This window comes from Enterococcus sp. DIV0800, from assembly GCF_050559735.1.
GTDB classification, from domain to species: Bacteria; Bacillota; Bacilli; order Lactobacillales; family Enterococcaceae; genus Enterococcus_A; species Enterococcus_A devriesei.
In genome coordinates, this window is sequence record NZ_CP187898.1 from 1,498,354 (window position 1) to 1,553,310 (window position 54,957).

Consider the following 54,957-nt stretch of genomic DNA (forward strand, 5'->3'; position numbering starts at 1 on the left):
GTTACACCAAGTGTCACCACACCTAAAGAATCAGAATCAAAACCAGTCTCTAATAGTAGCGGCTGGGCATCACCGTTATCAATCGGTTTAATTGTTACCAGCCCTTTTGGTCCCCGGGTAGACCCAACTGGTGCTTCTGGTACCCAGCATGACGGCATCGATTTTGCCGGCTCTGCAGGAACGCCGATCCTTGCTTCAAAAGCCGGAACAGTCGTAAAAGCCAGCTTCCACTGGTCCGCTGGAAATCATGTAATTATCAAGCATCCAGATGGTTATTACTCTTATTATATGCATTTAGTATCTGCCGCTAATGTCAGCGTCGGTCAATCCGTCACTGCTGGCCAAGTTCTTGGCGGTATGGGTACCACTGGTAACTCAACTGGCGTCCATCTACACTTTGGCGTCTCTACGGCATTATGGTCTGGCTTTGTAAATCCAGGCCCGTTACTAGGCGTCTAATCGTAAAATTGATATCTGTACAAACAAAGAGCCGTTCACGAAATGTGAACGGCTCTTTTCTTATTCTGCTTCTTCAATATCTTTTGAAATATCGTCAAGCTTGATTTCATTTTCTAAATAATCGGTATTTTCTGTTGGGAAATGTTGGCGGAACTCAGCTAATTCCATCAACTCAACTTTCCCCTCTGTTAACTCAAAATCAAGGACGTGACCGCCAAATTGACGATCATCGCTAATAAAGTGTAGATGGAAGCCCGCTGCTGCAGCTCCTTGGAATAAATTTGGTGTGAAGAAGCCGACAATTGTCCCAGAAATTTCATCTGCAGAAAATTCTGGCTGATGTCTTGCAATCTCCACGAAGCGCGGATAAGGCTTCTCTTGTTTAGGCGCGACCCGCACATGCATATGTTTGAAAGTACCGCTGATTTTCACCGCTGAAAACAAATTGTGGCTGATTTTTTCTAAGATATGGTCCTTCACTGCCTTATCTGAAAGCTCAGCTAATGAAAAATCCTCATCTGTTTGAAAAGTTGTTACCGCGGCATAAGGAGTAAGCTCATCGCCTGCTAGTTGATTGATCACACCTGTTTCATCTGCATGATACACGACACCATCAAGGATGATTACTTCACCATTTGATCCTTCCAATGTGCCTAAACCAAAATCACCGTAATGCAGCAATTCACCGATTTTTTCCGTACCATCCATTAAATCTTGCATCAATCCACCAAGTGTTCCATGTTGGTAAATATAACTTTTTGTTTTCACTGTCATAATTAGTCCCTCCTACTTGCCGTCAGTCTACTCACCTATCAAGTCAATCGGCTGTTTAATAAAATTGATCGGGCAAGATCGTTTTTCCTAATTCTTTGTTGTCGCTGTAATCGATTGGAATATCAATAATCACTGGACCATCGGTTTGCAAGCCTTCTTGAATTGCAGCTTCCAATTCTGCCTGAGACGTTGCACGGAGACCCTTGGCCCCGAATGCTTCCGCATATTTTACAAAATCAACTGGACCAAAATGCACACCAGAAGACCGATCGTATTTCATTTCTTCTTGGAATTCCACCATATTGTAACTGCCATCGTTCCAAATCAAATGAATAATTTTTTGCTTCAATCGAACGGCTGTTTCCAGCTCTTGAGCGGAGAATAAGAAACCGCCGTCTCCGGAGATCGAGAAGATCTGGGTATTTGGTCGAACTAAAGCTGCGGAGATGGCCCATGGTAATGCGACACCAAGGGTTTGCATCCCATTACTGAACAATAGATGACGTGGTTCGTAACTGCGGAAATGGCGTGCCATCCAAATATAATGGCTACCGACATCGACTGTTACGGTCATCTCATCACTGACATTTTTTTGCAAAGTATCGATGACCGCTAACGGATGCACTCGACCCTCAACAGAAGCAAAGTGCTTATTGCCATTTTCTAATTTGTCTTGCAGCGTAGTCAAATAATGGACTGCATCTTCAGACAATTCATAATGATCGATCGCTTCACTTAAGTTTTCCATCGTTTTAGCGATACTACCGATCAATTCTACCTCTGGTTGCATGTATTGATCGATTTCCATCGGTACCTCATCTATTACTACAATACGCGCATCCTTCTCCGCATTCCAATTTCGTGCTTCGTATTCGATTGGATCATAACCCACTGCAAGCACGAGATCACTGCGTTTTAATAGCATATCTCCTGGTTGGTTACGGAACAAACCAACACGACCAAAGAAATGATTTTCTAATTCACGTGAGATAATTCCCGCTCCTTGAAAAGTTTCAACAACTGGCAAACCGGTTTTTTCTACTAATTTGCGAATGGCTCGGGTTTCATTTTCACCTGAAGCGCGCATTCCAACCAGTAGGACGGGCAATTTTGCTTCTTTGATCCGTTGAATCAAATCCTGAATGTCTTCTGTTGAAGCAGCCCCTAAAATTGGAGCAGATAAAGGATTAATCGCTGCTCCCTTCACCTCGCCATCGGTCACATCTTGCGGGATTGAAAGGAAGCTTGCACCCTTTTTAGCAGTCTTCGCGATGCGATAGGCATTCGCAATACTTTCTGATAATGTTTCAGGATCTTGAATCTCAGAACTATATTTTGTAATTGGAGCAAATAGAGCTGCATTGTCCATGCTTTGATGTGTCAGTTTTGATAAATCGGACCGTTTTACTTGTCCAGCCAAAGCCAAAACAGGATCGCCTTCCGCTGTAGCAGTCACTAACCCGGTTGCTAAATTACTTGCACCCGGTCCACTAGTTGCGATAACCACGCCGGGTTCGCCAGTCAAACGGCCGATTGCTTGTGCCATAAAAGCCGCATTTTGTTCGTGACGAGCTAAAATTAATTGCGGGCCATGATCTTCTAATGTATCGAAAACGCCGTCGATCTTGGCGCCGGGAATTCCAAAAATAAATGGAACATTATGATTTTCTAAACTTCTAACAATGATTTCTGCACCTTTTTTATCCACTGTATTACATCTCCTAAAAATCTGTATCATTTACAATTGATAATATAGCATCTATTCTTTTATATATCAAGAATGAAACACTTTGTAATATTGTTTTTCGGAAACTATTCATATTCGTACAGAAAATAGATTGATTTTTGACAAAATAAAAAAGGAATGGATTGCTCCACTCCGAAAACGTCTACCGATCTTCTATTCTGTAAAATTAAACTCAGCTGCCCAGTCGAAATCACCGGAACTTTCGTAACTTTGCGGCAAACTTGATCGCCGTCAGTTGACGGCACTTTAAAGGCGGCTGCACCTCAGTCTTACGCCCCAGCAAAATAGCTAATTCGACATCGACGCCCTCTTCAAGATATTCCTGATCATGAAAAATAGTTAGACTTTTTTTGGATCACTAGGATAAGCAATTTTTTGATCCTTCAATTGCTCAATGAATTCTTCCCAAAAAAGCCCTTCATGATAAAAAGTTTTTAATTTTTTGCGATAGCTGATGACTTGAAAAGCCGAAATTGATTTAATTGATATTTGATAGTTTTTTTGTTGCTGCATCCGTTTGAGCATTCGCTGAATCTGCTGCTGTCGAAAACGATCTTGTTGAATTTCTTGCTCGATCACTCGTTCTTTTTCTAGTAGTGCGGCTGTCATGATCTCAGCATCTTGCTGGATCAAAATTTTGATTTCCTTTAAAGAAAACTTCAGCTCCCGCAATAATACGATTTGGGCCAATACTTCTAACTGTTTAACGGAATAATAGCGATAGCCAGATTCGTGATCGATTTGTTTTGGATGGAGCAAACCAATCTCGTCGTAATGATGCAAGGTTCGAATGGATACTTGACCGAGTCGCGAAAACTCGCCGATTTTCAACATAAACCCACCTCCGCTATTCATTATACCGAGACTTTCGATTGTTATCACCTTGAATTTATGGGATAATAAATACGAACGCACGTTCAGGAGGTGTCGAATGCATTATAAAGCATATAAAACTATCTTATCCCCTAAGAATGGGTTGAATCTTTTTCGTGGCTGTACTCACGGCTGTATTTATTGTGACAGTCGTAGTGATTGCTATCAAATGGATCACCCTTTTGAAGATATTGAGATCAAGGCCAATGCCCTAGAAATTTTTGAACAGGAATTGCAACGGCGGCGGAAACCTTGCATGATTGGCACCGGCGCTATGACCGATCCTTATATTCAATTAGAACCTCGTCTGCAAATCACTCGTGGCGCTCTTGAATTAATTGAAAAATATGAATTTGGGGTAGCGATTCAAACCAAATCCGCCCGTATTTTGCGAGATCTGGATTTACTGACGGCGATTAACAAAAAAACTAAAGCGGTGGTGCAAATGACTTTGACCACTTACGATGAAGACTTATGTAAAATTTTGGAGCCTTATGTTTCTACTACAAAAGAACGCTTTGAAACATTGATGCATTTTAAAACGGTCGAGATTCCATCTGTTGTCTGGCTCTCTCCTATCTTGCCTTTTATTAATGACAGCAAGGAAAACTTGGAAGGGATTCTCGAATACTGTATCCAAGCGGGGGTCAAAGGAATCCTATGCTTTGGCTTTGGTGTGACCTTGCGAGCCGGCAATCGCGACTTTTTTTATCAACAGCTAGACAAACACTTTCCTGGTATGAAGCAAAAATATCGCCTTGCTTTTGGTGAAAACTATGTTTGCACCAGCCCTAACAACGATGAATTAATGGCTATTTTTAAGAACACCTGTCAAAAACATGGTATCCTTTACCAAACAGAAGACATTTTTCGCTATCTTCATACCTTTGAAGACAAGCGGGAGCAACTTTCTTTATTTTAAGTAAACAAAAGGCTTGCTCTGAAACTCGTTTCATAAACTATACTGCTTTTGTAAAGAAAAAGGAGGAAGCTTTATGAATACCTATATGAAGATTCAAAATACCGAAACACAAGAATATTTTCATGTTTCTCTAAATTTTTCTGACCACCAGTTGACCCTCGTTCGAAGCCAAGGTCTGAAACGTCCCCTCACTGAAATATTGCAGTTGGCCGACATCAGCAGCTTAGTCTTTGATGAATTTTTAGGTAGCCCGATTATTAGTTTCTTCTATAAAAATCGTCGCTACACCTTTTACGAATCTGGCCCTGCCGTGACCGAATACCTTAAAGAGAACTTAGCGGCTTAAACATAGAATAAATCCTTGATTAAAGAGGTGTCCCATGGCAAACATCCGTGATATCGCAAGAATTACCGGCTACTCGGTATCGACAATCTCCCGCGTCATTAATAACCATCCATATGTAACCGAAGAAAAACGTGAAAAGGTACTGGCCGTCATGACTGAGCTGAATTACGTTCCGAATCGCTCCGCGCAAAATTTGAGCTATGGAAAGACTAAGAATGTCGGGGTTGTCTTGCCTTTTATTAACCACGCTTATTACGATCAAATGCTCAGCGGGATCATGCAGGCGGCTTTTGACCACCGTTATCGAGTGAGCTTATTGCCGACGAATTATGATCAAGCGCTGGAAAAAAACTACTTAGACGAGTTTGCTACCAAGACTTATGACGGACTGATTGTAACTACAAAAGCTAATCCCATCGATGTTTTTCAAGAATACCAACAGTACGGTCCGATCGTTTTTTGTGAAAACATTCCAGAGGCACCTGTGAGTTGTGTCTATTACAATTTAGAAAACTCTTTACGGGAAGCCTTTCATTATTTAAAAACGAAGGGCGTGAAACATTTAGGGATCACCTTAGGACGCAGTAAAAATATTAGTCATAACTCGCAAGTAACGTTGCGGATCGCCAAGGAAGTCTTCCCAAACTTCGATGAATCGAATATTTTTTGGGACTGCTGTGTCCATACCCAAGATGGTGAAAAAGCCGCCGCATTTTTTAAACAGCGTTCCGTTGATGGCATTTTAACCAACGGCGATGAGGTAGCCGCCGTCATTTTGACTGAGTATGAACGGAATGCTCCCTTAGTGATTGGTCGGGAAAATTTGTTGATCAGTAAATTAGCCGGCTTTCCTAGTATCGACCATCATTTAACTAAGGTTGGGAAGTTAGCCTTTGAAGCTTTTTTCCATAACAAACAAGAAAAGATTTGTGTTCCTCATGATTTTATTGAACGGTAACATCGAAACAGCCGATTGAAAATTTCAATCGGCTGTTTCGGCTTTTTAGGGAAAGATTTCCAGTATAAAACAGTAAACTTCTGACTGTCAACAATGAAACTACGGAACGGCAATCTGATAAATCACCCTCACTAATAAGATAGACAGGTCTTGAATGACGTGGATCGTCTGAAACTGTGGTATTGCTTGAAATAGCAGCGGCAATAAACACGCCCTCTCTTGCTCTGAAAAGTAGGCATGGAAATAAAAGAAGTAACGCTTCATGGACTCACTTACTGGATAGATGTAGAGTGAGCGAACCAACGAAAGACATGGGCGATCGAGGTTTTCTGTCCCTAAAACATCACGAATCTGTAAAAGACACACCAATTTAATGACTGTTTCACCGTCGTGACTTTCACGATAATAGGCGGTAATCTGAGGCTCGATATTTTCTTATTTGGTCCGAAATAGTTGATAGACCGTAAAATGATGACGCTCCATACGCTCGCCTTCTTCCGAAAATAAATTTTTGCTCTACACTATTATTAACGAAAGATTTTGTAGGAATGCTTATTCTTTTTGAAAAAAATTTTTATTGAGCAATGCGACAAGCCTTAAAGAGTTTTAGCGACACTTCAAGGCTTGACTTATTTTTTGAAATCAAAGGTGATCAAGTGCGTCATGATTTTTACTAGTTCGGCTGGCGATTCCTTCTGTCCACGATTGATCCAATCTTGCAACACGCCCAACAGTGCATTGCTTAAAAAAATGATCGCAAAATGCTGTTCCGTTTCACTTTCGATCTTCAAGTTCAACTGTGGGAAAATATTTACCCGCGCATTCTCCTGCATGACTCTTTTTATATAATTTTGGACTTCCACCGAACCATTTTCCGATAGTAAAGCAGCAATCAACTTCCCCTCTCCTTGAAGATAATTCAACATATTTGAAAATAGTTTGGTTTTGTCTCTGTCACTAGTTTCTGCTAAAAATTGATTGGCTTGATCACGAAATTTTTGTAAATTCACTTCAACCAAATCATATTTATCCACATAGTGAAGATAAAATCCGCTGCGGCTGATCTCCGCCTCTTGGCAAATATTTGTCACAGTGATCTGCTCAAAGCTTTTCGTTTGAAGCAGTCGCGTCATGGCCGCCAAAATATTTTTTCTCGTGCGTTCATAACGCAGATCCGTTTCTTTCATTTTCTAGCCCTCCGACAATTAATAAACACTTTTTCTCAACCTGTACATTACCAGCAGTCTTTCCTTGCATCCTTAACGAGTCACTATATAATTCATATAGTACAAAATAATAGACACCGTGTCCATTTTATAAACGTTACTGCTTTGACTTAATGAAAAGCTAGAAATAACCAGCGTCGCAAAAAATTTTTTTAACTAATTAGGGGGACCCATGATGGATGCTAACAATATAGTCGCGCAAATATCTCAGGCGTATAAATCATTTGATAAACGGGAAGTTTTGAAAGATGTCAATCTACAAATTGAAGCTGGAAAAATCTTAGGCTTGATTGGACCAAGCGGTGCCGGTAAATCGACCACGATAAAATGTTTACTGGGAATGGAAAAATTGGATAAAGGCCAAACCACCGTTTTTCAAACCAAGATGCCTAATCGTAAAGTCTTAGCCCGCGTCGGCTATATGGGACAAAGTGACGCCCTATATTCGGATTTGACTGCTAAGGAAAACTTGATTTTCTTTGGCAAATTAATGGGACTAACCGGTGATACATTAGAACAAGCAATCCAAGAAAATATGGCGCTGGTCAATTTAACTGGTGCTCTCGATCAAATCGTCTCGACCTATTCTGGTGGAATGAAACGGCGCTTATCATTAGCTATGACCTTATTGTCGAATCCCGATCTGCTCGTATTGGATGAACCAACGGTTGGGATTGATCCCACCTTGCGTGTCGCTGTTTGGAAGCAACTGCAGCATTTGGCAGCAGAAAATAAAGCGATCGTCGTCACAACCCATGTAATGGACGAGGCAGAAAAATGTGACTCTGTTGGCTTAATCATCGAGGGAAAACTTTTTGCCTTCGGTACGCCGGCTGAATTAAAACAAAAATTCCAAGCAGCTTCGATTGAAGAAGTCTTCTTGAAAGCGGAGGTCGATAGCAATGATGCGTTTTAATGCCATCCTCACTAGAGTCATAAAAGAATTGATTCGTGATAAACGAACCTTAGCCTTAATGCTGATTGCGCCAGTGATTGTTTTGTCTTTGATGAATGTTGTTTTTGATTCCAACTCAGAGACCCATGTAAAAATCGGCGTGGACTCGACCGTTCCAGCCTCATTAGTAAAAAGTTTTCCCTCAGATGAAGTCAAGACGAAAAAATATCAGACGGGGATCAATATCCATGACACTATGAAGGACAACAATCTAGATGCCTTCATTTCCTTGGATGATTCGACCGTTAAAGTCACTTATGAAAATGAAGACCCTAGCAGTACTGCTCAAATTAAAGGCATGATCCAATCGATCTTAACCACCAGCAAAATGAAAGAAATGAATCAGGAGCTGCAAGTCTTAGCTGAAAAAAAGCAGACCCCTTTGAAGCTGCAAAAACTCACGGTTAAAAGTTCTTACGTTTACGGCCATGCTGACAGTACTTTCTTTGATAAAATCTTTCCGATCTTGATTGGCTTTTTCGTCTTTTTCTTTGTCTTTTTGATCTCAGGCATCGCCCTTTTACGTGAACGAACCAGCGGTACCTTGGAAAGGTTATTAGCAACACCAGTCAAACGTAGCGAAATCGTCTTTGGCTATCTTGTTGGCTACGGTCTATTTGCCATTTTGCAAACATTTGTGATTATTTTCTTCTCAATCTATCTTCTTAAGTTGCAAATTGTTGGCAGCTTGCTGTGGGTGATTGTCACGAATATTCTGATTGCCTTGACAGCACTTTCCATGGGAATCTTTGTTTCGACCTTTGCCAGCTCGGAATTTCAAATGGTTCAATTTATTCCGTTGATCGTTATTCCACAGGTCTTCTTCTCAGGTCTGGTTCCATTAGATACAATGGCGAATTGGGTCCGAGGACTTGCTTATATCTTTCCCCTCAGTTACGCCGGCAACGCTTTGAGTGCAATTATGATCAAAGGTCAAGGCACAGAAACAATCGGACCTGATCTAATGATTTTAGTTTTGTTCATCGCTGTCTTTACTGCATTAAACATTATCGGACTTAGAAGATACCGCAAAGTCTGAATTCTAGGAAAGAGGTTGAGACAGAAATATTCAGCTTCGAGAACTTTCGGCTTATTTTCGAAGAAGCTACTTCTGTTTCACCGTTTATACATGAATAGGAGCTGGGATTATATCAATGCCCTAGCTCCTTTTTTAATAAAAAAGACAATGATCACAGGATCATCGCCTCTTTAAACCATTAGTCGTCCGTCTCTGACTCAAGAATTTTTCCAGATTGCGCATCAACTTTGACGTCCGTCTCTTTTTGACCATCTTTTACTTTGACTTCCCAATAAGTTGTACCTAGCTCTTTGTCCAAACTCCATTCAGTCGCTTCGCCCTTACCAACCTGTTCCACCGCCAGATCAGAGACCTTCTCAACACTTAAAAGTTTATCTAACTCTAGTTTGTCTTCTTTTCTTTTGGCGCCGCCTTTATCGTCGGCGTCTAACGTTTCCTCCCGCTCTTTCGACACGTCCTTCGTATCTGCGTTGACAGTCATTTCATATTCCTTCTCATCATCAACACCTTCAATTTTATAGACATATTTTCCTAAAGAGCTTTCTAGCTCTAGTGACGTAATATCGCTGTCAGGATAAGCCTCTTGATAAGCCTTGATGGCTTCATCGGCACTCACTTTGAACGACTGATTGCTGCGCTCACTGCTTGCTTGGCTTTGACTACTTTGACTCGTTGTTTGAGAGGTACTAGAATTAGCGGAATCCGTTGAATCCGAACCACAACCAGCTAATCCACCAATCAACCCAAGAGACAGACCAAAAATAATTATTTTTTTCACGATTAATCGCTCCTTACATTTTATTTAGCTAATTTCTTAAAAAAATAGAATGAAATTGAGCCTTTTATTTATTCTATCATCTTACTTCCAATAAGAAATGGAAAATGATTGATTATAACTAGATTGTAAAAAAATTCTCATTTTGAATATTTTTCACGTTGGGATTTCCAAAATAAGCATTACAAATATTATTAAACTAGTTAATAAAAAAACATCTTTAGGTTTATACTCTCGCAAAAAATAAAATCTTAATCACTACCATAATTATTTTCAACTTACATCTTTTCCTTTATAATAATAATATCAATCCATTGAAAGAAGGCTTATCATGAGACATGCGTTATCCTCAACTAAAAATCGTCAGATCAATATCATCCAGATTCTACGAACAGCGAATAATTATGTCTCCATCAAACAACTAGCCGAAAGTGTGAATGCCGTACCAAAAACGGTAGTAAGTGACTGTCTAGAAATTGAAGATCAATGGGGCGATATCGTTCAAATCGAAAAAAGTGCCTCCGGTGAGTTTCGCTTGTCTGAGAAAGATAACCATTCGGTACACGAAATATTTTCAGCGATTCTTAAAGAGTCGCCAACCTTCCAATTATTGGAGCTACTCTTTTTTCAGCCGGGAAAGTTACGGACCGATCTAGAGAAAGAACTTTTCCTCAGCTCATCAAGCCTTTATCGTCGCATCGTTAAGCTAAATGAAGGCTTGGGCGAACGCGGGCTGCAAATCGATAGAAATCATCTGTGTCTGATTGGTAACGATGAACGGCAACTGCGAATTTTCATGGCGAGCTACTTTACTGAAGTCTATGATGTCTATGATTGGCCTTTTCCACTAAATCAAGCAGCGATATTGAAAGCTGCAAATTACTTAAACGAAACCTTCAACTTAAATTTAACCTTCATTCAAAAAACCGAATTTTCCTTTTTGATTGCTGTTAGCTTGATCCGTCAAGAGCAAGGCTTTTTCAATCATCAAAAACGCAATATGTATACTAAAAATCATCTGAAATTTTATCAACCTTCAGTCACGCGTGGGCTAGCTAACTTGGATTTACCGCAAAGTGAACATCACCAATGTGACTTGATCCAAACCATTTTTTGGCCTAATTTCGCTTGGGACAATCAAGAAGAAGAAGATCGTATCACTCGGCTTTGTGATGCCACAATCGCTACAATCATCGAAGCCTTAGGCATCACTATTTCCAATCAAAGCCGGGTAGAGTGTGTCGATCTTTTAAAGATGATTTATACTTCATACAAGGTCTACCCTTATGAGAAACACGTGGCGTATAATCGCGAACTCTACAACAGTTTAACGATTCAAAGAGACTTTATGGTTTTCAGCAGAGTCTTGATGAAAACACTCAAAAATTTAGAGGCCAAAGTTCATTTCCCTTGGTACTCGCTATATTTTCATTCTATTTTATTTGAGCTATTCATCTATTGGAACGATCTTCCTGAAAAATTAGCAGCCTTGCGCCAACCAGTTAAAGTCGAGGTTTGCAGTGATTTAGGCATTAAACATGCGCAACTTTTAGCTCACTATCTTAAAAACAATTATCCGGGAAAAATTTCTTTAGATGTCCAAGCGGAAAAAATCTATGCCAAAGTGCCGCAGGAGTCTTTGACCTCAGATTTATATATCACCAATTTTTCCACCCCAATCATTCCAGAAGAAAAATTATTTGTGATCGAAGACGTTCCTTCAGCCAAAAGTTTAAGCGCGTTAGCTAAAAGAATCGAGGAGCATCGAATGAATACATTGATTGGGCAGCTGTCTTACTTGAATTAAGAATAGTAAAAAGCTGTATGAACGAAAGATCGTTCATACAGCTTTTTATTTAGATCCTAATCAGATAGTTTTTTAGTGGTTGTACTATGCCTTTTCAGCCGCAAGTTCCGCTGCTTTAGCCATTTCTTCACTAAGCAATTTATTATCATAAAACTTAATGAATGGGAACCAGATAATAAATGCAATGATTGCACAAATAACTGCTAACACAGCTGCTTTCCAGTCACCACCACTACCAACAAACGCTCCGATCCCAACTGGAGAAGGCCACGGCATTTGCGCTAACATGGGTTTGACAATTTCTAACTTGATAGCAAAATAAGCAATTGACGCGGACGCCATTGGTGCTAAAAAGAAGGGAATCGCCAAATATGGATTATAAACAATTGGCATACCAAAGATAATCGGCTCATTGATATTGAAAATACCTGGAACAAGTGATGCCTTCCCTAATACCTTTAATTGATCCGATTTCGCTAAAAAGGCAATAAAAATGATCAAACCTAAAGTCGCACCCGAACCACCAACCGTGACATAAGAATTATTGAACTCACCCGCTAACGGGAAATTTGCTCCTTGTGCATTGGCAGCCATATTCGCCAACACAATGGGTGTCAAGAAAGAAGTAATGATATTCGCTCCGTGAATACCGACGATCCACAACGCATGAATCAAGAAATAAATGACCATGATTCCTAACCATGTATTCGTTAAATGTGTAACGAAACTAAAGGGAATAGCAATCATTTTAAAAATATCCGTACCTAGAGCTACTAAAACACCATTAATTACCATTACGGCAAATGAAATCACAAAAGTTGGAATTAAAGCAGTAAACGAGCGGGAAACACCAGCAGGCACTACATCAGGCATTTTAATGACCAGATTTCTTTTTACACACATACAATATAATTCAACAGCGATAATTGACATGATGATTCCTGTGAATATGCCAGAAGTTCCTAAACGATCGACAAAGGCACCCATTCTAATTCCGTTCACGACATGTTCAGTATCAGTCACTGAAGATACTAGGGCGATTTTACCGCCTTTCAACACTAATTCTGGGATACACATAAAGAAAGCGAAGATGGATAATAACGCGCCCATCAACGGGTTAACATTCAAATTTTGTTCGTCTCGTTCGATCGAGGTTAATTCATAAGCGAAAACGAAAGCAAAATAGATAGACAAAATCCCCATTGTCATTGTATTGGCGATCATATACAAATCGCTAATTTTGAAAAAAGTCGCATTGAAAAATCCTTCTAAAGCTGGAAACGATACTGGAAGTATATTTAAAACTAAGAACATTGAGCCGACAATAGTGAAAGGAATCGATGCCATTCCGGCCGCCATAACTGCTCTAACAATTTTAAGCTGGGCAATTTTACCCATTGGACCCATTAAATATTTCTGTAAAAAATTAAACATTAGTTGTTCCCCTCTCCTTAGTGCAGTGCTTTTTCATATTTTTGAATTCTATAGAAATGTTTATCTTGATTATTACTAATCTGCTTTAAGCGCCATTGGACAAATACACATAAAAGGATACCGCTTACAATAAATAGTAAAATGATCCCTCTTCCCGATTGATTATCTTTCAAAAATGGAAATACGTTCGAAAAAAAAGGTGTAAAAATTACGATAGCTAAACATAGGTTAGTCATTCCTTGAATAAGAAAATATTTTTTAGTAAATAGAGCCACATTCTGATGCTTCCGATAAAGATGATACTGCTCTGCTACTACCGGAACAAATCCAACTAGTAAAATCATTGGGATCAATGCTCCAAAACTATTTACCAATAAAAGACATATCAACCAGTAAAGATTTATGAAAAAAAATAAGGCTGTGAGATAGCGAATAATCAAATAACGATTAAAATACATATTTTGTAAACTAAATTGTTTTCTGTCTTGCTCCACTTTCAATTTTTTGGCATCGCCCATTTTCATCCCTCCTATTGATTAGTCCTTTGTTGGTACAAATAGCTCATCTCTTTAGCTACCTCCAACAAAGTCATGGTAGTCATAAGATGATCCTGTGCATGAACCATAATAATTTCCATTTCGATTTTTTTTCCGCTAGCGTAGTCTTTTAATAATTGTGTCTGAGATTTATGGGCTTCTAAAATCTTTTCATTAGCCTGTTCTAACAGATTTTCTGATTCCTCAAACGCGCCATTGCGCATTGAAGCAAATGCCTCATGAATGATTGTTCGAGCATTTCCGCTATGAAGAATGATTTCAAAAGCCGCTACCTGTAACTCTTCACTACTCATTTGTTCAGTCACAAAGATCCCCCCTTTACTAAATAATTTGAATAAATTGTTCGTTAAAATTTTCAAATGTTGGATCAGATAGAATTTGATCTTGAACCGTTAATTGATCCACTAATTGCACAATCGCCTTAGTGACCACCGTGATTCCTTCATTTTCGATATAAGAGGGAGAGATTAAGAAAACAAATTTGATATTTTTATTGTCCTCCCACTCCATACCATCTGGAATTAAAGCCACTGCGATCTTTGTAGAGACGCCAATTGGAAGGGCTGGGTGAGGGACTGCAACAGTTTCACTAAAAATAATCTGTCCCATCGTTTCTCTTTGCAAAATCTGTTGTTTCATCTTTTTTGAATAATCCTCTTCCTCATTAACACTCAATAACGCTAATAAGTCATCGATCACTGAATCCTTGGTTGGCATTACAGTATACGTTTTAAAAAAATTACGCGCAAGGTAATTAGCATAGTATTTTTGCTTTTTATGGAAATTCAAGAATTGCGTTGCTTCTATTGGTGACTCATTCGAACTCAATTGATCGAGCGTTTTCCGGATTCTATGGACATCTGTATCATTCAAAAAAACACTAACATGCAATACTGGAATCTTAAAAATCATTGTTGAAAGATCCACGGAAGATATAATCAGATCCACACCTTTTAATAAAGAATCATTAATTTCATAGTATCCCTTGACGTTTGCGATCGTAATATGTTTTCCAAACTCATTTACAACCCGATTTTTTAACAGTTGCGCACTTCCAAAACCTGTCGCGCAAATAATTAGCGCCCGTATTTTGTAGCTATCCTTTAATTTCTCCAATGCAGCCAGCAAATGCAATGCCAGATATGCCCACTCATCATCACTGATATTAAATTGGCGAAGCTTCGGCATCTCTGAAAAATGTTTTTTAGTTAACTGGAAAATACGTGGATTCTCCGCCTTTATTTCTTCAGTTAAAGGATTTTCTAACGATATTCCTCTGTTAGATCTAACCAACAATGGACCTAAATGATCTAATAATCCATTTTTCAACTGAAGATCATCCGCTAACGAATAGCCAAGTGCTTGAGATATCTTTTCAATTGCTGTATCTAATTCTTTAAGCAGCTCCTGATTACTTTCGTTCGCCTCGTGATTCGATTTTGCCATCAAATGAACAGTTAAATAGGAAATCTCCTCAACTGGAAAAATGACATTAGCCATCATCTCAATTCGTTTAACAATTTTTTTAGCTACTTGATATTCAAGACTCTCAAAGAGATCTTGTTGGATACCTAAATCCTTAATCTCAAATCCTTCTTTCATTCGCTTAATTCCTAACGAAAGATGCAAAACTAGATTTTGAATAATGAAATCAGAAACTTTTAGATGGGCCTCTCGCGTCTCATCCAAGATAATAATCGTCAGTTCTTCCAGACTAATTTCTTTAAAGAACTGACTGTTTCCTAAATAATCTTTCATAGAGTTAGCGTAGGTCTTGCCAAAAAGCGTATCCATAATAAAATGACGTTTGTTTCGCTCTTCTCCTTCAACCCAAAAGCCTTTTCCGTGTTTCGATACGATTTTTAATGAATAAAGTTTTAGTTTATCTTTTATGTCTTGAATATCTTTTGTTAGGCTAGAGCGACTAATGAATAATTCCTCAGCTAAATCATCAATAAAAATCACACGTTCTTCCAGTAATAGTCTATTCAAAATATATTTTTGCCGTTCTTCTACTTCAGAAAATCCCACGGTCTTTTTGTGTAAATTACTTACCATATTTTCTTGGTTCAAAAAAAGATCAAAAGCCATTTTATGAATGATCGTTAGTTGATATCCTCGCCCCTGCTTAGCAATAATTTTCCCCCCATTATCTTCAACTAACGGTTTTAAATCCTGTAGATAATTTCGAACTGTTCGATCTGATAGGGATAATTTAGAAGCTAGGTCTCCGCTTGTCACATACTCACCATTATGTTTTATTAAAAAACTCAACAAAGCCTTTTCCTTCTGCCTCATCCTTAATCACTCCTAAATTAAATATTTTCTTCAATTACCTCGGCTAATTTTTCTATCCCCGTCGGAATTGGAACATATGCCTGAAACGGTATGCTGACGACAGGTTTATCAACCGTTTCACCTAATTTTTTAAACTTATCCAGAAACATAGTTGTTTGTGGACTAATTAAGAAAAGATCAAAGTCGCTATTCTTAATCATATTGTCTCCTTCAGTCGCTGAGACGGCATCTACCATAATCTCTTTTCCAGCCTGTTTAAAATGATCTGTTGTTTTTGAAGCCATCATAGAAGAAGACATTCCTGCTGCACAAATAATCAATGCTTTTTTCATCGTTCACACACTCCTAAATTTTTTATTTTTCACTGTTCATTGCATTTACCTGTTTAAATCAATTAAGGAAACCTTTAGTACAAATCAAGAATAATATGTAAGCGTTTCCCTATCAACGTAGAAATTTCCGTATCAATAAGGAAAAAAATTGTAGATTTAAGATTTAATCATCCTTCAAAGATACCTAATATAAAAGAATTGTCTATAATATATCCAATATAATTGAATATATTATAGACAATTTAGTCAATTATTTAATTTTAAAGAACAACTAATGAGTCTTTAACCATTTTACTCAAACACTGTCCACGTACGATGCTTATCGAAATATTCTGCTTCACTTTGCACATGCTTCACAAGTGTTTCGGGATAGCCTAACACTTTTAAAAGCGCAATTGCATTACGGGTCGTTGCTGGCCCCTGTCGAACTTGGTAATCAAAATTGACCCCTTGTTCTTCTGTCACTTGTTCTTCAAAATGCAGATTGTCACATTTGGTCTTCAATATTTCCGTCAGCTCGATGTCTCGTGTGTGGCAACGAAGGCTAGGCTAGGATAAGCGCTGATCCAATTCACAACGCTAGAAGAAGCGGCAATTCGTTCAATCGTATTCGTTCCTTTTAATATCTCATCCACAAAACAATAGCAACGTTGACTGGTGGCAACTTGATCCAGTAACCGTTTAATCGACTTGATTTCCGCCACAAAATAACTGTCTCCTTCAATCACGTTATCTTCCACTGCCATCGAAGTTATCACATGGCCTGCTTGAATTGTAAAAGATTCCGCCAGCGCGGTATTGATCGTTTGCGCCAAGATTGTACTGATGGCGATACTGCGGACATAGGTCGATTTGCCGGAAGCATTCGAGCCTGTCACTAAGATATTTTTTTGCCATTCAACGGGATTTGCTACTGGCCCATTAACTAAGGGATGATAAATATTCTCTGCCACAACGCCACCGGTTTTAAGCTGCGGTTGACAACTCAAGGGTATATAAGTCCGAAAATTTAGAACAGCGATCGCCACTTCCATCTTTCCTAAAGCTTCCCACAAGTTTATCGCTTGCTGATTGTATTTGCTCAGCCGCGTCAAAACAAAATTATAAGCAATAAACGGAATCATGAACATCATATTCAAGTAATCAAATAGCACATCCGCCTCAGTATTCCCTTTAATGCGAAAAGAAAAGCCCCACATTGCAATTCCCTTTAACGGCTGAAAGTTTTGCTTCAACTCCGCTTGCAGCGGTGTTTTTAGCTTACAAAGTTTTTTCGTCAAAACGATCGTCTGGACTAGGTAACGCATACTGTTCAACTCGATTTCCAAGCGAACTTTTTTATACATATAAAAAATAATATTAAAAACCATCGCCCCAATAAAAAGCAGTAAGGCCACCGGACCAATTATTAAAAGCAGTAGCAAACTAATTATCGGTAAGACTCCTAGTGCCACATACAACCAAAACGTTCCTAATTGCTCTCGCTGGCCGCTGGCTAAGTATTGTTTCGTAAAATTATTATCTTGCTTTCCCAGGAGGGCATAGTTATATTGGATCTCCTGCCGCATCTTCGGATTTTCTTCAAAAAAGTCTATCAAGTCTTCCAATTCTTGATCTTTCGCAAAATTGAAATTGCGTAGTTGTTGATAAAGCGCTTCGGAGCCGACACTAGAATACGTGCCATTAATCAGTTTGAAAATTTCAAACATATCCAAATCATGCCAAGTAAGCTCATCTACTTCACTATCCCAATGACGAAACCCCTTTTCAATCTGCCAAGCTTGGTTCAAGCTGTCCTCTTTATCCAGATGTGACTGGTATGGTTGCTTCCCCCAATTATCAATCACCTTGCGTTTCAATTTATAGCGCGAGTAAATTTCCAGCCCAATCAAGGCAACAAACATCGCAACGATTCCACTAACAATTATCACTATCGCACTCATCATAGCTCCTTTTCTATCCGTTTTATTTAAGTGTAGCGAATAATAAAACATTTTCAATCATGAATTGAACGTTGTACCAATACTTTTTTGTAAAAGAAAAAGCCCTCGTTTCCACGAGGACCTTGCTTCATCAGATAATAATGGATTAACGACGAATTTCTTTGATACGAGCTGCTTTTCCGTGTAATGCACGTAGGTAGCTTTAGGTTATTCATCCTTTGTCATAAGTTATCTAAAGGTTGTCAAATAAAGGGATATTCGACCTTTGCTTATTCATTTCATGTCAATAATTTTCAAGTATTAGTCAATTTTTGCCCCTTTTTTGCCCCCTTAGTTTAATTTTTAATCTTTTGTTCCCTTTACAAACAAGAACAAACGTTCGTATAATATTTGTGAGGTGATCGCCATGCTAGTCGATTCTAACGAATTAGAATTCTATTATGATCCACAAATGACTGAACGTTTAGTAGCAGATTTTATGAAGGTCGTCGATACTGATGTTCCGTTTTTCGCAGTCAAAGACGAATTGCTATTTTTGATGAATGAACGAGGCATATCGAGCTTTAGGATACCGGCGAAAAAAACAAGGGATGGCATGGATCATGTCTTCTACTTTGAAATATTTGAGAATAAGGATTATCCGAAACCAAGATTGTACAAATACAAGTTTCAGAGAATTGAAAGGCGGAATTAATTATGATAAGTCTGAGTGGTATTGTGAGTAGTATCAAGATAATCAAGTATTCTGAGCGTCCTCTTGTATACTTTAAGCTAGACTATCAATCGTGTTTGATCGCTGCACACTCGCTTAATTTTTTAGCTGATGTAGAAGACGGCATGAAAATAGTCATAGCCGGAGAATACAATAGTAGGAAACAGTTTGTGGTTCGAAAGTATGGTGTGATTGGAATGACAAAAATAATGATCGAGTTTGATCAGTTATCAGTTTAATTTATTTAATCTAATGTTAAAATGTAATTAATAAATTATTTTTAATGAAAGAAGGGTTAATATGAAAAAGTTTTTATTATCAGTATCTGTTATATCATGTTTTTTATTACTGAGTGCCTGTGGCAACAGCAGCAATGAAGAAGCGAGTTCTTCCAGTTCTGTTGAAAAATCATCATCTACTGAACAGGTTAGTTCTACAGACAGCGAAGTCGTAGGTAATGCAAACCTCAATTCAGAAGGTGTTTTAGAGAACTATCCCTACAAATTAGATTTAGACAATGCGACATACAATATTTTGAGCACACAACGAGTTGATGGGTCAATGACCAGTGATCCTATTTTAGTAATTGAAATGGAATACACTAATAAAGGAAGTAATCCACAATCTCCTTACATGAGTTTCATCACTGATTTTGACGCACAGCAAACAGATGGAACAACTACCGATTCCTTAAACGGTGCTAATGGTCAGTTCGATAACCTGAGTGATCAAGAGGCTGTTAAAATGGGGGACGTTAATGTGAACAGTGGTAAAACTGTAAAAGCTATAATTGGATATACATTAACACAAAAAGATAGACCTGTAACCATCGTTCATAGACCTTCTCAAATTTCTGGAGAAAATAATGGATTTATAATTAAATAATATTTGACTCGCGTACCTTCTCTAAAGAGGAGGTATTTTTATGTATTTTAGAAACTCAATTGGCGAAGTATACATCAGAGATTTCATCGTATTTATGAAAAGGGGAGATGATTTCCAATCATACAAATCTGCAAATTTCCTTGATTTAACCTATACATTCAATGAATTTGTTTCACATCTAATGCTTGCTGAAGAGATAAATTATCAGAAAATATTTTTAAAGAGTAAAAAAAATAGGCCCTCCACATTTTTGTAGAGGGCTTATTTAGGTTAAATCTTATTCTCATTTAGTCGATTTTGCATTGCTTTGACACAATCACTAACTGGACTAATTTCGCCGTCTTGTACCGTTCCCATTCGTCGTTGCAATGCTCTACAAGTTGCCGGTCCAAAATTTCCATCAGACTCAACACTAAGCTTTTTTTGTAAAGCTCTGATCACATTAGAACCACCACTACCAAATTGAGCGCTAGGAATATTCCTATTAGCTCGATTTTTAATTTGACCGCTAATGATTCCATCTTTACCTGCTGTGTCAAATACTTCTTGAAGCCGTCTTGAAGTAGCGGGCCCCCAAGAACCATCAATAGCTAACATATTTTGTTGCGGCTGATTTGCTCCGCCGTTGGGTTCGCTACCAGTTGCAACAATGCGGTAGAAATGATGTTGCAATCTCGTTCCCATGTATGCATCATTTGAATCAATGCTAATTCCATTTCTTGAATAGTTGCAATGGATAAACCGCTTGTTGTCTAAAAAGATACCCGTGTGTCCGCCACTTCCCAAAGAATATCCTGGCGTGCCAGCTACAAAAATATCACCTCGGCGGCATTCAGCACGGCTGATTTTTTTTAGGATTGATCCATTCAACGCAAAGAGTGTTTCTGTGTTCCCAGGGTAGGTAAAATTATAGAAGCCACCAGCTTGCATTGCATATGATACAGCAGAACTACAATCATAACTTTTTGGACCAGTTCGATAAGTCATTGAATACGTTACTTTGCCAAGCTTATCATTCATCCACTTGATCATTGCTTCGATACCAACCATTTAAATCACCTCACATTGTTTTCTTGATCGTCTGAATCAACTTTTTGCTGATTGCTTCTATCATAATATTTATTTGTTGCATCATAAAGCCCGCAAGCCATACCGCCAGCTACCAACCCGCCAATAGCCATCTCTCCCATTGACTGGTTAAAAAGATAGCCCATGGCTATCCCTAAAACGGTCCCTAAAATGATTGAAACGATTGGTAGAAATCTACTATCTAAAAGCTTTGTCTGCTTCACACCCTCCGTGATAATCATCATGATAGGCGCGAAACTAATTCCTGTTGCTAAAATGTGTGTTAATATTTCATCCATTATTTCTCAATCCTTTCATGTATCCTGTTGACTGTTTTCTCAATGTTCTCCACTTGTTTTAAAGATTGAGTTAGATCGTCAATCGTCTTCAAATACCGCTCTTCACGTGCATTATTTTGTTTCATCACCCACACAAGTAGAAAAACGAAAAGCACCGGAAACCCGATGCTTTCTGGATTGTTGAGAAAAGTTGATATGAAATTGTCCATACTCTCCCATCTTCCCCTCAAAAACTATTCAGCTAATTCTGGTAAATCCATGTCTACTAAAATATCTTTTACTTGGTCACGGATCAGTGTCGGAACTTGATTTACCGTTTTTTTACCTTTAATAATTAACGTCGCATATACTACTGCCATCATATTCACCTCCTTTTTAAGTAAATAAAAAGCAATCCTAATCCGCAGAGTTTGCAGATAAGATTGCTTGTACTTCTTCTTTGATTTTTTCGGGTACATCGTCAATTGTTTTTACCCCTTTTTCGATTAAATTCAAATAAACCTTAACCATTATTCAGACTCCTTTTCAGCTAACTTTGCTTCGAGTTCGCCAATTCTCATCTCATAGTCGAGACCCAACTCGTAAAGTTCTGCAATCGCCATCAGTGCATCGGTCAATTGGCTGTCTTGATTTTCTAGATCCTCTGGTGTTGCCGCTTTGATGAACTGCCATTCATTTGTGTTGAAGTCGAATCCAGTGATTTGGATGCCTTCTTCAGATGGAGGCTCTATTTCTGTATAAGGATGGAAAACTTTTTTTTCATCTGGCCAAAACATCGGTTCCAAATCTTTCAAGTAACGTGTATCAAAAACTTTTTTTAATCCTTCCATTTTCCGTTCCTCCTACTTACTTTCTAGTGCGGTGATTCGTCCCGCTAAATCATTTAACTGTTCTTCAAAACGTTTGTGATAGTTCGCGATAAAAGACTCGATAATCGTCCGTCCATTGACTTCGAGTTCAAAAATCAAGCGAATGTCTTTAACTTCGATCCACGCCGGCGTTACACCGTCAGATACTGACCCGACGTCGCTATTCAAATTGTTTTTTGCTGCTATCCCAAAAAACATATGTCCTGTCGAATCAATTCGCCCTAAATTTACTGATACAGTTCTGTTTTGAAAAGCATTCGTAAAATTATAAGTACCGATCGCGTCATTGCTAGTTTTTCGATAGCACATTCGACTGTAATTGACCGGTGCCAGCGTCGTTGATAGCAAGCCGCCTCCGCGAAATGTACCAGAAAGGTTACTGCTCTTTACTACCGATCTAAGCTTGTTTACTTTCTCATTCATGCTGCTTAATCCATCAAATAAATAAGGATATTTTTTCTCTAGTGTCCCAATCACATCAAAATCGAACTGAATTTCCGCCCCGCGTCCAACAATCGTTGTCTCAGATCGAACGATTCCATCAGCAGATAACAGCGTAGCGTATTCGTCAGCGGTGAATGGAACCATGCCACCGTTTTTAATGGTTAGTCCACTGTCGGCTTGAGAAGGGGTCCAGTCGTCCATTACTGTTGGCAATCCCTCAATCAATTTGTAACGCGCCACAGTCACATCCATATTGTCGGGCGCATTCGCTGTTCTGAATTGAATTTGTGGGAAACCTGCATTACCTGTTCCACCAAAAATTAACCGTTTAGTCTCACCAGAAAATATCTTAGCTGACCCAGAGAAACCATTCCCACTAATCGTTATATCAGAAGTCCCATTGTTTTTTATATATATGGAAAGTGACAAGTTCTTCCCTTGATACGCTCCTTGTGGCAACAAATTTCTATAGTATTTAAGAATATCTGTCCCGCCAACAGATGTTATTCGAGATGCGTCAGTTATACCAAACTCAGAGATTTGTTGACTTGTCGTCACGTTTACTGTAGAACCAAAATGTGCTATCCATTGATTGCCTGTGAATGTATTAGAATCTGATGCCAAATTCGGCTGACCATGAACTACACCAACATCTTCAGGGGCCGGACACCAAGCGTCCATTTGAGATAAAGTTCCTTTGATTAGTTTTTGACACTTAATAGACGCGGTAAGTCCAGCATTTGATTCTGAATTAGCCAGTTTATATACGATTAAATACGCTGTCTTTTCAGGAATTTTAACAGTTAATGTAGAAGTTCCTTTTGTTCCTTTTAAAATAACTGAACTAGAATTATAAGTAATCGTATTATTCGCTGAGTCGTGAAAGTAAACTCTAAAGTTTGCGTTACTTGTTGATTTAGAAGCGTCAATATCGCTGGTCATAGTAATGGTGTCCCCTACAGAAAGTGAGGTGTTAGCAATATGGATCGTTTTAGAATCCGTCACCATATTCCAACCACCGAAAGTGTATTCCTTCCACTCGTCACTGGTTCCAGTCAACAAATTTTCTTTATACGGCAAGTCCTTCACATACCGACTCGCCGTCCCCTCAGTCCCATCGACCAGCATTTCTTTTTTCAAGATCGCACTCTCAGCGCCCCCGATTTGATCGATCACATTTGCGGAACTTTCTTGCTGGTTAAAGGTCTCGCTTTTCCGATAGACATCTGCTTCGTCAATTTTTTTATTAGTCTCATCTAACTGACTAGAAAGAGTTGTTTGTTTTTGTTCCAGCTCACTCATTTTTTGATTGGACTGAGTGAACTTTCCGTCATACTCTCTAATTATTTGATCAGCATAATTACTAATACGATCAGACTCGGCATCTATCGCTGCTTTTTCTTTGTCTGCTTTTGCTTGCACTTCTGCCTTCATTTCCTCAAAATCTTTGAAGTATATTTCAGCAGCTACTTCGCCGGAACTGTCAATTAAAGATTTGGACATTTTAAAAGTCAAATTTTGAATATCTAAAGACTCGCCAGAAGCCAACTGAACATATACTCCCATCGAAACAGTGCCGACATACCCTTTCAGTTTTGGCGAGACGATGTAGTAAATCTCGTTTTCTGCTACAGATTCTACACCGCCGTCATCTTCAATCATCCCTTGCTGGCCATTTGAATCGATATAATTCAGAACAGCACGAACCTTTGCGCCAGTTAAATTGATTTCTGCCTCATTCTGCAATTGAAATACGAACTTAGATACTTGCTTATCATAGGAAAATATCTCCGTACCTAGTTTTTGATTACGTCTCTCTTTTCCAGATATTTTGATTATTTTATCAATTTGCTTGTAGTAAACCACTTAGACACCTCCAAAAAAAGAGAATGTCATTATTCGACATTCTCTTCTTCGTTATTTTCATTCTGAGTATTTTCAATTGCTGCTTTTAGCGTAGCATTGTCTAGTTCAAGAGTTGCGATTCTTGCAACTAAATTTTGGATTACTTTTTCTGCATCAACATTCATTCATTTTTCCTCCTAATAGTCGTTCTAATTTCTCTATTCGATCCCACATTTTTTTTATCAATACGTTGTGGTACATACTGATTCGATCATAATTTAAAGACTCAACTTCGCCATTTTCGTATCCAACTACTTCAGTTAATCCCTGTTCATCAAACTCATCAGCGATGAAGCCAAAGAACCATTCATCGTTCTCGTTTTGATCAAGTTCCGATTTGTCATTCCACTTTTTCGGAACTAGGTTAAGAATATTCTCCGCATTGGCTATGACGCTATCAGCATCACTAATGTTTGCTTTATATTTTTTCGCCGAAGTTACTCTTCGGATATCCCCGGAAAAAGATACATTTATGTTTGCTGCATTTGAGGTTGTTCGAGTATAGACAGGCTTTATTATTACATATCCGTTGTTTTCTTGATTTACACCATTAGGATTAATATCATTAACACGTAGTTCTTTAGTAAACGTTTTAATGGATTCGCAATACTCTGGAACACTGGTACTATTCGCACCAAAACGAATCTCATTTCCAATCAATGTACTCTCTCCATGGTAGCCATCCAAACATAACTGTGATCTGTTGTCGCGACTACCACTATAGAAATATAACGGGGAGTCCTCTGACGCAATAAAGAAAGGGCCTTGATTGGAATGTATGCGTGTTGACATATCCGTGTGAAGCGTCTTATATCCCACCGTTATTCCATTAACAGCATCTAGCTCAATATATCCGCCTCCTGCATCTCCAAGTCGGGGGCCGACCTTGATATAGCTACTATTTAAATCCAGCAAGAGGGTCTGTTTGACTTCTGCTCTGGGGTCGTAGCCACCACGGATCATTCCTTTTGTAATATCAATATTCCCGGTGTCGAGATCGATTGAAATCTCATTTCCTACAATTTTACCTTTTGAGAATAAAACTTCTCCGGTCGCAAGGTCGATTGATAGGTTTTTCCCGCTTATTTTTACAGCAGTGAGTGTCCCCGTGGTAATTCTTCCTGCATCAATATCAAGCGCCTTGATACTGTTAATAAAGGCTGCATTAGCTGTTAGCTTGTTAACAAACCCTTCTTTTGCAGCTAGATTATTAGTGAAAATATCTTTTGCTATCAATTTAGTGAAAAATGCATTTTCAGCAAATATCTTATCAAATAATCCTTCATCTACTTTTAAGTGCACCGACGTAATGACATCAGCTCTAAGCGATTTAGTAATGATAGAGCTAATCTTCGCTGAAACGGCTGTTACTGATTGTGCTTGAAAATTTGTAGTGAAAATTGAATCCGCGAACAATTTATCAATCCACGCTCGATTAAACAAAGAATCTGGTAACTTAACTAATTGACCTTCAAGATTTTCTTTTACACTATTTAAATTTACTTTCCAAGTTGACCCAGCCTCACTGACCATCGATTCTGCTTCCTTTACAGCTCCAGTATATGCAGTCTCGGCTGCATCTTTAGCTTCGGCAGCTTCTGTGAAAGCATCCTCAATTTCTTTTTGATTTGCATCTGGGTCAAAAAACAACAACCATTCATACCCATTCCAATATTTCATTACAGTCTTTTCACCAATTATATGATACCAAGTATCACCGACATTGAATCTTCCTTTTGGTGTATCAGTGCCCCAATAAATTCTATTTTTACTATCGGCACTTAGCCACGCCTTTTCAGCTGCATTTAAGGCATTTTCTAACCCTGCTTGGGTTTGTTTTTTGTAATTCGATTCCGAGTTAGACAATTTAGTGACTAATCCATCAGAGCCACAAGAAACAGTGTGATTCAAAACAGTTCCACTCGTATCATATTCAGTCGTGTAAGACATGATTCGAATTTTTTGCGCGAACTTTAAATCTGTGTTGATGGCCATGATATAGTCACCTTCGTGAGGCTGGTCATATTCGTAACCTGCTTGTCTTAAATCAACCATATCTAGAGTAGCTGAAATACCATACGACGATTCAACTTCTTGCTTTAATCGCTCAAAAAGGTTTTCTTCAACTGAATAACGTTCATCAATTACTGGATCGCCTTCTAAATAGCCATATATTTCAGCTAAAGGGCTCACGTATTCTACGATCAGTCGACCTTTTGTTTGATCTTCTTCATCGAAATAAGCCCCATAGCCTTTTTTAACTGTGATGAATGAGCCGACATCTTTCTCGAGTTTCAACTCATTCATGTTAAAGCCTTTTTTTACAATTGTAGAAAGATCAGTTCCGACTTCTTTGATCAGACGAACAATCGTGCCGTTTACACTAAATTCTAGACCGGTGCTAGAAATGATGTCATTGAAAAGAGTTAATCTGTTTTTAAACCCAAAAGATTGTTTTTCAAATGCATTGACATCTACTTCTAAACTATACGAGTAACCAGAACCATTAAAGATAAAATCTAGATAGGCTTTCATGGTATTCGATCCGTCCAGCTGAGCGTGCACGATTGATTTTTTCATATCGAAGAAAAACTCGTGAACAGCATCGAATTCAACTTCAATTCGATCACCTTCATCTACTGGCAATGCATATGTTAAATAATAGTTTTCACTATTAAAACGAACTTTCCAGCCTCGACCAATGCCTTCCAAAATTTCATCATTCGTGTAAATGGTTCCTGACAGTGATTTCTCACCGTTAACGCCTTTGGTTTCTTTGACTTCAGCTAGCGCTGAATGGTGGTTTCCTTTTTCATCAACAAAAATTAGCATTGTTTCACCACCCTAAATATATAATTCTGTTTTGTTTAGCAATTCTATTGTTCCAGCAAAATCGGTGGAAATGGGTATTTGATTTTTTGGATACGGTTTTAATTCAAAATGCTCATAATTAGTTGATTCGTTGAAATTCGAATAGTTTTTCAAAGCCTCGACACCTTTTAAAAGAAAAATGTCTCCAACTCTTATGGGCGTCAATGAGTAACTTTCAAACGTCCTATCACCAATAGTCACTGAGAATCTACCTATCTGTGATTTTTTAGAGACTAATTTCACAGTCCAAGGCCATTCCAATTGGCTGCATCTCGCAGTTCCGCGATATTCAATAAAGCCAGATGTGATAGTCTCGTTTGTTGGCAGAGTTTCGCCAAAAGGTAATTCAGCCGTTTTAAGAGTGATAGAAAATTCTGTTAACAGGCCTGCTGAAGACTTACCTAAAAAATTATAATCAATTTCTGATGATGGAATGACTTTGTAACGGTATTTATATGTTTCACATGGAATCCCTAATAGTTCAAAACCTTCTGTTTGACCAGGCAGCTCAAATTCATATAGATCCGATGTTGGCAGCATCTTCGTGATGTAAAAGGGCTCATCACTACTAAACAGACTATTCAGTTCATCCTTTTTCTCTTCTGACTCGTATACTGTATCTGTTTGAAACTTTCCGCTGACCACAATTGATTTTTCTTTGTGAACCGCGCCAGAAAAGATAAACCCACTTCGATTTCGAACTTCTCTTTGCGTGACATTCAAAACCGGTGAACTGTCTTTGAAATCTGTGACTAAAACATCAATGGAGGAAAGTTCTGTTTTCACTCCATTTTTTTCAACTAAGCAATCCATTCCCTTTCCTCCTATTCAAAGTATTCACTTTTACTTTTTTCACGTGCTTCAATACGCTTTACAGTCGTGTAGATCTTATCCCCAACAATCTCATTGTGGATCACGATTTGTTCTTCTTTCAATTTGGAATCCTTGACATCCTCGTCCATTTCGTGTGAAACAGTGCTAGAAGCATGGGAATTGAAGGTCGCGTCTCCGACCATAACCGCTTGCGCTTGGTAGCGCTGATCCTCGATGATAGAGCCAAATTCAGAGGCTTGTTTCTCGATAAACCCGAACATATCAGCCATACCTAAGCCTAATCCTTTACCGACCATTTCACCCATCCACATAGTTAAACGAGAAGGTGAATGGACATCTAAAGCACGTTGAATGGTACGAGCTACATTATTCGCGATACTATTCGCAGTGTTGTAGATATAACCTGCCGAGTTAACCAACCCGTTATTCAAACCAATGCCTGCATTATATCCAACATAGTATAGGTTATCTTCTAGATACCTAAACTGATCAGAAATGGAGCCAGACACGTTTGATGCAGTTCTTACCATATCTCTCATACCGCTAGAAAAAGCACTGTTCATTTGATTTAAAGCACTTCTCAATGTTTGCGTCGCATTATTCATCGATTTAGAAGTAGCTGATGAAACTGAGCTAAATCCCTTATTGATTATGTCAACTGTTTTAGACATGGCACTCGATGCAGTTTGCTGCATTTGATTCATCGACATTCCAACATTACGAGCCATTGTTGATACTTCTTTGCTTGATCCAGTATTCGTTTTTTGCGCGTTTGAAGTTACATTTTTGCTCATTGCGTTTGATGCGTTAGTAGCAGAAGTTGTTGCCTGATTCATATTTTGAGATACTGCCGCGGATGCGTTCGCTGTCGTTTGGTTAATATTTCCATACATAGATTGGAAGTTTTTGGACACATTTGTATTTGCATTAACAGCATTTGTATTCGCTTCTGCTGTCGCTTTATTTGTGTTTGTTCCAACATTGCTTGCCATAGTCGTCGTCGACTTTGTCACATTTGCTTGCATGCTACTGTAATTCGAACTTGCTTTTTTATCCGCATTAGCAGCTGCATCGATAGCTTTATTTGAGCTCATTGTGCTGAGATTTCCAACATTGTTAGACATCTGCGCCATAGAACCAGTAACGTTCGTGTTAGCTTGGCTATACGCCGATCCCATATTGGCGGCGGTAACATTTGAATCATTAGTAACCTTTGTGCTAGTCTCCCCTGATTTCCCTTTTAAGGTTTCCCACAAATTAGTAAAGGCGTTTTTGACGCCCTCAAGTGCAGCTGTCAAAACATTCGGTATTGCTTGGAGGATTCCGTTTGCTAGTGTAGTTAAAATTTCAACACCCATACTAAGAATTTCCGGCAACATTTGAATAATCGTCGTGACGATCATTGCAATGATTTCGATTCCAGCTGTTACAATTTGAGGTAAATTATCGACGATTCCTTGCACTAAAGCCTGAATAATTTGCAATGCTGCTTGCAGTATCATCGGTAGATTCTCAACTAAAAATTGACATAGACTCTGAACGATTTGGATTGCTCCATTTAAAAGCATTGGAATATTGTTCAACAGTCCAGTCACCAAAGTCATGATCGCTTCTAGCGCTACTGGTAATAGCTTAGGCAATAATTGAGTGATTCCATTAATTAAATTTAGTAGAATCTCTATACCTGTCTGGATGATTTGCGGCAGGTTTTGAGTAATCGAGTTAACGAATGTCATCAAAATTTGCTGTACAGAGCTGACGATTTGCGGAATGTTTTGAACAATCCCATTTACCAAGCTTAAAAGTAGCTGCATTCCCATTAACACTAATTGCGGTAGCGCAGTAGCAATTGATGTTATTACGGATGTCACGACCTGCAGCGCTGAGCTAATAAGTGATGGTAAATTTTGCCCAATGCCACCAACTAAAGAACCAATAATATCTACACCTGCTTGAACCAATACAGGTAAGAGTGTAGCGATAGTTGCTGCGAATTTAGCTACAAGCTCTGTGCCGCTTGCAATCAAGTCTGGCAGTTTTGTAGTAATTCCTTTAACTAAATTCTGAATGATCCCTGGAGCCTTTTCCGTCACCAAATCTAACATTTTAGTGATCTGATCGCCGAAAGCATTATTAACTAAACCTAGCCCTGCTACTACTAACCCCAAAATTGCGGCTGGACCAACTGAGGCTAAAGCCAATTGCATGATTGTTCCCATTGCAGAAGTCATACCGCCAAGAGCACCCATACCAACTGAGCTCGCACTTTGCAGACTTGATCCTACTAATGGGATTCTCCCAACAAGACCACCAATACCAGATGTAACAGCAGAAAAACCTGCGGACATTGGCCCTGATAGTACGCCGGCAAAAGATGTAAATCCTTTAGAGAGTGTTTGCAAAGCTGGGAAAACTGCTTGCATAGTCAAACCGGCGCCTAATACTGCCGCGACCGGCAAAATAGCTTGCATAATTCCCTTCAACGTGTTCATTGTCTCTGATGACATCTCAGTACCTTTGATTAGGGAATCCAAAGCACTTTTTACAAAATTAGCAGCATCTGCCAATTTCTGTTGTGTTTCAGCAGTGCCAATAACTGCATCACGAAATGTTTTGATTTTATCTGTTACTGCTTGTACAACAGTAATAAACGTATCTTTGAAAGGTGTTAACGCCTTAGCCGCAGTTGATGTGATCGCCGTTTTCATGTTTGCAAACGAACCAGAAATCGTGTCACCGGCAGTTTTTGCTAACCCAGCCATTTTTGCCGTGTTACCGGCTGCACCTTCTGTGCCTTCTTCAATCCCTTTCACCAACATGTCAATGGCATCTTTAGACTCTAGAGAGCCATCAGAAACGTGATCTTTCATTTCCCCAACAGACTTCCCCATTGAGTTTGCTAAGATCTGCCATGCTGGGACACCGGCATCAACTAACCGATTAATATCATCAGAATAGGCAACACCAGAAGATTGTAGACTCGCAATAGCAGAAGTCATTTGATCAATTGAAGCTGTTCCATCACCAACACCGTAAGCAGCATCAGCAATCGCTTGAAAGACCGTTTCGACCTTTTCGCCTTCCATACCGGCAGCGACCATTTTCTTTGCACCTAAAGCTACTTCGTTCAAAGCAATCGGCGTTCCTTCAATTCCCTTTGCCAATCCATCCATGACCTTCGTGGCCATTTCCCCCGATCCGGTTAATACCGTTAGGGATTTCGTTGCTGTATCGATCGTATCGACACGACCAATAGCTTTTTGAGCTAGGTCTTTAAATGCCGAGATGCCAACATAAGCCGTTGCAAGTCCTAAGACTTTTTTTACTAATCCCTCAGTTAGAGAGGTTGCCTTTTGTGTGCCTGACCCTATGTTGTTTAATGCATTCGTCGCTTTGGACCCAAGATCATTAAAGCCTTTAGTTAAAGTCGATCCGATTTTTGTTCCGATGTCAGCCGTCTTGGAAACAATGCCGTTAAAACTTTTTATCACTAAACCTGTTGCATCAGCTGCTGTCTTAGTAATCGTTTTAAATGCATTAACGAATGCACGCGGTACATTATTAGCAATCGTCTGAGAGCCACTAGCGATTTTCAGAAAGCCATTATTGACCGAATCTCCTAAAGATAATGCACTTGATCCAATCAGTCGGAAAGCGTTCGAAAAAGGTGCAGGAACCTTTCCAGCGATAAAGTTTGACGTATCAGCAATTGACTGAAAGCCACCTTTTACGTTTGAACCTAGTTGACTCGATAATTTTGATATCCCGTTAAATGCAATGGAAAAAGGCGTAGTGATTGTATTTGCGGCACTAGTAACTGCCTGAGCAACTGTATTCAGTGCATTTTTAATTGGCTGGGGAATTTTCTCAGCAATCTTTGCCATAGCTTGCTGGACTAAAGCAGATGCTGAGTTGAATGGATCTGCGATTGTAGCAGCTAATCCACTGAGTGCTTTAGTTGATAATGGTGTGAGTTTGCCGATGATTGAGCCTACTTTTGAGATGATTGAGTTAGTGCTGCCGCTCAAGTTGTTTTCTACTTGAGACATTGTTTTTGCTGTAATACTCGCAACATCACTCATTGCCTTCTTGTAATCACCAGTATTCGCGCCGATGACTGCTGTAATTGATCCAACAAAATTAGACATACTTTCCCTCCTCGCTACTTACGATTTTTGAAATGATTCAGCGCTTCGACTACTTTAGATGTCGAAGCGTTTGCTGTCTTTTTCGTTCTCTTAAAAGCATTTCTAATTTTCTGTTCTTGCTTATCTTTGTTAAAAACCTTTTTCAGATTCGGCTTTTTCGCATTGAGAATATAGCGTAGATTAAACCCAAAAACGGCTTGCTGTTCCTGTTCGTCTAACCGCTTCAAAGCTAATCCCTCAAGTATTGCTTCCAGCTCCCAAAGGTAGCAGTTCATGATTAAATCAATGTCTGTCAATCCTTGTCGTGCGCAGTTGACTATGAGATCTCTTTCTTCATTTTCTCTGCTAACTCTTGAATCGCTTCGACTTGATTTTTGCTCTCGTCGGTGTTTTTCTTTTGAAGTACTTGAATCGCTTTTTCCAGATTCTCCACGTACTTCTTGATCTTTTTCTTGAAAAAACCGGATTCCAACATCTCGTCTTTCACTTGGTCAAATATTGCATCATAAGCCTTTTCTTCATCGTCAAAGCTAGAAAAGAAGTCTTCAATTGCTTCAAAGATTTCATTTTCAGTTAAATCTTTAGTTGCTGCCAAATTGATGATTTCAAATAGTGCCTCATCATCTTGTTCAAGTACCTTTGCAAAAAGCACGCCAGCACCGTCAGCATTTCGCTCTTTTGTTTCTGAATTGATGGACCCCAATTTTTTGTTGGCCTTAAAAACCATACGGTAGTTAAATTTGATAGGTAAGTCTTGTCCTTTAACTTTTACTGTGAATGACATTGAATTTCCTCCTAAAATAAAATAAAAAAAAGAGACTAACTAAAAGCTAGTCTCGTAAATTAAGGTGTCGTTTCTGTTTTAATGTCGCTGTAATCGCCTGTAGTCTCTCCAGGATTTTGGTAAGCATACAATGCTTCGATCGCTGCAATGTCTTCATCTGTAAGTGGAAACTCACCGTCTTGCAACGAGCCGATAATGTTCAGAACGTATGACGCTTCAACTAACTCATCACCATCTGTAATTTCAGGTTCGTCCGGCATTCCATATCCAAATTCAGCCGGATATAATTTGTAATCTTCTCCAGTTACTTCTTTCGCAACTGATTCATCAACGATCACTCGCCACACTTTGACTGATTTACCAGTCTTTTTAGCGTCTTTTACAACTTGAATTGACTCATCGCCTGGAGCAAAATATTGTGTTAAATCAATCGCTTGCTCATCTGTCGATTTAATAATGATACGTCCCATTTTAGTTTGCTCGTCAACATTTTCACCGCCATAAGTAACTCCGCCCTCGGTTTGGAAAGCAGGTAGCAATGCAGGCGAACCAATCGGCGCGTCTACTGATTGTAAGAAATACCATACTTTTTTGCCGGACAAAGCTTTACCTGTGGCTTTTTTGATTCCGTTATATACCATTAATTTTTCCTCCTATATTATAAAATCTGAAATTGAAAATACTACGTGGTAGCATTCGCGTCCGATAGAATCATCAATTGAAAAACGGCTGCTAATTTGTCTGCGAGCTCCCAAAGCGACCTTCGTTTTGAATATTGCTTCTTCAAGTTGAGTCCGACTATTGGTCGAATAAAACAAGTGAATCGTTAAATCCGAATCCACAATCGCAGGTCCAAACTTTGCACTTCTCGAATCATCATCGTCATGATTTGCTACTACGTAAAAAGGCTCCTGGACACTTGAATCCGGGAGCTTGAAATAAATCGGGATATCCGTATTAGCTAAACCATCCGATATCCTTTTTAAATATTCAGTTTGTGGAGAGTACATATATTACCCCCTAATTAATTTGTTCAAATTTTTCATTAGCAATGGATACTCCGCTTTAAGGGCAGGACCCATAAACGGTTGAGCTGCCATATTTCGAGTGCCGTCTTCCACATAGATTGAATAGACTGCTGGGGAGATAATCTCAGCACGTAGAATTTGAGTCATCCATGAGTAAACAGTGTTACTCATCCATCCGGTATCCCAAGGCGCTAATTGTTTCGCTCTTTTTTCAGTTCGCAGAGCAGAACGATTAATTTCTTGGCTGACAGCTCTATCGACTTGCTTTGTTTGGTTATTCAATGCTTTGATAAAAGCATTCTTTCCAATAATGCGACAAGCTTTACTCATGAGATAACCACCACTGTAGAATTGCGATGTTGCTTCAGGTCAAATAAGTTTCTACGAACGCCTTCATACTCGATCGAATCAATCTTACTGTATATGCCTTGCATATGCAGCTTAAATGCTGATTTAGTGTATTTGCCAAACACATTGACTTGCTCACTTGCTGATAAATCAGATTTTGAACATGGTACAATCACTGTTTTTGAAATGACCTCATCTTCGCCTAGATAACCGAGTTGTGTAACTTTAGTGGTGATTTTACAACGATGATTATAGTTCACTATATCCACCTCGCTATTCCTCTGCCAGACCGTTTTTTCGGCTTTGTATACTCGTCAAAGAGTGTGAAATATTCATCGAGATATGATTTTTCCCAAGTGTAAGTGCGCCCCTCTTCGCTATCCGCAGAAGCGCCCTCACTATTAATCTTATTAAAACGCTTGATGGTAACATCCCGTTGAATATACTCAAATTTTAGTGGAATTTCTTTGATTTCTTCTGTCTGATTTTTAGAAGCGAATTGATTAAGTGTAGCAAGTAGTCGATCTTTACTATCCTCAATCAACAGTTCTAATAGTTCATTTTGAAGTTCATCGGAAATTCCGAGCAGCAATTTAATTTTTTCTAGCATGAAGTAACCCCTCCTTGCTATTCTCCTCCGCCAGCTACAGGGGCTTTGATCGTCGTTTCAACTACACCTGTTGGAATTTCAGGGAATAATACTAACGCGTCCATGAATAGAGACTCGTACGTAGCGTTTCGCAGCACGCGACCACGAGTAGCTGAAATAAATCCAGTCTCATCAGTGAAATCTGCAAAGATACCACCTAAATCTGATGCCTTCATATTCAAGTATGCCAACACGATATTCTCTACAGCCGTAGAATAAATCTTTCCTTCTGGAACAGCGTTCAACACGATTACGTTAGTCGCTCCCAAAAAGTTTTTCAACAACGTCATACCAAATACATTCGATGCATCCGCTAAAACTTTAGTGTCACCTAAATAGGTTGCTACGTCCATTGGATTAACAAAAGATACAAATTGAGCTCCGTCAAATTCTTCGAAAGTATTCAATTTACCCCAAGCGTTTGCTAATGCTTTTTGGATACCTTCGCCGTTGTTTTTAGTTGGTGCGGTACCTAAAAAAGTCACAAAATCAGTTTTGATTCCACCTTGGATTTTACGCAGTAATTTGTTATCGGCTTCCGTAATGGCACGAGGCGCACCATGACGAGCAATAGATTCAGCAGACACAGCACGACGCCATTTATTGAATGTAACCTGATGAGATTTCCCTTTCTTTCGCGTCGCTTTTGATAACGGAATATCCTCTCCTTCGCCAACAACCCCAGGTTTTAAAGATGTTTCCCATTCATACATTTGAATTAGTAAGTCTTGAGTCAGTTCTTGCTTTCGAGTGACGCCAATCAACTCTAGTAATTCCTTAATACCTGTTTCAAAACGGTTGACGAAATCGATGGATTTAATTTCTCCTAAATCATCCATTACTGTTAAATCAGTTTCTGAAGCAAACATTTGCAAATCCATTTTCATCAACTTATCTTTGTTTGTTTTTGACATATTTTTCATTCAGTAATTCCTCCTAAAATAAATTTCTGTTTTCTGAGATAAGACGAGTCCGCTCGTCGTCATCCTTAACCGCCATAATCGATTTTTTCGTAACTGTTCCGCCACCGTTAGTTCCGACGCGCGGTTGTTTTTGAACTAGGCGTTTGTTCACCTCTGCCTCAATCGCAGCATCCCATTCTTCACGTAATGCTTTTACATCAGCGAGAATGTCCTCTGCCGTATCGCCATTCACACGATTGGCAAACTCTGCCGGCATTCCTTCTGCGGTAAGTTGCTTCCCCTTTTCAACGAAAAGCTGTTCTTCTCGGAATTTGGCTTTTTCCTTTTCGAACTTTTCTTTTTCTAAATCCAAAAGAGCTTGCTGGCGTTCTTTTTCGGAAAGTTTGGCTAGTTCAGCAGCCTTATTTTTTTCTTGCTCTAATTCTTTTTGCCATTTTGAATGCTTGGATTTAACGATTAAGTTAACATCATTGTCATCTTTAAAACCGAATTGATCTTTAATAGCTGCCAATTGTTCATCTGTTAAATTTCCTGCATCGAATTCAGGCGTTTGGTCTCCGGCCGGTGGTGTATCATCTCCGCCTGGTTCAGCAAAAAATTGTAAATGCATTGGCATTACTTGTTTGTTTATCATCGTTTTGACTCCTTCCATTGCTTTTAGCGAGAATCAATGCTTGCTCGTTTCCATTGCTTTTAACGTCAATCAATGCTTGGACAAAATAAAAAAGCCTAAGTGGTTGTTAGACTTCTTTGCAAACTATTTTGAAATATTTGTTAGTGTCACTTTCCATTTCTTCAAGTACGAACTCCATCAAATCGTAGGCGTCGTAAGGTCTGAATACATCCCACAATTTTAATTGGATCAATCTGTACCAAAAATACACACGCCTTTTAGCCGTCACTTCAAACTTTTGATCGCTCATATTACTCCTTAAATCAGCCTAACCATAAAAATTCACTCCTTAAAAGTGGGTACAAAAATAGCACCTGATCATTTTCACTTGATCAGATGCTTAACTAATAATCTCTATGTTTCCTATCTCTTCTGAACTAATGAGCGTTGCTCCCGGATACTCTGGACTCCCTTTGATTACTATCTCATCAAATTCTTCTGTATCCGTATCTATAGCAGGTGTATAGGCGATGACATCAGCCACGGTTTCAACTCCATCAGTGAATTTTATTTTTACTCTTTGTTCAACATACTTTCTTAAATTCACTGCTTTTCACCCTTTCTTACTGTAGGCACAATATGAACGCCCTTTTTCGAATAATGAATTGTAAAACCCTTAGTAAATTCAATTTGACTTGGTGTATCTTTTTCAATATTTACTCCAATAAACTCATCTTGAAAAATAAGTTCTTTATTTGCCCAGTCGCCATTCCTGCGCCTCAATATTTCTCCTGTTCCAGCAAATTCGTTAACAAGCTGCTGAGGATCTACATTTTCAAGTAAGTAACTTTTGCCAGATTTATAATTATTATGTCCTATTATATGTTTCCCTTGCTTGCCTTCGTGGACAGTTACATTGTATTTTCCGTCTTTGATTCTTTGCTGCAGTTTAGCATCATTATACTGTCGTTTCAGCGCTCTTACTCTATCTTCATTATACTTCATTTTCACGAAATCATCGAATGAAGGCGCGGAATCCTTAAGAACATTTTTGAATTTTTGATAGAATTTTTCGTCTTTATCTGTTTGTTTCTTCTTGCCTTTCTTGTCAGCGTATTCTTTATTTCTTTTTGCCACCTCGTCTTGCCAGCTATCTTCCATCCCAAGCTCTTCATCGTCGGGTAAAACGGTTGATCGACATCGGTAGTGAAGCGGTGGCGCATTTAGTCCTGGCTGATAATCTTTGATCAGATACACTTTTTTGTGATGGTTTCGACAGGTTTCAGTTGTGTCATCATCGATATGTGCCCAAAACTGATACTTTTCTAATCCAGCATCACGAAAGCGTTGAACCGTGGCGTTATTAATCACGTTTGTGCCGTCTGTCTGAATCAATGTTTCTGACTGCGCTCGCGTTACGTTATACTTCTTCCGTAGTTCGCGAGCGATTTCAGCGGGGCCTGACCCTTTAATAAATCCTTTTGTAAATACGTCTCGGATATCTTTCCCAAGATTATCCGTATTACCCCAAATCTGTTCTGAATAATTCCTTCCATTCCACGGCATGTGAACGATCTGATCAAGAATATGATCACTGACCGTGGAAGTAGAGTTGCCAAATCTGACTTTTCTGAAGACGTGCTTTGCCGTATCTTTCAAGTAGCTGTAAAACGATTGGTTTAACTCTTGATTCATTCGACCCATCAACCATTCGATTTCAAGATTGACCGCTTCAAGGCGTGTCACTTTAGCAGCGCTATATTGCTCGTTAAGGCGTTTTAGAAGTTCGCCATCTTTTGCATCCTTTGCTTGCTTAAAGTACTTCTCTGCATTTATGCGATAGTCTGACATGTCTTCTCTCATCAAGCGCTGCTTTGCTTCTTTGAGTGAAATCTTGTTGTCCTTCGCATAACGCTGGTAAAAGGAGAAAAGTTCCTTGGTTGTTTTTTGATAATACTCTTGATAAATGGATTGAAGTTCGCCAAAGAAATCAATATCCGTGCGATCCACATAGGCGAGAACCTCGTCCATCCTTTTTTTCCAGTATTCAGCAGATGAAGCCATTCAATCACTCCTCATATCTAAGTTTGATTGTAAATATTTCATCCGCAGTAGAATTGAAATCGAGCACTCTGATTAGCATTACTTTAAATCTAACAACTTCTATACCATTGATCGTTTTAATAGAAACAGTTGCATTCTTGTTTAAAAGCCGCTTAAGAACTTCTTCCAAGTTCCGAGGAATAGCAGCTTCCATTTCAATTACGCAATGATCACTAGCTCCACGATAAAACTTAGACGATATTTCATAAGGTAACAACCAATCATTGATGTAAAAAGAAACAAATTCTTTACTCATTTTCACTATCCTCTTCTCCTTTAGCGATACGAGGATCTGGCATTCTGTCTTGCTCTTCCTTCATCCGTGCCAATTCCTCATCAGGGTCGATACCCGTCACTGTTGATAGAATCTCGACAATTGTTTGATCACTAACTTGACCAAGTAAGCTGCTGGCAAGATTAACAATGTCAGCATCAGATTTTGGTACGTTTGGAGTAAATACGACATTTGTTTTGTTGATTGAGTCGTAGGCTGTCGTCTCATTCCCTTTGATTCGCCAAATGTTGACAGCTAAACGAAGACGTCGCATCAATCCTTTTTCAAACTGCCGCTCTTGCATGGCACGTCGATTATCTGCGGCCATTAATTTGTACTTCAGTGCTTCCCCAGATTGATTTCCTGAGAAATGTTCATCGGTCATATCCGGCGTAAAAGTAAAACGCAGGATGTCAGAAACCAGTCGTTTCTTGTACACCTCCGCGCCGTCAGCGTCATATTGTTTTACCAAATAGAAGGCATTCGGGTTAGCTCCTTCTGGATTCGGGTTGTCATCTAGAATCATGACTCTGGCTCTTTTAAATGCCATTGTCACACCAAGTTTCGAGTTTTGATTGATATTCCCGTTTTCATCAAAATCATTATCGTCTGTTCCAGTATAAGGATTTCCAGTGATCACCAACATAGCGTCCATCATGTCTTGCTGAAAGTTGGCCAACTCTGATTGCGATAAATCATATGCATCGATCGTATCGAGCACAGGCTCATAAGCTCCTGTGCGATCTTCGTTGTTGGCGTACTCATTGATTGGCACTCCATTCAAATTATGATCATCGAAGTCATCAAAAACTAAGCCCGTATCTGTTTTTTGATTGTCATTGACATAGTAATAAATATAGTCGGCACAATAAACAATGACAAAATCTTTCCACTTGCCATCTCCATAATCAACACGATAATAGCGGACTCCGAAAAGCGAATTATTATTGTACGTATCGTCATAGACCACAAACGTTTGCTCTGGATTCAATCGTACAAGTTTGACTGTCGCAGACTCATTGATCATGTCCACCGTCAGCATCTCATACGCCCGTCCATAAATAGATAAGTCCGTCTTAATCAAAATATTGTGATACGCTTCGTTGTTCTCAATCGAAAATTCTTCAATCTCGTTTTGAATCGCGGTGTCTTCATTTTTGTACTGAACTGGTTTTCCTAGCATGTAGCCCTGCTCAAAAATGGTGATGTATCTAGCAAAATCGCTCGCTATTCGATTGTCAGCTGCGTAATCATCTGTTTTAGCAGATCGGTATTTAATATTATTGTCTGATAATGAATACCGTTTTAACTCTTGAAGTCGCTCTACTTGTTCATTTTTATGGCGACTAATAAATCGCTCAAGCTGTTCAATCCAGCTTTTGCTTTCGAAGTCGATAGCGTCAAAGTCTTCTTGGGCCATCCGAAAAACTTCATTTGCTTTCAAGTTGAATCGTTGTCCAGCTAAAAACTTTATTTCATTTGCCATTTAGCACCTTCCTTTCTAGAATCCAAATGCTTTCACTGAATTCATTCGGTCATTTAAGTTGTTGCTCTTCAATTTAAAGATTGCTCGATTCAGTGCATATCGAATGGCATCAATTGTGTGGTTGTAGCCATCGACAGGCTCGTTGATGTACTCGCCGGTCTTTTTATCTTTCTTCCAGGTGTAATTTCCGAACTCTTCAAGCGTCTTGAAACACCTATAGTCAATGACGATTTTGTATTGCTGAATAAACTGAATGCCTTGAAGTATCGAACCTTTGCCTTTTTTGACGGCATGGATTTTTGGTACGCCTTTCAAACGAATCTCAGCGATGGATTTCTCTTCTGCGCTGTCAGCTTCGATATCCTCTTTCCCATAGCCAAGATTCTTAACTGTCTCTGCTATTTCATCATTGAGCATATGCTTTTTGACGAACTCTTCAACGATGTACAAGGTCTTGTTCTTCTCGTCGATCTTCACATGCATAAATGCTGACGGATCATTCACATATCCAAAATCGAGACCAAAAAAAGAAGGCAACGACTTTAGCGCGGCCTTATCTAATACTCTGGATTCGTAGGACGGAAATACGAGCTTATCAAGTGTTGCAAACTCACCTAGTGCATAAATACGATAATATGCCGGATTCCGCTCTTTCAGTTCTTCGATGGTAATTCTAGTTTCTTCATCGAGAAATTTATTATTCTGATAACTGGTTTGATAAATAATCGTCCGCTTTGAATCGAACGAAATGCCTTTATCAAACCAGTTTTTATAAACCCAATTTGTTTTCGATACCGGATTGAACATCAAAAGGATTTGACGAACCTTATGTTTCCGATCCCGCAAGCGTAACGTAAGCTGCGTGTAGTCATCCAGAGTAAACTCTGTCGCTTCCTCCATAACTACGTCGGACAGACCTTTGATGGATTTAATCTTTTCCGGATCGTCCATTCCTTTAAAAAGGAACTCTGCACCATTAGGCAACGTGATTCGAAAATCGGTGTTATTGACTTTGCAACGATCCAGAATCCCGAAATCTGACAAGCAGGCTAAAACATCAGCAAATATCGAATCTTTAATGGAGCGGCCAACCTTACGAGTAAAGAGAACTTTACGTGGCTTTCGCCATTTCTTACAAGCCTTCAGCACGACTTTCTGTACAACGCCATGGGATTTCCCGCTACTGGCACCGCCATAATGTATTTCGGTAAACTTCGTATAGTCGTCTCGAATGTCATACATATGTTTGTTAAACACTTTGGATGGCTGCGGAAATTCAAGGATAATATTAATCTTCGGCTTCGTCGTCGCCATCCCACTCACCAACTTTTATCACGATATCGCCTTGTTGCAGGTCTACTTTATCGGTGAACAGTGCATAACGCTGGCCGAGCATTCGAAGTGCTCCGTTTACGTCTGAAAGCTTCGCTGGCATTTCAACAACTTTAGCTTCCTCCGTTTCAATCGTTTGTTTACGCGCCGTTCCTTTGTCATCAGGAATCCATTTTTCCTGCTTGGATCGCAATGTAACTACTTGATTTTCTTTCACTTCTCGCCTTGCGATTTGAGTCAATCGTTCTAACACTTCTGTTGCATCTGCAATTCGATCGTTTGCCATTTCATCTAGTTTTTCATCGATATATTCTTTCAGGTGAGGTTTTGTTAGGTTTTCATGCCCAGTTTCCTTAGCTGTTTTCTTGCTGTAACCCGCCTTAACAGCTGCCTCTGTCGCATTTCCAGAAGCAATATAATACTCACAGAACCTCTTTTGCTTTTCGGTCATTGCCATGTCTATCACCTTCTTTCCAAAATAAAAAGACCACTCGCTCTGAGTGATCTTGGTTATGTATTAACAACCTACCCCATTCTGGGACCCACTGTTTACCCGTATCCGGCAGATAGGAATGCTCAGTTGCTATTGTGGGACACGAAACCAGTAAACGTCCCTTTGCCTCGTCAGGCGTTTTCCTTTTGCGAATCAGGTCTCTCGCTTAACATCTTGCGTAATCATCCTGAAACGACTACAAACCAGTCTAATACTGTTTGAAGCTTGGTCCCTTTATTTTATTGACGTGACAGGTCTCGATCCTGCCCCTGCTCTTAAGAGCTGTTCTGTCCCTACTAAACTACACGTCAACCAGAGGAGCTACCTCTAGCGCTGTTTGAGATTGTTTATCCAAGCAAAAGCCCTGGGATAATTCAGTGGTCTGATTGCCTCGTGCTTATTGCTCAATCTCTAAGTCACTGGCAATGAATCGAACATTGCATGTCTAACATTTTCGAAATTAACTCGCCTCTCGTAAACAAGATACTTTTTAGGGCAATGGAGTAGTTAGACTTATAAGTTATATGCGTCTACCCTTTCCGCCACAGTGACATAATAAAAGACGGCACATTGAGATTTAGAAGAAATGAAGCTTTTCAACTCCATTCGCTTTTTATTTTTTGGTTGTGCCGTCAATGAATTCCATCAAGCCAGACGTTTTTAAGTTTAAATTTTTAGAAAGGAGAAACTTTCAATGACAGTTTGAGTGATTCGTCTGCTTGATGAATTATCTACTCTATCAGTTTAGCATCTTGACAGACCTCGAAAGTGCAATGATAGTGCAATGATTAATTTGTTTCACCTAACTCTTTTGCTAATGCATCTACAAATTCATTCCTCAATAACTGGCACATCCGTTTAGAGTATCCGACCTCTTCCGCAACTCCGTCCCATGTTTTGGTTCTAGGTTTAATCCAATACCACGTTCGAATTATTTTAATTGTTTCAGGCTTAGAAGATTGGACCACTTTATCTAATGCGGCTTTTCTTTCTCTCAAAAGTCTCAAATGTTTATCCGTCGCTAATTTCAAACCCGTTCTTTCTGTCACGGAAGTAGAATTAGCGGAGCGTGATCCGCCAATATTTTCATCGGTTTCTTGCCACGGAAATTCGATTTCAAGTTCGACACGTTTAATATAGCGATCCATCGTTGGATATTCCTCTATTAAATCTTCCAACATTCTAAACGTTCCTTTTTTCAAATGACTTGTCCCCCTTGTCGATATATATATAATTTTGTCCTTGATAGCGTCGGTTACTGTAATTCTATTTCTTCAATCGTGTAAGTGAATTGTGATCCAGTTTTGAACCAAGAATTTTTAAATGCTGCGGCGGCTTTTTCTTTTGTAGTAAAGATACCTTCAACTCTTTTGTCCCATCCTGAGATAGATACTTTCCAGACAATGTAAACTTTCATTCCGCCACCTCTTTCTTTCCCCATTCCGCGAAGGCTGCTAGTACATGCAAGTCTTGTGGACCATTCATCTGTTTGTAAGCCTCTTCAACATCAGATGGTAATTCAGCACCAAAATGTTTCCATCCAAATGCTGAAAAATTAACAATTGGTGCATTGTCCGATTTCACAAATGCATCTTTCAGATATTCCAACACGATCTGCTGGTTCGGGTTGAGTTTCACCTCAAAGCCTTGAACAATCGCCAGCGCATAATTAAAACCCTCAACAAAACTGTGGTTCACCGTTCTAAATTCATCACTACTGGAAAAATTCTCTTCATGCAGTTTATCCGCCTCGGCGTCTAAATATTTGAGTAATTCCATCCTCACACCTACACTTTCTCGACAGGCACCGCAAACGACCAGTAGCGCTCGTCGATGGCTTTGATTTCTTTTTCAGTTAACATACAATTTTCATCGTTTAATGCTAAAAATTCAGAAGATGAATAAAATTTACCGCCTTCTTTTCTTAAATAAAACCCTCCATCGTTTCCGATCTTAGGGAATTTAACATAATACTTCGGCTCTTCCTCGACCTCGTAGCCGTCTAAATAAGCTCGTGCCAAATCATGCATATGATCATAGTCAGATAACCAATCGTAAAATTCTTCTGAAAATCCTCTTGGCCTCACTATAGTTCCATCGTTTATTTCATAGTATCCATTCAAGCAACTTGACAAATCGGCTTTTTCTATACATATTTCAATCCACTCCGCCACAAAAGCTGGCACTTTGACTTTCTGCGGTTCGTCAAGCTGCTCAACAAGCTGAATCACTTCAGCTAATTGATAATATTGCAATTCATGATTTTTGCTTTTTCTAAATTCCTTCCACCCTTCTAAAGTCTTTAATAATTCTTCTTTATCCATTTCATACCTCTTTTCTCTTTGATAGGCTGAGTTAGCTGAAATCCGCAGTTTGTAAAATATTAATCAATCGTTCGACTTGTGGCGATCTCCACGCTGTCATAGCGTAAGTATGAGCGTCCTTTGTATAGTGATGTGAATTAGACTTCAAGTGCTCCTTGGCTTCACGATTGGTGAGAAACATTGTATTTTGAACGTTGAAAGCTTCTTCTCTAACACCAAGCACAGTCCAATCATTTACCTTTTCCTCATCAGCTATTGCATCAACGATATCCTTAACATGCCAATAATCATCATAGTCAAGGTCATAGTCCTCTTCTAAGTACTCATAATCACCGATATTATCTTTAAGATATTTCAAAAACTCTTTGATAGTGTATTCATTCCAATCCAAATCATAAACGCGATATTCTTCAGCATAATCATCTGGTGCTTCAACGATTTTATAATCTCTAATAACCCAGAAACGTGGATCAGCTTGGCAAAGTTTGTCCTGCGTATTCAATTCCATTTGTAAATCCTTTAGGAACTTAATGTCTTCTTGTTTCATTTCAATCCTCCTTAATTGGCAGTTCAGTCATCCCAAATAATCCCTTCATCAAAACGGTGCTTTTGATTATGCATCGGCGTTTCCGGAGCCGCTTCTACAATTAGCACAGGATTGTATTTAGATTTGAGTTTTAACCGCTTGATGTGATCCTTAGCTTCAGACAGAGTAAATCTACTGTTCAATTGATCCTCACCTTTTTCAAGAATATCTGATCCAAGAGCCGTAACTAAGTAATCTACGTCTCTATATACCGGTGACCAGAATAGAAATCCCCAAGCTACGTCAGCACCATTATTAAATTCTGTTCCAAGCAAAATCTTATACATTTTAGTCACTTTTTCGTCATAGCTCAAATGTTTGGTGGCTTCCATAACCGCTTCGCCAAGTTCAGCAGTTATTACTTTGTCCTCAACTAATACATCCGTTAAGTAATAGTCGTCACCATCTCGACTCTTTATCAAAACAGCTAAGGCTTCTGGTATATCTTTCTTCTCAAATTGCATGAAATACCTTGCAATTACTACTGGCATATTCTTCATTCGCCGTCCTCCACTATTCCATCAGTTGTCATAAAACGATCCACACTTAGCAGCTCTTCTGACTGATAGATATTGCCAACAACTTCTAAGTTCTTCCTAACACCCATTAATTCAGTATCATAAATATGCTCACCTTTGATTCTGTAAGCACCGCTTTTCATGCGATAGACTTGAACATAGCTATGCCAGAAGGTATCTCCGTAATTAATAGATTTAGAGGTATATAGGAGTACGTCTCCCTCGAAAATCTCAACGCCGTTCTTATCTTTTAAGCCTGTTGATTGCATGTAATTCACTTTCACACCGTGTTGAATTTCTCCATTTTTTTCGAATATCTTATTAATCTCTCCGTTAAATTCAGGTTCATATTGCATAAAACTAAATTCTGGATGCCTAACATTTTCAACCCAGCTTCTAAATTTCGCCTTCATTCGCCGTCCTCCTCGATTACTTTGTAACAGTCATCCCAAATTACATCTGAGACACCTTCGTAAATTGGACTTTCACCGCTTACCGATTGTAATTTTCCATCTTCATAGTAAGCATCTACCCAACCGATCCAACCTTTTCGAAAGGCTTTTCGCATTGCGCCCCAGTCTTCCCAATACACATCTTTGATTATTTCTATTTTAATTCTCTTATTAATCATATTTTTCTCCTTGATACCCTTCACTAGCGGAACTATTCAGCAGCGCTAATCGCTTTGTTTTCCCATTTCTTATAAGCGTCGAAGTAAATTTCTTTTTTATCGCCATTCAAAGTGCATTCGTAATACATTCCATCAGAAACCGTGGTGCTTAAAAGAGCCTTACTGTTTTGAAGTGTCTTGCAGCTCCAAACAACGAAAACATCATCCGTAGTAATTTCCTTTTTGTCTGATTTGTCCATATGATTGTTGGTGTAGTCCGCAACTAGTTCCTTACATTTTTCAATAAATTTTTGATTATCCATTATAATTCTCCTTTTTTCTCTATTAATTTTTCTAAGGTGTAATCGACGTCAGTCGGTCGAATCGTGTTGCAATGCAGCATTTGAACTTGCTTAATATTTGTAAAAAGCTCAATTTCTTTGTTAATTGCTTTTTTTGTTTTGGGTATAAAGGTTAAAAGTTTAGGCAATTTCATACCTCCATTGTTTCATCCGATTGCGGAATTTAATTGCAAAATATCCCCTTTAGCAAATAGAAATTTGATAAAATGTGATAAAAGGAGGCATGTTTTATGCAAAGTCTATACATTTTATTCAGTTTCTTAACTACTTTTGGAGTTATTTTGATGATCTACGCTTTTTATCGGGATTTTAATAAGCTAACTACTCTCCAAAAAATCTCCCTTATCCTTGTTTCCATATCAGGACTAGCCCCCATGATATTAGGAACAATAGAAGGTTTCATTTCTCATTGACAGCTGATATGGCTGTTTTTTTGTATGCTGAAAAATAGTCAGTGATAGCTCCAGTTTGCGGAACTATTAAAATTCATCCCAATCCTCTTCGGTTTCTTCCTTTGATTCTTTCTTTTCCTCTTTTTTGGATTTAAGTATGGCGAGAACTAATCCCGCCAAACAAATCAATCCAAGAGCAATTAGAATCTTCGTTACAAAGAAAGCCATTCTATTTTCCTTGTTCTGTTACAACAGTATTCGCGCCATTCACAGTTACCCAACCATGTTTCTCACGAGCCTGAGCTTCTGTATAACGAATCAATTCATCGGTTACAGAGTCAGCAACTTTTTTATTTGATTCCGCTTCGGCTTCTGCCGCTTTCGTTTTCTTGTAAGCTTCGCTATCAGCTTGTGTTTTAGCTGTTTCAGCATCTAATTTAGCTTTTTCGTTTTCCTGACCGGCGCGGATGATAGCATCGATGGATTTTTGTGTTTCAGCATCGACATCTGGAACGCCGAGAGTGACATCCTCAACCAAAAAGCCTTTTGGTTCAACAGACTTTGCGAAGCTTTCCAATACAGCTGCTTCAACTTTTGAGGAATCCCCGGACAAAACATCAAGCAGACTATATTTTGCGTAAACCTCACGAGCTACTTTTTGAAGCTTGGATTTTAACCAGCCAGATTCAATGTCTTCACTAGTAATATTTCCAAACTCTTTGTACATTTTTGCCGCCTTAGTTGGATCTACTTTGTAGTCATATTTAATGTTGATCGTCGTCTTCTTACCGTCACTCGTAGAAACTGAGACGTTTTTCGCTTGAATCGTCTGCAATCGAATCGGATATTGAATGACCTTATCAATTCCGACAAACTTCACTCCTTGGGTTAACGCTTCGTCTTTGATACCGCCGTTCATTGAATAACGAACACCGACGTAACCATTATCGATTTTCTCTAAAAACTTAAATGCTCCGACTACCCCGATTACTAAAATCGCTACTACAGCTACCGCTGCTTTAATTCCTGTACTTTGTTTCATAATATTAAGTCTCCTCTTATTGTTTTTTCCGTTTTTCCAATTACGCGACACATTTTTAATGTTCTGATTTAAGATCAGCTATTCAATTTTCATTACTTTCTTTTTACTAACGCTGATTCGGTGATTAAACCTTCTAAGTTCTTTCTCATCCACTTCATGCCAGTCAGTAATTTCAAACGAAGCCGACTTTCTGTATTCTTCAATCAGTTTTCCAACAACTGGCTGATAGAATCTATCTCTATCCTCAATCTTGTAAAACGTCTCATGATTGTATTTGGGCCGCTTCGGCTTCATCCAGTTTTTCATTTCTGTGTACTTGTCTTTTTTAGGCCGTCGATCGTCTGCTCTCAATTTCGCAGCGCAACTCTTGCATCGAGTCAACTTCCACATTCTTCCATTTTCAACAGTAATTTCACGGCCGCACGAACAACGAGCTAGCCACACTTTATCTTTTACAGTCGGACTGACGATTGTATACTCTCCGTATTTTTCGCCCGTTCGATCACGTTTAGTTTTCTGCATCTTCTAGTCACCTTTCAATCAAAATGGAAGATCGTCATCACCAATATCGATTGACGATCCCTTGAACGGATCAGACTCATTGTTATTTTTATTCTGTTCATAATTTCTAGTAAAGTTGTTACCATTGTTATTTTCCTGTTGCTCATTCTTAGCACGAGACTCTAACAACTGGAAATTCTCAGCGACTACTTCTGTCACATAAACACGTTGTCCTTGCTGATTTTCATAGTTTCTGGTTTGAATACGGCCAGTCACTCCTAAGAGAGTTCCCTTGTGCGCATAATTAGCTAAAGTTTCAGCCGATTTCCGCCAAATCACGCAATTGATAAAGTCCGCTTCTCGATTTCCATCTTGATTCGTGAAGTTACGATTCACTGCTAGAGTAAACGTTGCTACTCCAGTTCCGCTCGCGGTATATTTTAAATCCGGATCTTTCGTTAAACGTCCGACTAAAACAACATTGTTGATCATTTTGTTTCCTCCCCTGACATGTTTTTAGCCGCTTTTAACCTATCTGACGCAGCTTGTCTTTGTTCATCAGACATCACTCGTTTAGCTCTTGCTGAAACATTTCCGTCAACGAACCCCTCTAAAGTGATTATTTCCCCGTTTTCTTCTGTTAATTTAGGGGATTTTACGAGCGGCAAATACTTTCTGATATGTTTAGGCACGTCTGTGTATATATGCCAGTTTTCATTGATTGAATAGGTAAAAATAGTCTCTTGTTCGTTTCTAGGTAATTTCATTTGCAACTGCTCCTTTTTGTTCGCATATTTTCACTGCTAGTTCTCGCTGAATCTCATATCCTTGTTCCATCAAATCCCAGAACTCAAAATCTTTGTTTCTTTGCTGAAAGTGATAGATTTTATATCCGACCCAGTATTGTTCAAAGAACTTTCTGGCTCGCTCGTCCTGTTCATTGCCTCCGTTTACTAAATAGGTCGCGTACCTTTTAAGATATGGCACCATGATCTCTAGATAGCTTGCTGGCAAAGAATTATGAGCCTTTTTGAGTAAATCATAGTCCTTCATTCTTTCGTCGCTCCTCCATAATCCTGTCAGCTTCTGCGATCATGTCTATTTCATCTGTCTTCTTTTTTGGTGAAGAGATATGCTTTGGTAACTCTTCAACACGATTTTTAGCAATTTTCCCTCTAGTTTCGCGTTTCGCAGTGAGGTCATACTCATCTTTGTAGCGCTCATCCCGAATCCATCTAAACAATTCTTGTGGATGGTACCAGTCAGTTATCTCGATATATTTTAGATAGTCTGAGTAACCTTTTTCGAACACTGCAAGGTCTGAATCGTTCTTCACTTTCTTTTTGAACTGTTCAACAGCTTTTTTCTTTTGCGTCTTTTTCGGATATTGTTTCCAAAAACACTCAAAACGATATATATATATATTCTTTATTTCTTTATCTGTTTCTGTATCTAGTTCTATATCTATATCTGTTGCGTGACTGTCACGTGACTGTCCCGCATGGTCACTTAGTAGCTTTTGTTTCCCGCGTTGTCGCTGTTTTCTCAAACGATTCTGCTCTCTAACCTTTTCCATGCCTTCGATATTCTGGTGCTTTTCCCAGTTTGTTATCGCTATGCTCCCATCGGTATTTAAATCAATCATGTTGAACTTTTCCAAAGTAGTTAGCGCTAGCCTAACTACGTTCACCGGTTTTCCAAAGAGCGTAGATAACATTTCCTCGCTGTACGGCATGTTACGCTGTATATATATCAAGCCTTCGTCATTCGTCTTACCAGCCAAAACAAGTAATCGAATCCAGATAACTAAAATCGCATCCGACTCAGGTACCGCTTGAATTAATCGGATTTTTTCATCATCAAACATAGTCGTTTTAAGTTTGATCCAACTTATTTCTGCCACTGTGTCTCCTCCCCATTACCTATTGCTCAGTCAAATTCAATTACCACTTTTTTCTTACCAGATAGAACATCAACGTCGATTTGTGGTTTTTGATCAAACCATTCAGCATGATCAGTTGAGTCAGAAAACTCAATTCGGTCACTACCCATAGTTTTCAAATAGTATTCTTTGCCATTCACTATTAGTTTTGTAACGAATATGGACTCAAATTCATTTGGATTTTTTTCTTTAATTAAGCGAGTCTTCTCTTCACGGACGACGTTATTATCTAAAGCCCTTTTCTCACGTAATAAATTGGCGAAATCATAAATATCTAACATTGCTGTTCGGATGCCTTGAGAGAGTGTCGATGATACAAACCCACTAGATCGTCCCATCATTTCAGAAACTTCACCTTGTGTGTATCCTTTGTTCTTGATGAGGTTTTTAACCTGTCGCTTTAAATCCTTTGTTGGAATTGTAGAATAATCTTTCATAGATTCTTTTAGACTCTCAAGCCTTTCTAATACGAGTCTGTACCGTTGAATACTCGTTTGAAGTTTGTCATTTATCGCATTAGAGATAATTCCTTTTTTCTCGAAACATTTTTGCTCTATTTTAACTACGCTGTATCTATCGTCTTTGTTTTGAATCTCGCTAATCACCTCATTTATTTGATTAACGAAGCTTCTTTGATCCGCTGTCATTTCCATCTTTTTGCCTCCTTTTAATAATTGATTGATCTTCTTTGCGCTAAGTCTTTTATTACGTTTATTCCTGGTCCTTCTTCCCAAAATCACACACCTAATTTTTTTATAGATTCTTCTTTCAGTTTTGTCGGTATAATCTGATACTTGTTTAAAAAGTTTTGCGTTCCGATTTGATGCTCTTCATTGTGATGCTTGCGACATCCAGCGTAAAAAGTATGTTGCGTGTGGTCTACCTTGCGCCGATTGCGGCCCATACCTACAGTGTCGATGTGACAGATGTCCGCATGCTTGCCACAGATACAGCACTTTCTAGCCATAAGGCATTTGTAGAAGTAATAGGCTAGATTTTGAGGCGCAATCTCATACCCTTCGCGAAACGGAATGTCATTCTCGAAAATAAAATCCAAAATCAGTTCAGCAAGAGTTGCTACTTCGTCCACTGAATTCGCGGATTCGTTCGACAAACTAATATCTTCCCCCGTGAAGTATCGAAATTGCCAATAGAACACGTCTTTAAGGCTTTCTAACGGTTCTCCAGTATATATATATATGTCTTGCAATAAAGCGAATATGAAGCGTCTCTGTTGCACTGTGAAGCCACGTGGGTCTTTGATAAATATTTCAGCTTGTCGCTCACCATCGAAACCGTTAAAAATCGTCTTCAAACGTTCGATGTTTAGTTCTTCTTTGAGTTCTAAAACGATCTTATTTCCAGATATTTTTGTTATTTTTGTAAGATAAGATAGATTGTTCATCTACTTCACTTCTTGTTATTGGATTGTTTTTCGAATTCTTGTTGAATTTTGTTCGCGGCAATCTTGAAAAGTCCGCTTTGGTCATATGTCATATCGCTGATTTCTTTAACCGGTTTCCCTAATCGATTATCTTGTTTCGTATATTTATTGACTGTGTTTAGTAAAGTTCGCTTGTTTTCTTTTCCAGTCGTCTCGTCTAATTGATCCAATAATTTTTCAAGCCGTTCAATCTCTTTTACATCGATTTTTGGTTGATCCGGGATATCCTCGCCCTCATATAGATAGATAGCCACGCCGTGTTTAGCTAAAGCCTTAACGAAAGCCCTTTTCAACGCTTTATTGATATCTGTTGAAGTTGGTTTCAAGACTGGTTGACCACGAAAGTTTATGATTGCGTAGTTTTCAGTCTCTGTTTTGCCGAAAAGAACTACTGATACTTTCACCATGTATCCGTCACCAGTTTGGCGGTATGGCTTTAGTTCAGTGATTAAAAAGTCTTGTTGTTGACCACTTAAAACACTATAGTGCTCAAATTCGTGTTCGATGATTTCTGCATCAGAATCAATGATCTTCATAACTTTGTGAGCGGCTGCCCAACTTAAATACTTCAAATAAATTTTTTCCCCTGTTTTTTTATCAGTTCCGCCCTCTTTAGTTTTTATGTCGCTCTCAAAATCCATTTGAGAGATTTCTTCAAATGTCTTTTTTTCACTCACCGAACAACTCCCCCATTTCATTAATAAAAGATTTGCCGTCACTATATTTTGATAGCGACGCAATCACTAGTTCCTGCTCAAACTCGTCTAACAGCTCTTGAGCGCTCTCAAACAGGACTAGAAAATGCATACGTCCTAGTTCCGTCTTGATAGATAGCCTATAAACGGTATCGTTATATGCGACTGTGGCTCCGTTGTCATCTTGAAAATACTCAAGTTCTTGACCTAATTCATTTTTTCGATTTGGAGCTTCATTCTCGAGTTCCTCTGGAATGGCAGTGATGTATTCATCAAGTGCCACTTTCTCTTTTCCTGATAGCATGTTATAATCACCTCGAATAAAGTTTTAGTACATCAGCTCACTATTTGCTTGCCGGCGGTAGTGAGTTTTTTTGTTCCCACGCTTTTCTGCGTTCGATATTTTGCTTTGCTAGAATCGTGGATTCGTTTCTTTGATACCAACGATCAGCAATATTCTTTCCGATTTTTAACCCTTCTGTTCTATTCATCTTCCAACAGCTCCATTTGCTTAATAATCGTCATTGTCGCCGTTGAAGGCATCCAATTATTGATAAATTCGATTACTTCATCGAATTGTTTTGATTTAATCCGGTTTCTTGCTACTGCTCCCGTGATTCTTTTGATACCACCATTTAAATCCTTAAACAGTTCTGTTTTCGCTTTATTGTTGAGATGCTGCTGCGAGCAAATGATTCTGATCTTATTTCGGACCATGGACGAAATCGTTCGATAATCTGGCTCAGTAAGCAATTGGTTGTTTTTCATTTCATCTATATCACTCTCTATTGCATCAACTCGTTCTGTGGTATCTTCCTGGTACTCAAACATTAGCTTCAATGCTGCTCTAGGTGAATCTGGTATCACAAACTGCTTTTCTTTAATGTGATTTTCCATCTCATTAAATCGTTCAATATAAGCTACTGCGAATTGAGTCCCCTTCGCTCCAGTCATTCGAGTTGAAAATAATTCACAGCCTTTTTTTGACAGCAAGTAACATGGCAATGCTTTATTTTGAGAATTTAGATATGTTGATTCGACAAAGTAGGACTGGTAACTTTTTACCTCACCTAAATGGTCAATAATTCGCCGGATATCCTTCATCACATTGTTGTGATCCTTCCCTACCATTTCCGCTACTTCTAAACTGGGGATCGTTTTTTCTAGTTTTTCCATATAGTTGTACCTTTCTATTTGATAATTTTTTTTGAAATAGGTTAACGACCGTAAGCAATCCAAATAACACTACAGCCGCTTGCCAAAGCCCGGCTACTAAACTTGCTGTCATTGCGCCAGTTAACAATGTCTTTTGGGACCGTCGACGCGCTTTCCTGTTCACAACGGAAACAGGCAATATGTGAACGTAATCAAAATCAGATCGCATCTTTCATCCTCCTTTCAAATACTTAATACTATTAGTGTATAAAGAACAGCGAGCAGGAAAATACATGTTGATAATACTCGTCCAATAAAATCTTTGTGATACAAGTTAAATCCAATGTAGCCCAAGCATACTAACCACACGATGACTAGATATGTGATATTCATAGCTTCACCGTCATGAGCGCTGCCCGATCTAGTAGGTAGCGTCGTATAGTTGCCCCGAACTCTTTTTTGCAAGTAAATTCGTGAGTGATTAATCCGTTTTTCAATTTGACTCTAATTTGCATGTCAGTCTCCTTTCTTAATTTCCTGATATTCAAAACGTCTGTCTGACTGCTCTTTCAAAAATCGGTCATATAACTCAAGATTGATATAAACCTCATTCGAGGTTGGAGCTACATAACCTTCTCTATATTCTGATTTTCTAAATAAATTCATTCGTCTATGGTAAGTCGATTCTGAATAGCCCTTTTCTTTTTTAAATTCCTTTTTAGTCAAACAGCCTTCCATGTTAATCACCCCTTTCAGTTATTTATTCACTAATCAAAATTTGTTTCACAATTTTTTCTTATTTCAATAACAATCTGATAACATGATTATTTCGTAATGTTTCACAGCCAAACGAACATTCGCGTTTTTGCCTAA

At 38.9% G+C, this 54,957-nt stretch carries 71 protein-coding genes, 1 tRNA gene and 1 pseudogene (1 of these 73 only partly in view); 11 read left to right on the forward strand and 62 right to left on the reverse strand.

Going from position 1 to position 54,957, the window contains the following annotated elements:
• Positions 1-459, forward strand: the 3' portion of a protein-coding gene (locus IGI54_RS07220) for a peptidoglycan DD-metalloendopeptidase family protein (protein ID WP_430620291.1). Its footprint begins 984 nt before the window's first position; the window shows 459 of its 1,443 coding nt (coding positions 985-1,443); its start codon lies off the left edge, out of view; its stop codon occupies positions 457-459.
• A 60-nt stretch (positions 460-519) separates the two neighbouring features.
• On the opposite strand, the gene budA is transcribed toward IGI54_RS07220, so the two are convergent.
• The 3 genes from budA to IGI54_RS07235 form a co-directional block, all read right to left on the reverse strand.
• Positions 520-1,233: an acetolactate decarboxylase gene (gene budA, locus IGI54_RS07225; protein WP_430620292.1), complete on the reverse strand. Its 714-nt coding sequence runs from the start codon at positions 1,231-1,233 to the stop codon at positions 520-522.
• Positions 1,234-1,288: 55 nt separating this feature from the next.
• On the reverse strand, positions 1,289-2,941 hold the full coding sequence (gene alsS, locus IGI54_RS07230; protein WP_430620293.1) for an acetolactate synthase AlsS: 1,653 nt from the start codon (positions 2,939-2,941) through the stop codon (positions 1,289-1,291).
• 378 nt (positions 2,942-3,319) lie between these two features.
• Positions 3,320-3,814 carry a MerR family transcriptional regulator gene (locus tag IGI54_RS07235; RefSeq protein ID WP_430620294.1) on the reverse strand — a complete coding sequence of 165 codons (495 nt, stop codon included), beginning with the start codon at positions 3,812-3,814 and terminating at the stop codon, positions 3,320-3,322.
• A gap of 97 nt (positions 3,815-3,911) precedes the next feature.
• On the opposite strand from IGI54_RS07235, the gene IGI54_RS07240 reads away from it, so the two are divergent.
• The 3 genes from IGI54_RS07240 (at position 3,912) to IGI54_RS07250 (ending at position 6,079) form a co-directional block, all read left to right on the forward strand.
• Positions 3,912-4,775, forward strand: coding sequence for an SPL family radical SAM protein (locus tag IGI54_RS07240; protein WP_430620295.1), 864 nt, complete (start codon positions 3,912-3,914; stop codon positions 4,773-4,775).
• A 73-nt stretch (positions 4,776-4,848) separates the two neighbouring features.
• Positions 4,849-5,121 carry a hypothetical protein gene (locus IGI54_RS07245; RefSeq protein ID WP_216430720.1) on the forward strand — a complete coding sequence of 91 codons (273 nt, stop codon included), beginning with the start codon at positions 4,849-4,851 and terminating at the stop codon, positions 5,119-5,121.
• Positions 5,122-5,155: 34 nt separating this feature from the next.
• A complete protein-coding gene (locus IGI54_RS07250; RefSeq protein ID WP_430620296.1) occupies positions 5,156-6,079 on the forward strand; it encodes a LacI family DNA-binding transcriptional regulator in 924 nt (307 codons plus the stop codon).
• 629 nt (positions 6,080-6,708) lie between these two features.
• Here the strand turns inward: IGI54_RS07250 and IGI54_RS07255 are convergent.
• Positions 6,709-7,266, reverse strand: a complete 558-nt coding sequence (locus IGI54_RS07255; protein WP_071862871.1) for a TetR/AcrR family transcriptional regulator — start codon at positions 7,264-7,266, stop codon at positions 6,709-6,711.
• 211 nt (positions 7,267-7,477) lie between these two features.
• Here IGI54_RS07255 and IGI54_RS07260 point away from each other — a divergent pair, with 211 nt between their 5' ends.
• Together IGI54_RS07260 and IGI54_RS07265 are read left to right on the forward strand one after the other, a co-directional pair.
• Positions 7,478-8,221, forward strand: coding sequence for an ABC transporter ATP-binding protein (locus tag IGI54_RS07260; protein WP_430620297.1), 744 nt, complete (start codon positions 7,478-7,480; stop codon positions 8,219-8,221).
• Positions 8,208-9,299 (forward strand): ABC transporter permease, encoded by a 1,092-nt coding sequence (locus IGI54_RS07265; protein ID WP_430620298.1) that lies wholly within the window; start codon positions 8,208-8,210, stop codon positions 9,297-9,299. Before IGI54_RS07260 ends, IGI54_RS07265 begins: the two co-directional genes overlap by 14 nt.
• A gap of 178 nt (positions 9,300-9,477) precedes the next feature.
• Here IGI54_RS07265 and IGI54_RS07270 read toward each other — a convergent pair whose 3' ends face one another.
• A complete protein-coding gene (locus IGI54_RS07270) occupies positions 9,478-10,077 on the reverse strand; it encodes a PepSY domain-containing protein (RefSeq protein ID WP_313629772.1) in 600 nt (199 codons plus the stop codon).
• Positions 10,078-10,405: 328 nt separating this feature from the next.
• On the opposite strand from IGI54_RS07270, the gene IGI54_RS07275 reads away from it, so the two are divergent.
• Positions 10,406-11,881, forward strand: coding sequence for a helix-turn-helix domain-containing protein (locus IGI54_RS07275; protein ID WP_430620299.1), 1,476 nt, complete (start codon positions 10,406-10,408; stop codon positions 11,879-11,881).
• An 84-nt stretch (positions 11,882-11,965) separates the two neighbouring features.
• On the opposite strand, the gene celB is transcribed toward IGI54_RS07275, so the two are convergent.
• The 6 genes and pseudogenes from celB to IGI54_RS07305 all read right to left on the reverse strand — a co-directional run bounded on the left by celB (position 11,966) and on the right by IGI54_RS07305 (position 18,445).
• A complete protein-coding gene (gene celB / locus IGI54_RS07280; RefSeq protein WP_313629774.1) occupies positions 11,966-13,315 on the reverse strand; it encodes a PTS cellobiose transporter subunit IIC in 1,350 nt (449 codons plus the stop codon).
• A gap of 17 nt (positions 13,316-13,332) precedes the next feature.
• The gene (locus tag IGI54_RS07285) at positions 13,333-13,833 is read right to left on the reverse strand and encodes a hypothetical protein (protein ID WP_430620300.1); all 501 of its coding nucleotides are present in this window, start codon (positions 13,831-13,833) and stop codon (positions 13,333-13,335) included.
• Positions 13,834-13,844: 11 nt separating this feature from the next.
• Positions 13,845-14,165, reverse strand: a complete 321-nt coding sequence (locus IGI54_RS07290; protein WP_216430787.1) for a PTS cellobiose transporter subunit IIA — start codon at positions 14,163-14,165, stop codon at positions 13,845-13,847.
• 28 nt (positions 14,166-14,193) lie between these two features.
• On the reverse strand, positions 14,194-16,170 hold the full coding sequence (locus tag IGI54_RS07295) for a BglG family transcription antiterminator (protein ID WP_430620301.1): 1,977 nt from the start codon (positions 16,168-16,170) through the stop codon (positions 14,194-14,196).
• 17 nt (positions 16,171-16,187) lie between these two features.
• On the reverse strand, positions 16,188-16,502 hold the full coding sequence (locus IGI54_RS07300) for a PTS cellobiose transporter subunit IIB (RefSeq protein ID WP_216430703.1): 315 nt from the start codon (positions 16,500-16,502) through the stop codon (positions 16,188-16,190).
• A 291-nt stretch (positions 16,503-16,793) separates the two neighbouring features.
• Positions 16,794-18,445: pseudogene (locus IGI54_RS07305) on the reverse strand (MutS-related protein).
• A gap of 406 nt (positions 18,446-18,851) precedes the next feature.
• Between IGI54_RS07305 and IGI54_RS07310 the strand changes: the two are divergent.
• From IGI54_RS07310 to IGI54_RS07325, 4 genes are all read left to right on the forward strand, one after another.
• Complete coding sequence (locus IGI54_RS07310) at positions 18,852-19,139, forward strand: DUF5960 family protein (RefSeq protein ID WP_430620302.1); 288 nt, start codon at positions 18,852-18,854, stop codon at positions 19,137-19,139.
• Between the two features lie 2 nt (positions 19,140-19,141).
• A complete protein-coding gene (locus IGI54_RS07315; protein WP_430620303.1) occupies positions 19,142-19,396 on the forward strand; it encodes a hypothetical protein in 255 nt (84 codons plus the stop codon).
• Between the two features lie 61 nt (positions 19,397-19,457).
• The gene (locus IGI54_RS07320) at positions 19,458-20,042 is read left to right on the forward strand and encodes a DUF5067 domain-containing protein (RefSeq protein ID WP_430620304.1); all 585 of its coding nucleotides are present in this window, start codon (positions 19,458-19,460) and stop codon (positions 20,040-20,042) included.
• Between the two features lie 40 nt (positions 20,043-20,082).
• Positions 20,083-20,298, forward strand: coding sequence for a hypothetical protein (locus IGI54_RS07325; RefSeq protein ID WP_430620305.1), 216 nt, complete (start codon positions 20,083-20,085; stop codon positions 20,296-20,298).
• 14 nt (positions 20,299-20,312) lie between these two features.
• On the opposite strand, the gene IGI54_RS07330 is transcribed toward IGI54_RS07325, so the two are convergent.
• The 51 genes from IGI54_RS07330 to IGI54_RS07580 form a co-directional block, all read right to left on the reverse strand.
• Complete coding sequence (locus tag IGI54_RS07330; RefSeq protein ID WP_430620306.1) at positions 20,313-21,092, reverse strand: peptidoglycan amidohydrolase family protein; 780 nt, start codon at positions 21,090-21,092, stop codon at positions 20,313-20,315.
• A gap of 5 nt (positions 21,093-21,097) precedes the next feature.
• Positions 21,098-21,409 (reverse strand): holin, encoded by a 312-nt coding sequence (locus tag IGI54_RS07335; RefSeq protein ID WP_430620307.1) that lies wholly within the window; start codon positions 21,407-21,409, stop codon positions 21,098-21,100.
• Positions 21,409-21,618, reverse strand: coding sequence for a BhlA/UviB family holin-like peptide (locus tag IGI54_RS07340; protein WP_430620308.1), 210 nt, complete (start codon positions 21,616-21,618; stop codon positions 21,409-21,411). The genes IGI54_RS07335 and IGI54_RS07340 overlap by 1 nt, the downstream gene beginning before the upstream one ends.
• A 24-nt stretch (positions 21,619-21,642) precedes the next feature.
• Entirely contained in the window at positions 21,643-21,768 is a 126-nt protein-coding gene (locus tag IGI54_RS07345; RefSeq protein WP_430620309.1) for a CD1375 family protein, read from the reverse strand.
• Between the two features lie 37 nt (positions 21,769-21,805).
• On the reverse strand, positions 21,806-21,919 hold the full coding sequence (locus IGI54_RS07350) for a CD1375 family protein (protein WP_430620310.1): 114 nt from the start codon (positions 21,917-21,919) through the stop codon (positions 21,806-21,808).
• Positions 21,919-22,239, reverse strand: coding sequence for a hypothetical protein (locus IGI54_RS07355; protein ID WP_430620311.1), 321 nt, complete (start codon positions 22,237-22,239; stop codon positions 21,919-21,921). Before IGI54_RS07355 ends, IGI54_RS07350 begins: the two co-directional genes overlap by 1 nt.
• Before the next feature lie 12 nt (positions 22,240-22,251).
• Positions 22,252-24,588, reverse strand: coding sequence for a BppU family phage baseplate upper protein (locus IGI54_RS07360; protein WP_430620312.1), 2,337 nt, complete (start codon positions 24,586-24,588; stop codon positions 22,252-22,254).
• Positions 24,589-24,617: 29 nt separating this feature from the next.
• Complete coding sequence (locus IGI54_RS07365) at positions 24,618-24,752, reverse strand: hypothetical protein (protein WP_430620313.1); 135 nt, start codon at positions 24,750-24,752, stop codon at positions 24,618-24,620.
• Positions 24,742-27,459 carry a phage tail protein gene (locus IGI54_RS07370; RefSeq protein WP_430620314.1) on the reverse strand — a complete coding sequence of 906 codons (2,718 nt, stop codon included), beginning with the start codon at positions 27,457-27,459 and terminating at the stop codon, positions 24,742-24,744. Before IGI54_RS07370 ends, IGI54_RS07365 begins: the two co-directional genes overlap by 11 nt.
• A 12-nt stretch (positions 27,460-27,471) precedes the next feature.
• Positions 27,472-28,311 carry a phage tail domain-containing protein gene (locus IGI54_RS07375; protein WP_430620315.1) on the reverse strand — a complete coding sequence of 280 codons (840 nt, stop codon included), beginning with the start codon at positions 28,309-28,311 and terminating at the stop codon, positions 27,472-27,474.
• 11 nt (positions 28,312-28,322) lie between these two features.
• Complete coding sequence (locus IGI54_RS07380; RefSeq protein WP_430620316.1) at positions 28,323-32,480, reverse strand: tape measure protein; 4,158 nt, start codon at positions 32,478-32,480, stop codon at positions 28,323-28,325.
• 14 nt (positions 32,481-32,494) lie between these two features.
• Positions 32,495-32,776, reverse strand: coding sequence for a hypothetical protein (locus IGI54_RS07385; RefSeq protein ID WP_430620317.1), 282 nt, complete (start codon positions 32,774-32,776; stop codon positions 32,495-32,497).
• Positions 32,777-32,796: 20 nt separating this feature from the next.
• Positions 32,797-33,264, reverse strand: coding sequence for a tail assembly chaperone (locus IGI54_RS07390; protein WP_430620318.1), 468 nt, complete (start codon positions 33,262-33,264; stop codon positions 32,797-32,799).
• A gap of 59 nt (positions 33,265-33,323) precedes the next feature.
• Entirely contained in the window at positions 33,324-33,905 is a 582-nt protein-coding gene (locus IGI54_RS07395; protein WP_430620319.1) for a phage major tail protein, TP901-1 family, read from the reverse strand.
• A gap of 12 nt (positions 33,906-33,917) precedes the next feature.
• Positions 33,918-34,274, reverse strand: coding sequence for a hypothetical protein (locus tag IGI54_RS07400; protein WP_430620320.1), 357 nt, complete (start codon positions 34,272-34,274; stop codon positions 33,918-33,920).
• 3 nt (positions 34,275-34,277) lie between these two features.
• Positions 34,278-34,622, reverse strand: a complete 345-nt coding sequence (locus IGI54_RS07405; RefSeq protein ID WP_430620321.1) for an HK97-gp10 family putative phage morphogenesis protein — start codon at positions 34,620-34,622, stop codon at positions 34,278-34,280.
• Positions 34,619-34,900 (reverse strand): hypothetical protein, encoded by a 282-nt coding sequence (locus tag IGI54_RS07410; protein WP_430620322.1) that lies wholly within the window; start codon positions 34,898-34,900, stop codon positions 34,619-34,621. The genes IGI54_RS07405 and IGI54_RS07410 overlap by 4 nt, the downstream gene beginning before the upstream one ends.
• The gene (locus IGI54_RS07415) at positions 34,900-35,250 is read right to left on the reverse strand and encodes a phage head-tail connector protein (protein ID WP_430620323.1); all 351 of its coding nucleotides are present in this window, start codon (positions 35,248-35,250) and stop codon (positions 34,900-34,902) included. Before IGI54_RS07415 ends, IGI54_RS07410 begins: the two co-directional genes overlap by 1 nt.
• A gap of 17 nt (positions 35,251-35,267) precedes the next feature.
• Positions 35,268-36,212 (reverse strand): phage capsid protein, encoded by a 945-nt coding sequence (locus IGI54_RS07420; RefSeq protein WP_430620324.1) that lies wholly within the window; start codon positions 36,210-36,212, stop codon positions 35,268-35,270.
• Positions 36,213-36,225: 13 nt separating this feature from the next.
• Positions 36,226-36,846 (reverse strand): DUF4355 domain-containing protein, encoded by a 621-nt coding sequence (locus IGI54_RS07425; protein ID WP_430620325.1) that lies wholly within the window; start codon positions 36,844-36,846, stop codon positions 36,226-36,228.
• A 379-nt stretch (positions 36,847-37,225) separates the two neighbouring features.
• Positions 37,226-37,432 carry a hypothetical protein gene (locus IGI54_RS07430; protein WP_430620326.1) on the reverse strand — a complete coding sequence of 69 codons (207 nt, stop codon included), beginning with the start codon at positions 37,430-37,432 and terminating at the stop codon, positions 37,226-37,228.
• Positions 37,429-38,889: a polymorphic toxin type 50 domain-containing protein gene (locus IGI54_RS07435; RefSeq protein ID WP_430620327.1), complete on the reverse strand. Its 1,461-nt coding sequence runs from the start codon at positions 38,887-38,889 to the stop codon at positions 37,429-37,431. The genes IGI54_RS07430 and IGI54_RS07435 overlap by 4 nt, the downstream gene beginning before the upstream one ends.
• A 4-nt stretch (positions 38,890-38,893) precedes the next feature.
• Complete coding sequence (locus IGI54_RS07440) at positions 38,894-39,184, reverse strand: hypothetical protein (RefSeq protein WP_430620328.1); 291 nt, start codon at positions 39,182-39,184, stop codon at positions 38,894-38,896.
• Positions 39,177-40,688, reverse strand: coding sequence for a phage portal protein (locus tag IGI54_RS07445; RefSeq protein WP_430620329.1), 1,512 nt, complete (start codon positions 40,686-40,688; stop codon positions 39,177-39,179). Before IGI54_RS07445 ends, IGI54_RS07440 begins: the two co-directional genes overlap by 8 nt.
• 15 nt (positions 40,689-40,703) lie before the next feature.
• On the reverse strand, positions 40,704-42,002 hold the full coding sequence (locus tag IGI54_RS07450) for a PBSX family phage terminase large subunit (RefSeq protein WP_430620330.1): 1,299 nt from the start codon (positions 42,000-42,002) through the stop codon (positions 40,704-40,706).
• Complete coding sequence (locus IGI54_RS07455; protein ID WP_430620331.1) at positions 41,977-42,477, reverse strand: terminase small subunit; 501 nt, start codon at positions 42,475-42,477, stop codon at positions 41,977-41,979. The genes IGI54_RS07450 and IGI54_RS07455 overlap by 26 nt, the downstream gene beginning before the upstream one ends.
• A gap of 278 nt (positions 42,478-42,755) precedes the next feature.
• Positions 42,756-42,824: transfer RNA gene (locus tag IGI54_RS07460), tRNA-OTHER, on the reverse strand.
• Positions 42,825-43,301: 477 nt separating this feature from the next.
• Complete coding sequence (locus IGI54_RS07465) at positions 43,302-43,715, reverse strand: hypothetical protein (RefSeq protein ID WP_430620332.1); 414 nt, start codon at positions 43,713-43,715, stop codon at positions 43,302-43,304.
• 53 nt (positions 43,716-43,768) lie between these two features.
• Positions 43,769-43,930 carry a DUF7336 domain-containing protein gene (locus tag IGI54_RS07470; protein ID WP_430620333.1) on the reverse strand — a complete coding sequence of 54 codons (162 nt, stop codon included), beginning with the start codon at positions 43,928-43,930 and terminating at the stop codon, positions 43,769-43,771.
• Positions 43,927-44,292 (reverse strand): hypothetical protein, encoded by a 366-nt coding sequence (locus IGI54_RS07475; RefSeq protein ID WP_430620334.1) that lies wholly within the window; start codon positions 44,290-44,292, stop codon positions 43,927-43,929. The genes IGI54_RS07470 and IGI54_RS07475 overlap by 4 nt, the downstream gene beginning before the upstream one ends.
• An 8-nt stretch (positions 44,293-44,300) precedes the next feature.
• Entirely contained in the window at positions 44,301-44,837 is a 537-nt protein-coding gene (locus tag IGI54_RS07480) for a DUF1642 domain-containing protein (RefSeq protein ID WP_430620335.1), read from the reverse strand.
• A 31-nt stretch (positions 44,838-44,868) separates the two neighbouring features.
• On the reverse strand, positions 44,869-45,384 hold the full coding sequence (locus IGI54_RS07485) for a hypothetical protein (protein ID WP_430620336.1): 516 nt from the start codon (positions 45,382-45,384) through the stop codon (positions 44,869-44,871).
• Positions 45,385-45,407: 23 nt separating this feature from the next.
• On the reverse strand, positions 45,408-45,923 hold the full coding sequence (locus IGI54_RS07490) for a hypothetical protein (protein WP_430620337.1): 516 nt from the start codon (positions 45,921-45,923) through the stop codon (positions 45,408-45,410).
• A complete protein-coding gene (locus IGI54_RS07495; RefSeq protein ID WP_430620338.1) occupies positions 45,920-46,354 on the reverse strand; it encodes a YopX family protein in 435 nt (144 codons plus the stop codon). The genes IGI54_RS07490 and IGI54_RS07495 overlap by 4 nt, the downstream gene beginning before the upstream one ends.
• A complete protein-coding gene (locus tag IGI54_RS07500) occupies positions 46,351-46,572 on the reverse strand; it encodes a hypothetical protein (protein WP_430620339.1) in 222 nt (73 codons plus the stop codon). Before IGI54_RS07500 ends, IGI54_RS07495 begins: the two co-directional genes overlap by 4 nt.
• A gap of 32 nt (positions 46,573-46,604) precedes the next feature.
• Entirely contained in the window at positions 46,605-46,874 is a 270-nt protein-coding gene (locus IGI54_RS07505; protein WP_430620340.1) for a DUF6275 family protein, read from the reverse strand.
• On the reverse strand, positions 46,874-47,041 hold the full coding sequence (locus tag IGI54_RS07510) for a hypothetical protein (protein WP_430620341.1): 168 nt from the start codon (positions 47,039-47,041) through the stop codon (positions 46,874-46,876). Before IGI54_RS07510 ends, IGI54_RS07505 begins: the two co-directional genes overlap by 1 nt.
• A 351-nt stretch (positions 47,042-47,392) precedes the next feature.
• Complete coding sequence (locus tag IGI54_RS07515) at positions 47,393-47,533, reverse strand: hypothetical protein (RefSeq protein WP_430620342.1); 141 nt, start codon at positions 47,531-47,533, stop codon at positions 47,393-47,395.
• A gap of 1 nt (position 47,534) precedes the next feature.
• Entirely contained in the window at positions 47,535-48,347 is an 813-nt protein-coding gene (locus IGI54_RS07520) for a prohibitin family protein (protein ID WP_430620343.1), read from the reverse strand.
• A gap of 78 nt (positions 48,348-48,425) precedes the next feature.
• The gene (locus IGI54_RS07525; protein ID WP_430620344.1) at positions 48,426-48,869 is read right to left on the reverse strand and encodes a hypothetical protein; all 444 of its coding nucleotides are present in this window, start codon (positions 48,867-48,869) and stop codon (positions 48,426-48,428) included.
• 18 nt (positions 48,870-48,887) lie between these two features.
• The gene (ssb, locus tag IGI54_RS07530; RefSeq protein WP_430620345.1) at positions 48,888-49,340 is read right to left on the reverse strand and encodes a single-stranded DNA-binding protein; all 453 of its coding nucleotides are present in this window, start codon (positions 49,338-49,340) and stop codon (positions 48,888-48,890) included.
• Positions 49,337-49,615, reverse strand: a complete 279-nt coding sequence (locus IGI54_RS07535) for a hypothetical protein (RefSeq protein ID WP_430620346.1) — start codon at positions 49,613-49,615, stop codon at positions 49,337-49,339. Before IGI54_RS07535 ends, ssb begins: the two co-directional genes overlap by 4 nt.
• On the reverse strand, positions 49,602-49,901 hold the full coding sequence (locus IGI54_RS07540) for a hypothetical protein (protein ID WP_430620347.1): 300 nt from the start codon (positions 49,899-49,901) through the stop codon (positions 49,602-49,604). The genes IGI54_RS07535 and IGI54_RS07540 overlap by 14 nt, the downstream gene beginning before the upstream one ends.
• Positions 49,888-50,751, reverse strand: coding sequence for a phage replisome organizer N-terminal domain-containing protein (locus IGI54_RS07545; RefSeq protein ID WP_430620348.1), 864 nt, complete (start codon positions 50,749-50,751; stop codon positions 49,888-49,890). Before IGI54_RS07545 ends, IGI54_RS07540 begins: the two co-directional genes overlap by 14 nt.
• 26 nt (positions 50,752-50,777) lie before the next feature.
• Positions 50,778-51,443: a hypothetical protein gene (locus IGI54_RS07550; protein WP_430620349.1), complete on the reverse strand. Its 666-nt coding sequence runs from the start codon at positions 51,441-51,443 to the stop codon at positions 50,778-50,780.
• An 83-nt stretch (positions 51,444-51,526) separates the two neighbouring features.
• A complete protein-coding gene (locus IGI54_RS07555) occupies positions 51,527-52,195 on the reverse strand; it encodes a putative HNHc nuclease (protein ID WP_430620350.1) in 669 nt (222 codons plus the stop codon).
• Positions 52,196-52,200: 5 nt separating this feature from the next.
• Positions 52,201-52,911 carry a DUF1071 domain-containing protein gene (locus IGI54_RS07560; protein ID WP_430620351.1) on the reverse strand — a complete coding sequence of 237 codons (711 nt, stop codon included), beginning with the start codon at positions 52,909-52,911 and terminating at the stop codon, positions 52,201-52,203.
• Positions 52,904-53,233 (reverse strand): hypothetical protein, encoded by a 330-nt coding sequence (locus IGI54_RS07565; RefSeq protein WP_430620352.1) that lies wholly within the window; start codon positions 53,231-53,233, stop codon positions 52,904-52,906. Before IGI54_RS07565 ends, IGI54_RS07560 begins: the two co-directional genes overlap by 8 nt.
• 40 nt (positions 53,234-53,273) lie before the next feature.
• A complete protein-coding gene (locus IGI54_RS07570; RefSeq protein ID WP_430620353.1) occupies positions 53,274-53,420 on the reverse strand; it encodes a hypothetical protein in 147 nt (48 codons plus the stop codon).
• A complete protein-coding gene (locus IGI54_RS07575) occupies positions 53,413-54,105 on the reverse strand; it encodes a Rha family transcriptional regulator (RefSeq protein WP_430620354.1) in 693 nt (230 codons plus the stop codon). Before IGI54_RS07575 ends, IGI54_RS07570 begins: the two co-directional genes overlap by 8 nt.
• Before the next feature lie 495 nt (positions 54,106-54,600).
• The gene (locus IGI54_RS07580; RefSeq protein WP_430620355.1) at positions 54,601-54,822 is read right to left on the reverse strand and encodes a hypothetical protein; all 222 of its coding nucleotides are present in this window, start codon (positions 54,820-54,822) and stop codon (positions 54,601-54,603) included.
• Positions 54,823-54,957 lie beyond the last annotated feature (135 nt).

Excerpts from the sequence above, each read along its gene's own strand:
- budA (WP_430620292.1), bottom strand. The coding sequence starts at position 1,233 with ATGACAGTGAAAACAAAAAGTTATATTTACCAACATGGAACACTTGGT.
- IGI54_RS07235 (WP_430620294.1), bottom strand. The coding sequence starts at position 3,814 with ATGTTGAAAATCGGCGAGTTTTCGCGACTCGGTCAAGTATCCATTCGA.
- IGI54_RS07240 (WP_430620295.1), top strand. The coding sequence starts at position 3,912 with ATGCATTATAAAGCATATAAAACTATCTTATCCCCTAAGAATGGGTTG.
- IGI54_RS07245 (WP_216430720.1), top strand. The coding sequence starts at position 4,849 with ATGAATACCTATATGAAGATTCAAAATACCGAAACACAAGAATATTTT.
- IGI54_RS07250 (WP_430620296.1), top strand. The coding sequence starts at position 5,156 with ATGGCAAACATCCGTGATATCGCAAGAATTACCGGCTACTCGGTATCG.
- IGI54_RS07255 (WP_071862871.1), bottom strand. The coding sequence starts at position 7,266 with ATGAAAGAAACGGATCTGCGTTATGAACGCACGAGAAAAAATATTTTG.
- IGI54_RS07260 (WP_430620297.1), top strand. The coding sequence starts at position 7,478 with ATGATGGATGCTAACAATATAGTCGCGCAAATATCTCAGGCGTATAAA.
- IGI54_RS07265 (WP_430620298.1), top strand. The coding sequence starts at position 8,208 with ATGATGCGTTTTAATGCCATCCTCACTAGAGTCATAAAAGAATTGATT.
- IGI54_RS07275 (WP_430620299.1), top strand. The coding sequence starts at position 10,406 with ATGAGACATGCGTTATCCTCAACTAAAAATCGTCAGATCAATATCATC.
- celB (WP_313629774.1), bottom strand. The coding sequence starts at position 13,315 with ATGTTTAATTTTTTACAGAAATATTTAATGGGTCCAATGGGTAAAATT.
- IGI54_RS07285 (WP_430620300.1), bottom strand. The coding sequence starts at position 13,833 with ATGGGCGATGCCAAAAAATTGAAAGTGGAGCAAGACAGAAAACAATTT.
- IGI54_RS07290 (WP_216430787.1), bottom strand. The coding sequence starts at position 14,165 with ATGAGTAGTGAAGAGTTACAGGTAGCGGCTTTTGAAATCATTCTTCAT.
- IGI54_RS07295 (WP_430620301.1), bottom strand. The coding sequence starts at position 16,170 with ATGAGGCAGAAGGAAAAGGCTTTGTTGAGTTTTTTAATAAAACATAAT.
- IGI54_RS07300 (WP_216430703.1), bottom strand. The coding sequence starts at position 16,502 with ATGAAAAAAGCATTGATTATTTGTGCAGCAGGAATGTCTTCTTCTATG.
- IGI54_RS07310 (WP_430620302.1), top strand. The coding sequence starts at position 18,852 with ATGCTAGTCGATTCTAACGAATTAGAATTCTATTATGATCCACAAATG.
- IGI54_RS07315 (WP_430620303.1), top strand. The coding sequence starts at position 19,142 with ATGATAAGTCTGAGTGGTATTGTGAGTAGTATCAAGATAATCAAGTAT.
- IGI54_RS07320 (WP_430620304.1), top strand. The coding sequence starts at position 19,458 with ATGAAAAAGTTTTTATTATCAGTATCTGTTATATCATGTTTTTTATTA.
- IGI54_RS07325 (WP_430620305.1), top strand. The coding sequence starts at position 20,083 with ATGTATTTTAGAAACTCAATTGGCGAAGTATACATCAGAGATTTCATC.
- IGI54_RS07330 (WP_430620306.1), bottom strand. The coding sequence starts at position 21,092 with ATGGTTGGTATCGAAGCAATGATCAAGTGGATGAATGATAAGCTTGGC.
- IGI54_RS07335 (WP_430620307.1), bottom strand. The coding sequence starts at position 21,409 with ATGGATGAAATATTAACACACATTTTAGCAACAGGAATTAGTTTCGCG.
- IGI54_RS07340 (WP_430620308.1), bottom strand. The coding sequence starts at position 21,618 with ATGGACAATTTCATATCAACTTTTCTCAACAATCCAGAAAGCATCGGG.
- IGI54_RS07345 (WP_430620309.1), bottom strand. The coding sequence starts at position 21,768 with ATGGCAGTAGTATATGCGACGTTAATTATTAAAGGTAAAAAAACGGTA.
- IGI54_RS07350 (WP_430620310.1), bottom strand. The coding sequence starts at position 21,919 with ATGGTTAAGGTTTATTTGAATTTAATCGAAAAAGGGGTAAAAACAATT.
- IGI54_RS07355 (WP_430620311.1), bottom strand. The coding sequence starts at position 22,239 with ATGGAAGGATTAAAAAAAGTTTTTGATACACGTTACTTGAAAGATTTG.
- IGI54_RS07365 (WP_430620313.1), bottom strand. The coding sequence starts at position 24,752 with ATGAATGTTGATGCAGAAAAAGTAATCCAAAATTTAGTTGCAAGAATC.
- IGI54_RS07370 (WP_430620314.1), bottom strand. The coding sequence starts at position 27,459 with ATGCTAATTTTTGTTGATGAAAAAGGAAACCACCATTCAGCGCTAGCT.
- IGI54_RS07375 (WP_430620315.1), bottom strand. The coding sequence starts at position 28,311 with ATGGATTGCTTAGTTGAAAAAAATGGAGTGAAAACAGAACTTTCCTCC.
- IGI54_RS07380 (WP_430620316.1), bottom strand. The coding sequence starts at position 32,480 with ATGTCTAATTTTGTTGGATCAATTACAGCAGTCATCGGCGCGAATACT.
- IGI54_RS07390 (WP_430620318.1), bottom strand. The coding sequence starts at position 33,264 with ATGTCATTCACAGTAAAAGTTAAAGGACAAGACTTACCTATCAAATTT.
- IGI54_RS07395 (WP_430620319.1), bottom strand. The coding sequence starts at position 33,905 with ATGGTATATAACGGAATCAAAAAAGCCACAGGTAAAGCTTTGTCCGGC.
- IGI54_RS07400 (WP_430620320.1), bottom strand. The coding sequence starts at position 34,274 with ATGTACTCTCCACAAACTGAATATTTAAAAAGGATATCGGATGGTTTA.
- IGI54_RS07405 (WP_430620321.1), bottom strand. The coding sequence starts at position 34,622 with ATGAGTAAAGCTTGTCGCATTATTGGAAAGAATGCTTTTATCAAAGCA.
- IGI54_RS07415 (WP_430620323.1), bottom strand. The coding sequence starts at position 35,250 with ATGCTAGAAAAAATTAAATTGCTGCTCGGAATTTCCGATGAACTTCAA.
- IGI54_RS07420 (WP_430620324.1), bottom strand. The coding sequence starts at position 36,212 with ATGAAAAATATGTCAAAAACAAACAAAGATAAGTTGATGAAAATGGAT.
- IGI54_RS07425 (WP_430620325.1), bottom strand. The coding sequence starts at position 36,846 with ATGATAAACAAACAAGTAATGCCAATGCATTTACAATTTTTTGCTGAA.
- IGI54_RS07435 (WP_430620327.1), bottom strand. The coding sequence starts at position 38,889 with ATGGCTTCATCTGCTGAATACTGGAAAAAAAGGATGGACGAGGTTCTC.
- IGI54_RS07440 (WP_430620328.1), bottom strand. The coding sequence starts at position 39,184 with ATGAGTAAAGAATTTGTTTCTTTTTACATCAATGATTGGTTGTTACCT.
- IGI54_RS07445 (WP_430620329.1), bottom strand. The coding sequence starts at position 40,688 with ATGGCAAATGAAATAAAGTTTTTAGCTGGACAACGATTCAACTTGAAA.
- IGI54_RS07450 (WP_430620330.1), bottom strand. The coding sequence starts at position 42,002 with ATGGCGACGACGAAGCCGAAGATTAATATTATCCTTGAATTTCCGCAG.
- IGI54_RS07455 (WP_430620331.1), bottom strand. The coding sequence starts at position 42,477 with ATGGCAATGACCGAAAAGCAAAAGAGGTTCTGTGAGTATTATATTGCT.
- IGI54_RS07470 (WP_430620333.1), bottom strand. The coding sequence starts at position 43,930 with ATGAAAGTTTACATTGTCTGGAAAGTATCTATCTCAGGATGGGACAAA.
- IGI54_RS07475 (WP_430620334.1), bottom strand. The coding sequence starts at position 44,292 with ATGGAATTACTCAAATATTTAGACGCCGAGGCGGATAAACTGCATGAA.
- IGI54_RS07480 (WP_430620335.1), bottom strand. The coding sequence starts at position 44,837 with ATGGATAAAGAAGAATTATTAAAGACTTTAGAAGGGTGGAAGGAATTT.
- IGI54_RS07485 (WP_430620336.1), bottom strand. The coding sequence starts at position 45,384 with ATGAAACAAGAAGACATTAAGTTCCTAAAGGATTTACAAATGGAATTG.
- IGI54_RS07490 (WP_430620337.1), bottom strand. The coding sequence starts at position 45,923 with ATGAAGAATATGCCAGTAGTAATTGCAAGGTATTTCATGCAATTTGAG.
- IGI54_RS07495 (WP_430620338.1), bottom strand. The coding sequence starts at position 46,354 with ATGAAGGCGAAATTTAGAAGCTGGGTTGAAAATGTTAGGCATCCAGAA.
- IGI54_RS07500 (WP_430620339.1), bottom strand. The coding sequence starts at position 46,572 with ATGATTAATAAGAGAATTAAAATAGAAATAATCAAAGATGTGTATTGG.
- IGI54_RS07505 (WP_430620340.1), bottom strand. The coding sequence starts at position 46,874 with ATGGATAATCAAAAATTTATTGAAAAATGTAAGGAACTAGTTGCGGAC.
- IGI54_RS07515 (WP_430620342.1), bottom strand. The coding sequence starts at position 47,533 with ATGGCTTTCTTTGTAACGAAGATTCTAATTGCTCTTGGATTGATTTGT.
- IGI54_RS07520 (WP_430620343.1), bottom strand. The coding sequence starts at position 48,347 with ATGAAACAAAGTACAGGAATTAAAGCAGCGGTAGCTGTAGTAGCGATT.
- IGI54_RS07525 (WP_430620344.1), bottom strand. The coding sequence starts at position 48,869 with ATGCAGAAAACTAAACGTGATCGAACGGGCGAAAAATACGGAGAGTAT.
- ssb (WP_430620345.1), bottom strand. The coding sequence starts at position 49,340 with ATGATCAACAATGTTGTTTTAGTCGGACGTTTAACGAAAGATCCGGAT.
- IGI54_RS07535 (WP_430620346.1), bottom strand. The coding sequence starts at position 49,615 with ATGAAATTACCTAGAAACGAACAAGAGACTATTTTTACCTATTCAATC.
- IGI54_RS07540 (WP_430620347.1), bottom strand. The coding sequence starts at position 49,901 with ATGAAGGACTATGATTTACTCAAAAAGGCTCATAATTCTTTGCCAGCA.
- IGI54_RS07550 (WP_430620349.1), bottom strand. The coding sequence starts at position 51,443 with ATGGAAATGACAGCGGATCAAAGAAGCTTCGTTAATCAAATAAATGAG.
- IGI54_RS07555 (WP_430620350.1), bottom strand. The coding sequence starts at position 52,195 with ATGAACAATCTATCTTATCTTACAAAAATAACAAAAATATCTGGAAAT.
- IGI54_RS07565 (WP_430620352.1), bottom strand. The coding sequence starts at position 53,233 with ATGCTATCAGGAAAAGAGAAAGTGGCACTTGATGAATACATCACTGCC.
- IGI54_RS07570 (WP_430620353.1), bottom strand. The coding sequence starts at position 53,420 with ATGAATAGAACAGAAGGGTTAAAAATCGGAAAGAATATTGCTGATCGT.
- IGI54_RS07575 (WP_430620354.1), bottom strand. The coding sequence starts at position 54,105 with ATGGAAAAACTAGAAAAAACGATCCCCAGTTTAGAAGTAGCGGAAATG.
- IGI54_RS07580 (WP_430620355.1), bottom strand. The coding sequence starts at position 54,822 with ATGGAAGGCTGTTTGACTAAAAAGGAATTTAAAAAAGAAAAGGGCTAT.